This window comes from Cobetia sp. 4B (genome assembly GCF_018831605.1).
Classification (GTDB): domain Bacteria; phylum Pseudomonadota; class Gammaproteobacteria; order Pseudomonadales; family Halomonadaceae; genus Cobetia; species Cobetia amphilecti.
The window spans coordinates 3,795,815-3,853,485 of sequence record NZ_CP059843.1 but is presented as its reverse complement, the minus strand read 5'-3'; the positions used below and the strand labels follow the sequence as shown (position 1 = coordinate 3,853,485).

Annotated in this window: 45 protein-coding genes and 3 tRNA genes (2 of these 48 running past the window's edge); 29 read left to right on the top strand and 19 right to left on the bottom strand. The window is 63.0% G+C overall.

The window, feature by feature from the left end; genetic code table 11:
• The 12 genes from pilM to eno all read left to right on the top strand — a co-directional run.
• Positions 1-196, top strand: partial view of a type IV pilus assembly protein PilM gene (gene pilM, locus H2O77_RS15760; RefSeq protein ID WP_107335932.1) — the end only. 869 nt of this gene lie to the left of the window's left edge; 196 of the gene's 1,065 nt are visible here — the last part of the coding sequence; its start codon lies off the left edge, out of view; the stop codon is at positions 194-196.
• The gene (locus tag H2O77_RS15755; RefSeq protein WP_064503256.1) at positions 193-783 is read left to right on the top strand and encodes a PilN domain-containing protein; all 591 of its coding nucleotides are present in this window, start codon (positions 193-195) and stop codon (positions 781-783) included. The genes pilM and H2O77_RS15755 overlap by 4 nt, the downstream gene beginning before the upstream one ends.
• A complete protein-coding gene (locus tag H2O77_RS15750) occupies positions 780-1,412 on the top strand; it encodes a type 4a pilus biogenesis protein PilO (RefSeq protein ID WP_215823514.1) in 633 nt (210 codons plus the stop codon). Before H2O77_RS15755 ends, H2O77_RS15750 begins: the two co-directional genes overlap by 4 nt.
• Positions 1,409-1,960: a pilus assembly protein PilP gene (locus tag H2O77_RS15745; protein WP_215823513.1), complete on the top strand. Its 552-nt coding sequence runs from the start codon at positions 1,409-1,411 to the stop codon at positions 1,958-1,960. Before H2O77_RS15750 ends, H2O77_RS15745 begins: the two co-directional genes overlap by 4 nt.
• 152 nt (positions 1,961-2,112) lie before the next feature.
• Positions 2,113-4,170, top strand: coding sequence for a type IV pilus secretin PilQ family protein (locus H2O77_RS15740; protein WP_107335935.1), 2,058 nt, complete (start codon positions 2,113-2,115; stop codon positions 4,168-4,170).
• Positions 4,170-4,712 carry a shikimate kinase AroK gene (gene aroK, locus H2O77_RS17995; RefSeq protein WP_240548638.1) on the top strand — a complete coding sequence of 181 codons (543 nt, stop codon included), beginning with the start codon at positions 4,170-4,172 and terminating at the stop codon, positions 4,710-4,712. The genes H2O77_RS15740 and aroK overlap by 1 nt, the downstream gene beginning before the upstream one ends.
• A 69-nt stretch (positions 4,713-4,781) precedes the next feature.
• The gene (gene aroB / locus H2O77_RS17990) at positions 4,782-5,888 is read left to right on the top strand and encodes a 3-dehydroquinate synthase (RefSeq protein ID WP_240548637.1); all 1,107 of its coding nucleotides are present in this window, start codon (positions 4,782-4,784) and stop codon (positions 5,886-5,888) included.
• Between the two features lie 537 nt (positions 5,889-6,425).
• Positions 6,426-10,877, top strand: coding sequence for a glutamate synthase large subunit (gltB, locus tag H2O77_RS15730; protein ID WP_215823512.1), 4,452 nt, complete (start codon positions 6,426-6,428; stop codon positions 10,875-10,877).
• Positions 10,878-10,954: 77 nt separating this feature from the next.
• The gene (locus H2O77_RS15725; RefSeq protein WP_043332950.1) at positions 10,955-12,370 is read left to right on the top strand and encodes an FAD-dependent oxidoreductase; all 1,416 of its coding nucleotides are present in this window, start codon (positions 10,955-10,957) and stop codon (positions 12,368-12,370) included.
• 194 nt (positions 12,371-12,564) lie between these two features.
• Positions 12,565-14,205 (top strand): CTP synthase, encoded by a 1,641-nt coding sequence (locus H2O77_RS15720; RefSeq protein WP_043332948.1) that lies wholly within the window; start codon positions 12,565-12,567, stop codon positions 14,203-14,205.
• Positions 14,206-14,336: 131 nt separating this feature from the next.
• A complete protein-coding gene (gene kdsA, locus H2O77_RS15715) occupies positions 14,337-15,188 on the top strand; it encodes a 3-deoxy-8-phosphooctulonate synthase (protein ID WP_215823511.1) in 852 nt (283 codons plus the stop codon).
• A gap of 102 nt (positions 15,189-15,290) precedes the next feature.
• Positions 15,291-16,580 carry a phosphopyruvate hydratase gene (gene eno, locus H2O77_RS15710; protein WP_043332946.1) on the top strand — a complete coding sequence of 430 codons (1,290 nt, stop codon included), beginning with the start codon at positions 15,291-15,293 and terminating at the stop codon, positions 16,578-16,580.
• Positions 16,581-17,842: 1,262 nt separating this feature from the next.
• Here the strand turns inward: eno and fdxA are convergent.
• Both fdxA and mutS read right to left on the bottom strand, forming a co-directional pair.
• Positions 17,843-18,166, bottom strand: a complete 324-nt coding sequence (gene fdxA, locus H2O77_RS15705; protein WP_043333067.1) for a ferredoxin FdxA — start codon at positions 18,164-18,166, stop codon at positions 17,843-17,845.
• Positions 18,167-18,445: 279 nt separating this feature from the next.
• A complete protein-coding gene (mutS, locus tag H2O77_RS15700) occupies positions 18,446-21,025 on the bottom strand; it encodes a DNA mismatch repair protein MutS (RefSeq protein ID WP_054556557.1) in 2,580 nt (859 codons plus the stop codon).
• A gap of 214 nt (positions 21,026-21,239) precedes the next feature.
• Here mutS and H2O77_RS15695 point away from each other — a divergent pair, with 214 nt between their 5' ends.
• From H2O77_RS15695 to H2O77_RS15655, 9 genes are all read left to right on the top strand, one after another.
• Positions 21,240-21,728: a CinA family protein gene (locus H2O77_RS15695; RefSeq protein ID WP_240548816.1), complete on the top strand. Its 489-nt coding sequence runs from the start codon at positions 21,240-21,242 to the stop codon at positions 21,726-21,728.
• A 215-nt stretch (positions 21,729-21,943) separates the two neighbouring features.
• Positions 21,944-23,011, top strand: coding sequence for a recombinase RecA (recA, locus tag H2O77_RS15690; protein ID WP_043332943.1), 1,068 nt, complete (start codon positions 21,944-21,946; stop codon positions 23,009-23,011).
• A gap of 232 nt (positions 23,012-23,243) precedes the next feature.
• A complete protein-coding gene (locus H2O77_RS15685; RefSeq protein ID WP_215824643.1) occupies positions 23,244-23,828 on the top strand; it encodes a regulatory protein RecX in 585 nt (194 codons plus the stop codon).
• Positions 23,829-24,070: 242 nt separating this feature from the next.
• Positions 24,071-26,674 carry an alanine--tRNA ligase gene (alaS, locus tag H2O77_RS15680; protein WP_215823510.1) on the top strand — a complete coding sequence of 868 codons (2,604 nt, stop codon included), beginning with the start codon at positions 24,071-24,073 and terminating at the stop codon, positions 26,672-26,674.
• Positions 26,675-26,783: 109 nt separating this feature from the next.
• On the top strand, positions 26,784-28,031 hold the full coding sequence (locus H2O77_RS15675) for an aspartate kinase (protein WP_043332939.1): 1,248 nt from the start codon (positions 26,784-26,786) through the stop codon (positions 28,029-28,031).
• Positions 28,032-28,389: 358 nt separating this feature from the next.
• The gene (gene csrA, locus H2O77_RS15670; protein ID WP_043332937.1) at positions 28,390-28,581 is read left to right on the top strand and encodes a carbon storage regulator CsrA; all 192 of its coding nucleotides are present in this window, start codon (positions 28,390-28,392) and stop codon (positions 28,579-28,581) included.
• Between the two features lie 463 nt (positions 28,582-29,044).
• A tRNA-Ser gene (locus H2O77_RS15665) sits at positions 29,045-29,137 on the top strand.
• A gap of 22 nt (positions 29,138-29,159) precedes the next feature.
• Positions 29,160-29,236: transfer RNA gene (locus tag H2O77_RS15660), tRNA-Arg, on the top strand.
• Positions 29,237-29,332: 96 nt separating this feature from the next.
• Positions 29,333-29,409 (top strand) — tRNA-Arg (locus H2O77_RS15655).
• A 363-nt stretch (positions 29,410-29,772) separates the two neighbouring features.
• Here H2O77_RS15655 and H2O77_RS15650 read toward each other — a convergent pair.
• The gene (locus H2O77_RS15650) at positions 29,773-30,849 is read right to left on the bottom strand and encodes a tRNA-dihydrouridine synthase family protein (RefSeq protein ID WP_215824642.1); all 1,077 of its coding nucleotides are present in this window, start codon (positions 30,847-30,849) and stop codon (positions 29,773-29,775) included.
• Positions 30,850-31,105: 256 nt separating this feature from the next.
• On the opposite strand from H2O77_RS15650, the gene H2O77_RS15645 reads away from it, so the two are divergent.
• The 3 genes from H2O77_RS15645 to H2O77_RS15635 all read left to right on the top strand — a co-directional run bounded on the left by H2O77_RS15645 (position 31,106) and on the right by H2O77_RS15635 (position 34,800).
• Complete coding sequence (locus H2O77_RS15645; protein WP_215823509.1) at positions 31,106-31,372, top strand: OadG family protein; 267 nt, start codon at positions 31,106-31,108, stop codon at positions 31,370-31,372.
• Between the two features lie 205 nt (positions 31,373-31,577).
• Positions 31,578-33,410, top strand: coding sequence for a sodium-extruding oxaloacetate decarboxylase subunit alpha (gene oadA, locus H2O77_RS15640; protein WP_215823508.1), 1,833 nt, complete (start codon positions 31,578-31,580; stop codon positions 33,408-33,410).
• A gap of 70 nt (positions 33,411-33,480) precedes the next feature.
• Positions 33,481-34,800, top strand: coding sequence for a sodium ion-translocating decarboxylase subunit beta (locus H2O77_RS15635; RefSeq protein ID WP_192839147.1), 1,320 nt, complete (start codon positions 33,481-33,483; stop codon positions 34,798-34,800).
• Positions 34,801-34,885: 85 nt separating this feature from the next.
• On the opposite strand, the gene H2O77_RS15630 is transcribed toward H2O77_RS15635, so the two are convergent.
• From H2O77_RS15630 to H2O77_RS15605, 6 genes are all read right to left on the bottom strand, one after another.
• Positions 34,886-36,001 (bottom strand): metal-dependent hydrolase, encoded by a 1,116-nt coding sequence (locus H2O77_RS15630; protein ID WP_215823507.1) that lies wholly within the window; start codon positions 35,999-36,001, stop codon positions 34,886-34,888.
• A gap of 50 nt (positions 36,002-36,051) precedes the next feature.
• The gene (locus H2O77_RS15625) at positions 36,052-36,636 is read right to left on the bottom strand and encodes a DNA-3-methyladenine glycosylase I (RefSeq protein ID WP_215823506.1); all 585 of its coding nucleotides are present in this window, start codon (positions 36,634-36,636) and stop codon (positions 36,052-36,054) included.
• On the bottom strand, positions 36,636-37,040 hold the full coding sequence (locus tag H2O77_RS15620) for a DoxX family protein (RefSeq protein WP_043332928.1): 405 nt from the start codon (positions 37,038-37,040) through the stop codon (positions 36,636-36,638). The genes H2O77_RS15625 and H2O77_RS15620 overlap by 1 nt, the downstream gene beginning before the upstream one ends.
• A 66-nt stretch (positions 37,041-37,106) precedes the next feature.
• Positions 37,107-37,550, bottom strand: a complete 444-nt coding sequence (locus H2O77_RS15615; RefSeq protein ID WP_153636581.1) for a GNAT family N-acetyltransferase — start codon at positions 37,548-37,550, stop codon at positions 37,107-37,109.
• Positions 37,551-37,594: 44 nt separating this feature from the next.
• Positions 37,595-38,200, bottom strand: a complete 606-nt coding sequence (locus tag H2O77_RS15610; RefSeq protein ID WP_215823505.1) for a glutathione S-transferase family protein — start codon at positions 38,198-38,200, stop codon at positions 37,595-37,597.
• 133 nt (positions 38,201-38,333) lie between these two features.
• The gene (locus H2O77_RS15605; protein ID WP_215823504.1) at positions 38,334-38,936 is read right to left on the bottom strand and encodes a LysE family translocator; all 603 of its coding nucleotides are present in this window, start codon (positions 38,934-38,936) and stop codon (positions 38,334-38,336) included.
• A 157-nt stretch (positions 38,937-39,093) separates the two neighbouring features.
• Between H2O77_RS15605 and H2O77_RS15600 the strand changes: the two genes are divergently transcribed.
• Entirely contained in the window at positions 39,094-40,542 is a 1,449-nt protein-coding gene (locus tag H2O77_RS15600) for a PLP-dependent aminotransferase family protein (protein ID WP_215823503.1), read from the top strand.
• Between the two features lie 13 nt (positions 40,543-40,555).
• On the opposite strand, the gene H2O77_RS15595 is transcribed toward H2O77_RS15600, so the two are convergent.
• The 9 genes from H2O77_RS15595 to H2O77_RS15555 form a co-directional block, all read right to left on the bottom strand.
• Entirely contained in the window at positions 40,556-41,887 is a 1,332-nt protein-coding gene (locus H2O77_RS15595) for a methylated-DNA--[protein]-cysteine S-methyltransferase (protein ID WP_215823502.1), read from the bottom strand.
• Positions 41,888-42,001: 114 nt separating this feature from the next.
• Entirely contained in the window at positions 42,002-42,526 is a 525-nt protein-coding gene (locus H2O77_RS15590; RefSeq protein WP_043332919.1) for an acyl-CoA thioesterase, read from the bottom strand.
• Positions 42,527-42,798: 272 nt separating this feature from the next.
• Entirely contained in the window at positions 42,799-44,109 is a 1,311-nt protein-coding gene (locus H2O77_RS15585) for a short-chain fatty acid transporter (protein WP_215823501.1), read from the bottom strand.
• 168 nt (positions 44,110-44,277) lie between these two features.
• Complete coding sequence (locus H2O77_RS15580) at positions 44,278-45,561, bottom strand: MATE family efflux transporter (RefSeq protein ID WP_215824641.1); 1,284 nt, start codon at positions 45,559-45,561, stop codon at positions 44,278-44,280.
• 219 nt (positions 45,562-45,780) lie between these two features.
• Positions 45,781-46,374 carry an outer membrane beta-barrel protein gene (locus H2O77_RS15575; protein ID WP_084589322.1) on the bottom strand — a complete coding sequence of 198 codons (594 nt, stop codon included), beginning with the start codon at positions 46,372-46,374 and terminating at the stop codon, positions 45,781-45,783.
• A 717-nt stretch (positions 46,375-47,091) separates the two neighbouring features.
• The gene (locus tag H2O77_RS15570; protein WP_215823500.1) at positions 47,092-50,022 is read right to left on the bottom strand and encodes an MASE3 domain-containing protein; all 2,931 of its coding nucleotides are present in this window, start codon (positions 50,020-50,022) and stop codon (positions 47,092-47,094) included.
• A gap of 512 nt (positions 50,023-50,534) precedes the next feature.
• Positions 50,535-50,792, bottom strand: coding sequence for a YfhL family 4Fe-4S dicluster ferredoxin (locus H2O77_RS15565; RefSeq protein WP_043334597.1), 258 nt, complete (start codon positions 50,790-50,792; stop codon positions 50,535-50,537).
• A gap of 10 nt (positions 50,793-50,802) precedes the next feature.
• A complete protein-coding gene (gene coaD / locus H2O77_RS15560) occupies positions 50,803-51,312 on the bottom strand; it encodes a pantetheine-phosphate adenylyltransferase (RefSeq protein WP_043334599.1) in 510 nt (169 codons plus the stop codon).
• 227 nt (positions 51,313-51,539) lie between these two features.
• The gene (locus H2O77_RS15555) at positions 51,540-53,414 is read right to left on the bottom strand and encodes a beta-ketoacyl synthase (RefSeq protein WP_215824640.1); all 1,875 of its coding nucleotides are present in this window, start codon (positions 53,412-53,414) and stop codon (positions 51,540-51,542) included.
• Between the two features lie 478 nt (positions 53,415-53,892).
• Here H2O77_RS15555 and H2O77_RS15550 point away from each other — a divergent pair, with 478 nt between their 5' ends.
• Complete coding sequence (locus tag H2O77_RS15550) at positions 53,893-54,582, top strand: SAM-dependent methyltransferase (protein WP_215823499.1); 690 nt, start codon at positions 53,893-53,895, stop codon at positions 54,580-54,582.
• A gap of 6 nt (positions 54,583-54,588) precedes the next feature.
• On the opposite strand, the gene H2O77_RS15545 is transcribed toward H2O77_RS15550, so the two are convergent.
• Positions 54,589-55,515, bottom strand: a complete 927-nt coding sequence (locus tag H2O77_RS15545) for a LysR family transcriptional regulator (RefSeq protein ID WP_192839139.1) — start codon at positions 55,513-55,515, stop codon at positions 54,589-54,591.
• Positions 55,516-55,656: 141 nt separating this feature from the next.
• Between H2O77_RS15545 and H2O77_RS15540 the strand changes: the two genes are divergently transcribed.
• The 3 genes from H2O77_RS15540 to dacB form a co-directional block, all read left to right on the top strand.
• Entirely contained in the window at positions 55,657-56,106 is a 450-nt protein-coding gene (locus H2O77_RS15540; RefSeq protein ID WP_215823498.1) for a PACE efflux transporter, read from the top strand.
• Positions 56,107-56,110: 4 nt separating this feature from the next.
• Positions 56,111-56,440 (top strand): multidrug efflux SMR transporter, encoded by a 330-nt coding sequence (locus H2O77_RS15535; RefSeq protein ID WP_043334608.1) that lies wholly within the window; start codon positions 56,111-56,113, stop codon positions 56,438-56,440.
• 67 nt (positions 56,441-56,507) lie between these two features.
• Positions 56,508-57,671 carry the 5' portion of a D-alanyl-D-alanine carboxypeptidase/D-alanyl-D-alanine-endopeptidase gene (gene dacB / locus H2O77_RS15530; protein ID WP_234368091.1) on the top strand. The gene runs 387 nt beyond the window's last position, so 1,164 of the gene's 1,551 nt are visible here — the first part of the coding sequence; the start codon lies at positions 56,508-56,510; its stop codon lies beyond the right edge, outside the window.

Below are 57,671 nucleotides of genomic sequence, written 5' to 3'. Positions count from 1 at the left end.
TATCCTACTCGGGGGCGGTACGGCCGCCATCGTCGGGCTGCGTGAAGGCCTGGCGGAACACACCGGGCTTGAAGTGATCATGGCCAACCCCTTCACTCACATGAGCGTCAATCCGCGCGTCGACATCCAGGCGCTGGCGGGCGATGCCCCGGCGATGCTCACGGCCTGCGGTCTTGCGATGAGGAAGCGCTCATGACCATCGAGATCAATCTGCTTTCCTGGCGTGAAGACCGGCGTGAGAAGCGCAGCAAGCGCTTCATGGGCATACTGGCGCTGGCGGCTGTCATCGGTATCGGTGGCGGCTATGGCATGAGCGAGTATTACCAGAGCCAGCTCGAGGCGCAGCAGCAGCGGCATGCCTTCATCGAGAAGGAAATGGCCCGCCTCAATCGTGACATCAAGGAAGTCGAGGACATCGAGGCGCGCCGCACCCAGATGCTCGACCAGATAGAGCTGATCCGCAGTCTGCAGTTCTCGCGTCCGGAAACGGTACGGGTCTTCAATCAGCTGGTGACGTCTCTGGTGGACGGCGCCTGGTATCAGAGCATCAGTCGCAGCGGGCGCCAGCTCAAGGCGAATGGCACGGCGGAAAGCACGCGTCAGGTCTCGGGCCTGATGCGCGCCATTGCCCTGTCGGATTCCTTCGGCACCCCGACGCTCTCCGACGTGCAGAGCAATGACGACGATCAGCGCAGCTTCAATATCATGATTCCGGAGCGCCCGACGGGGTCGGCGCTGAGCGCTGCCGATGCGGAAAATGACAAGAAAGGAGGTCGGCGATGAGTTTCATCGATGCTGAAATCCGCCGCCTCAAGTCGACGGATTTTCGTGATCTTGACCTGAAGGAAGCCGGCATCTGGCCGGTCACGCTGCAGGCCGTGCTCGCGCTCATCGTGCTGGGCGCCCTGTTCTGGGCGTCCCATTGGTTTCTTGCCGCGCCCAAGGCGGAAGACCTCGAGCATCTGCGTGCCCAGGAAAGTCAGCTGCTCCAGCAGTTCGAGAGCAAGGCATTCAAGGCCGCCAACCTGCCGGCCATGCGCGAGCAGATGGTGGAGCTGGAGTCCCGCATGGGGCAGCTGCTGGAAATGCTGCCCACCGACGCGGAAGTCCCGGCGCTGCTGGATGACATCAGCGAGACGGCGATCAACAACCAGCTGGCGGTCGAGTACATTCGTCTGAAGCCGGCGGAGAATCGCAACTTCTACGTCGAACAACCTTTCGATATCAAGGTGCGCGGCGACTATCATCGTATCGCCGCCTTCATTTCCGGTGTCGCGGGGCTTTCACGCATCGTGACGCTGCATGATTTCGTGCTGACGCCGGTCGCCAACAGCGATGATCTCGAGCTTTCGCTGCTGGCCAAGACCTACAATTATCGCCAGACCCCGGCAACGTCAGGAGGCAAGCAATGAGCCTGATGATACGTCGAAACACCGTGATGGGAAGTGCGTTGCTGGTCACTCTGCTGGCGGGTTGTGGAGATCCGCAGCTGGGCGCGCTGGAAGGGGAGCTCGAGTCCTTGAGGGGGCGTCCTTCCGGCAAGGTGCAGGAGTTGCCGCCGCAACCCGAGTATCATCCCGTCACCTATGACATGGCGGATGCGCGCAGTCCTTTCCAGTCACGCCTGCCGGAGCCCGAAGAGGAGCTGACGGCCGTCGACAACGGTGTGCGACCGGACCTCGATCGCCCTCGTGAACCACTGGAAGCCTGGCCGATGGAGCAGCTCAGCATGGTCGGGACGCTGGATGTCGATGGCGCGCGTTCGGCGTTGATTCTGACGCCTGAGCAGGAAGTGCAGCGTGTGCGGGTCGGCAACCACATGGGCAGCAACTTCGGCAGGATCACCCGTATCGGTGATACGCAGATCGATATGGTGGAAATCGTGCCCAATGGTCAGGGCGGTTGGATAGAGCGGTCTCGCGCCATGGCGCTGAAAGAGCCCGTGTCGCAAGGTGGTTGAGATCACTGGCGTTGGCAGTAGCCATATTGTCACGGAAGACGAACGGTCGACCCGCAAGAGTTGGCGACCGACACCATAACGCTTCGATAAGAATAAGGCGCGATCAGCCCGACGGTTGAACGGAGCCACGGCGAGACAGGGGACTAGGGAACATGACGCGATTGCAACGAATGAGTCTGCTGGGGCTGGCGGCAGTCGGTAGCCTGATGGCGAATGTGGCGATGGCTGCGTCGTCGCTGCAGGACCTCAACTTCACCGCCCTCGGGGGTGACCGTATGGAGCTCAAGCTCGACTTCGTCGGCGGAGTGCCGGAGGTCAAGGGCTACCGTATCGAGACGCCGCCGCGCATCACCATCGACCTCCTGGATACCAGCAGTCAGCTCGACAAGCGTCGCTTCGACCTGGGGCTCAGCGGCGTGGACGAACTGGTGGCGCTGGAGGCCGGCTCGCGCACGCGTCTGGTCATGAAGCTCAACCAGTCCAAGCCGTATGTCACGCGCACCGAGGGCAACAGCCTCTACGTCATCATCGGCGAGCAGGGCGGTGCGCCGGGCGCTCAGCCTGCGGCTGCCTCCCAGGCGAACGCCGCCAACGTGCCGCCTGACAACCGTGCCCTGGAAGTGGCTAGCGAGCCGGCCGTCAGTGGCATCGATTTCCGTCGTGGCACGGACGGTGAAGGTCGCGTCGTGATCAACTTCAACCGCTCCAACGTCGAGTCACGCGTTACCGAGCGCGGGCGCAAGATCTACGTCGACATCAAGGGCGTGAAGCTGCCGCCGGAGATGAATCAGGTGCTGGATGTCGGCGATTTCGCCACGCCGGTGACGCGTATCGATCCGCAGCGTACCCGTGATGGCGTGCGCATGGTGGTGGATGCCAGTGGCTACTACACCCAGCTGGCCACTCAGGCAGGCAACGAGCTGGTGCTCGAGGTCAAGCCGCTGACGCGTGAAGAGCAGGCGGAGCGCATCAAGGACAAGTTCCCCTACACCGGCAAGAAGATCTCGCTCAACTTCCAGAACATCGAAGTGCGCTCCGTGCTGCAGATCATCGCTGACTTCACGGGGCTCAATCTGGTCGCCAGTGACAACGTCACCGGCAACGTGACCCTGAACCTGAAGGAAGTGCCCTGGGATCAGGCGCTGGATCTGGTGCTCAAGTCCAACGGTCTGGCCAGTCGTCGCATGGGCAACGTGCTGATGGTCGCGCCGGCGGAAGAGTTGGCGGCACTGGAGCGCAAGGAGCTCGAGGCGAACCAGCAGGTCAAGGAGCTGGCGCCGATGACCACCGAATACATCCAGGTGCGTTATGCCAAGGCGGCGGACCTGGCGGCGTTGCTGCGCGGTGAAGGCGGTATCGGTCTGCTGTCCGAGCGGGGCCGCGTGATGGTCGATGAGCGCACCAACACCATGCTGATCCAGGACACTCGCGATACGCTCGAGTCCATTCGCGGCACGCTGGAATATCTCGATATCCCGGTGCGTCAGGTGCAGATCGAGGCGCGCATCGTCATCGCGCGTAGCAGCGTGTCCAGCGAGATCGGTGTCAATTGGGGGCTTTCCAACAGCAGCAACGGCAAGTTCGGTCTGGAAGGCGCATCGACCGGTACGACCAGTGATGGCGGCCTGAGTGTCAATCTCGGCGATGACAGTGATCCGGGCAGCACCTTCAGCTTCGGTTACCTGTCCGGCGATATCCTGCTGGACCTGGAGCTCTCGGCGCTGGAAAGCGAAGGCAAGAGCCAGACCATCTCCCAGCCCAAGATCATCACCGCCAACCAGAAGAAGGCCGTCATCAAGCAGGGTCAGGAAATTCCCTACGAGGAGGCGACCTCCAGCGGTGCGACCAACATCGAGTTCAAGGAAGCGGTGCTGGCATTGGAAGTGACGCCGCAGATCACGCCTGACAACCGCATCATCATGGATCTGTTGATCAACAATGACGATGTCTCCGATGACAGCTTCAATGGCGAACCGGCCATCGATACCAATGAAATCGAGACGCAGGTGCTGGTCAATGATGGCGAAACCGTGGTGCTGGGTGGCATTCTGACCTCCGAGCAGATTCGCAGCGTCTTCAAGACGCCCTTCCTCGGGGACCTGCCGGTGATCGGGAATCTGTTCCGCTATACCGAAGAGTCCAACGAGAAGGTAGAATTGCTGGTATTCATTACCCCGAAGATCATCGAGGACGGCCTGGCGGTGCGCTGATGCATGTGATTCCCAACGTATTCCTTGTCGGCCCCATGGGGGCCGGCAAGAGCACTATCGGCCGCCTGCTGGCGGCCGACTTGCATCGTGAATTTTGCGATAGCGACCATGTGATTGAAGACCGCTGCGGAGCCAGCATTCCGTGGATTTTCGACGTCGAGGGCGAGTCCGGCTTTCGTGAACGTGAGCAGGCTGTCATCGATGAGCTGACCTCGCTCAAGGAAGTCGTGATGGCCACCGGTGGTGGCGCCATCATGGCGGAGGCCAATCGGCGCGTACTGCGCGAACGCGGCACTGTCGTGTATCTCTACGCGCCTGTCGAACAGCAGCTCAAGCGAGCCGGCCGTGATCGCAATCGTCCGCTGTTGCAGCAGGATGACCCCGGGCGGGTGCTCAAGCGCCTGTTCGAGTTGCGTGACCCGCTCTACCGCGAGACGGCCGATATCATCGTGCGTACCGATCGGCGCAGTCCTCGGGCGGTCACCAACGAGATCCGTCGCCGCATCAAGGCGCTGGCGGACCCGTTGCACGCCCCTGGCTAGTCTCATCAGCGGCTGGCGGCCCTTGCGGGCGTCAGTCGCTGTCATCTGTTTCGCCCAAGGAGAATTCTGATGTCCCTGGCACCTGCTCATCGTCTTGATGTCGCGCTCGGCGAGCGTAGTTACCCCATTCATATCGGGCCGGGCCTGACCGCACGTGGTGATCTGATTCGTGAGCACCTTGCGGGGCGTCAGGTGATGATCGTCACCAACACCGTGGTGGCACCGCTGTATCTGGACGCACTGAAGGCCTCGTTGGGCGAGGGACTCGATATCCGCGAGGTCATTCTCGACGACGGTGAGCAGACCAAGCACATGGCCAGCATCGGTCTGATCTGGGATGCCCTGCTCGAGGCCGGCTTCAATCGCCGCTGTACCTTGATCGCCCTCGGTGGCGGTGTGATCGGTGACATGACCGGCTTCGCGGCGGCCTGCTATCAGCGGGGCGCGGCCTTCATCCAGGTGCCGACCACGCTGCTGTCGCAGGTGGATTCCTCGGTGGGCGGCAAGACCGGCGTCAACCATCCGCGTGGCAAGAACATGCTGGGCGCCTTCTGGCAGCCGCGTCTGGTGCTGATCGATACCGCAAGCCTCAAGACATTGCCGCAGCGTGAGCTGTCAGCGGGCATGGCCGAGGTCATCAAGTATGGTCTGCTGTGGGATGAAAGCTTCCTGAGCTGGCTGGAAGACAACATGACGGCCTTGATGGCGCTGGACGAGACCCTGCTCGGTGAAGCCATTCGCCGCAGCTGTGCCATCAAGGCGGATGTCGTGGCGCAGGATGAGACCGAGCAGGGCGTGCGTGCGCTGCTCAATCTGGGTCACACCTTCGGGCATGCCATCGAGACGGACCAGGGCTATGGCGTCTGGCTGCACGGCGAAGCCGTCGGCACCGGCATGCTGATGGCGGCCGAGCTTTCGGCGCGCATGGGCTGGCTGTCGAGTGCGGATGTGGAGCGTGTCTCGCACATCATTGCCAAGGCGGGCCTGCCGCTGGCGGCTCCGGAAGGCATGGGCGTCGAGGACTTCCTCAAGCACATGCAGCTGGACAAGAAGAATGTCGATGGCCGTCTGCGCCTGATCCTGCTTGAGCGTATCGGCCGAGCGGTGATTACCGAAGAGGCGCCAGCCGGTGTGCTGGCCGACATGCTGGAGCACTGGCCGCGCAGCTCTCGCTGACATCCCGGCCAGCCATCGGCTGGTTCATGGGCGCTGCACGATCACGCAAGCCGTCACCCTCTGGGTGGCGGCTTTTCTTTTGGCGGCTTTTCTTTTGGCGGCTTTTCTTTTGGCGGGTGACAGCGTGCCGTGACGGAGTCATTGGTGGAGCGTGATTCCTGAATTGGTATGCCGTATGCGTAATCGGTATGGGGTAAATCGTATAAAAACGCTGTTTTTTATTTAACCAATACTAAAGTTGCAAGGCGAAATTCATGAGGCATGTCTACCCGCTAAGCGCTTGAGCCTACAGGGTTTTTTGGTTGGAGGTTCTTCTAACCTTCGGTTTTGTCAGGTTTTTTTGGTCGATGGGCGACCTGTGGAGAATTGCGCAGGCGGGAAGCTGGGGGATATGCTCGAGGGAAATCTGGCGTCGTGTAGCGACACTGATGGCGCCACTATCGGCAGGTATAAAAATAAAGATAACCGATAACTATAACCGGGAAAATGCTTGAAAAAAAGCATCTGGACACATGATTTCTCCGTGAGGCACGCCCCATGAACAAAGGTCTCCACCATCCGGGAGAGTTCCGCGACAACTGCGGCTTCGGTCTGATCGCCCATATGGAAGGGCAGGCGAGCCACGAACTGCTGCAGACCGCCATTGAATCCCTGACCTGCATGACCCACCGTGGCGGGATTGCCGCTGATGGCAAGACCGGCGATGGCTGTGGCCTGCTGCTCAAGATGCCGGACGGCTTCATGCGCCAGATCGCTCGAGAAACCCTCGGGCTGGAACTGGGCGCCCGTTATGCCGTCGGCACGCTTTTCCTGCCTGATGATGATGCGCGTGAACAGTCCGCGCGTGACGCCTTCGAGTCGGCGCTGAGCGCGCGCAATCTCGAGGTGCTAGGCTGGCGCGACATGCCGGTAGATGACAGCGTGTGCGGCCCGATGGCCCGCGACTGCCTGCCGCGCATCCGTCAGGTCTTCGTCGGTGCCGCCGACGAGCGCACCGACATCGCCTTCAATGTCGATCTGTTCATGGCGCGCCGTTATGCCGAGCAGGCGCTGAAGAGTGAAGAGGACTTCTACGTCTGCTCGCTCTCCGGCAAGGTCATCTCCTTCAAGGGTCTGGTGATGCCGGAAGATCTTCCGCGCTTCTACAAGGACCTGGGCGACCCGCGCCTCGAGACCGCGATCTGTGTCTTCCACCAGCGCTTCTCGACCAACACCGCGCCGCGCTGGCCGCTGGCCCAGCCGTTCCGCTTCCTCGCCCACAATGGCGAGATCAACACCATCGAGGCCAACCGCGGCTGGGCCAACGCGCGCAAGGAAAACTTCGTCTCCGAGCAGCTGCCCGAGATCGCCGAGCTGGACGAGATCGTCAACACTGTCGGCTCCGATTCCTCCAGCATGGACAACATGCTGGAAGTCCTGCTGACCGGTGGCATGGATATCTATCGCGCCATCCGCATGATGGTGCCGCCGGCATGGCAGAACGTCGAGCAGATGGACTCCGATCTGCGTGCCTTCTACGAATACAACTCCATGCACATGGAGGCCTGGGACGGCCCGGCGGGCATCGTGCTCACCGACGGTCGCCACGCCGTGTGCATGCTGGACCGCAACGGCCTGCGTCCGGCACGTTGGGTCATCACGCGCAATGGTTTCATCACCCTGGCCTCCGAGATCGGCACCTACGATTACAAGCCGGAAGATGTCGTCGCCAAGGGGCGCGTCGGGCCGGGGCAGGTGCTGGGCGTCGATACCGAGACCGGTGAAGTGCTGCACACCGATCAGGTCAGTGAGCGCCTCAAGGGCGCGCATCCCTACAAGCGCTGGCTGCGTGAGAACGCCAACTATCTCGAGTCTGCACTGACCGAGCTGGCGCGCTTCCAGCCGATGGATGCCGATCAGCTGGACGTCTACCAGAAGATGTTCCAGGTCAGCTTCGAGGAGCGCGATCAGCTGCTGCGCCCGCTGGCCGAGAGCGGTCAGGAGGCGGTCGGCTCGATGGGCGATGACACGCCGATGGCCGTGCTGTCGCGCCAGAACCGCGTGCTGACCGACTACTTCCGCCAGAAGTTCGCCCAGGTCACCAACCCGCCGATCGATCCGCTGCGCGAAGCGATCGTGATGTCGCTGGAGACCTGCTGTGGCGCCGAGCTCAACATCTTCGACGCGACGCCGGAACACGCGCATCGCCTGATCCTGACCACGCCGGTGCTGTCACCGCGCAAGTTCAATGCGCTGGTCAATCACGAAGATCCGGCCTTCACCTCGCAGACGCTCAAGCTGCACTACGATCCGGCGCAGGACTCCCTCAAGCAGGCGCTCAAGGGCCTCTGTCAGCAGGCCGAGGAAGCGGCGCGCAATGGCAAGGTGATCCTGGTACTCAGCGACTGTGGCTTGAAGAAGGGGCAGCTGCCGATCCACGCCGCTCTGGCGACCGGCGCCATCCATCATCACCTCGGTGCACTGGCCCTGCGCCCGCGCGTCAACCTGGTGATCGAGACCGGCTATGCGCGTGACGCGCACCAGATGGCAGTGCTGTTCGGGGTGGGCGCCACGGCGGTCTACCCGTACCTTGCCTATCAGGTGATGGCTGACATGCATCGCACCGGCGAGCTGTCCGGCAACCCGGCTGATGCCCGCGAGAACTATCGCAAGGGCATGCAGAAGGGCCTCTACAAGATCCTGTCCAAGATGGGCATCTCGCACATCGGCTCCTACCGTGGCTCGCAGCTGTTCGAGGCGGTCGGTCTCAACAGTGAAGTCATGGACATGTGCTTCACCGGCATGGCTTCGCGCATCGAAGGCGCCGGTTTCGCAGAGCTGCAGATGCAGCAGGAGCTGCTGGCCCGTGAAGCCTGGCTGCCGCGCAAGCGCATCAAGCAGGGCGGGCTGGTCAAGTACGTGCATGGCGGTGAATACCACGCCTACAACCCGGATGTGGTGGTGAAGCTGCAGCAGGCCGTGCAGCAGGGTGACTACGGCAAGTGGAAGGAATTCGCGCGCCTGGTCAACGAGCGCCCGGTGGCGACCATTCGTGACCTGCTGACCCTCAAGCCGGTCGCCGAGCCGCTGCCGATCGAGGAAGTCGAGTCCGTCGAGTCACTGCTGCCGCGCTTCGACAGCGCCGGCATGTCGCTTGGCGCACTGTCTCCCGAGGCACATGAAGCGCTGGCCCAGGCCATGAACGAGGCCGGTGGGCGCTCCAACTCCGGTGAGGGTGGTGAAGACCCGGCGCGTTACGGCACCGTGCGCTCCTCCAAGATCAAGCAGATCGCCTCCGGTCGCTTCGGTGTCACACCGGCGTACCTGGTCAATGCCGAGGTACTGCAGATCAAGGTCGCCCAGGGCGCCAAGCCCGGTGAGGGCGGTCAGCTGCCGGGCGGCAAGGTCAACGACCTGATCGCACGTCTGCGCTACGCCGTGCCGGGGGTGACATTGATCTCGCCGCCGCCGCACCACGATATCTATTCCATCGAGGATCTGGCGCAGCTGATCTTCGATCTCAAGCAGGTCAATCCGTCGGCGCAGGTCTCGGTCAAGCTGGTCTCCGAGCCGGGGATCGGCACCATCGCCACCGGTGTCGCCAAGGCGTATGCCGACCTGATTACCGTCTCCGGCTATGACGGTGGCACTGCGGCCAGCCCGATCACCTCGATCAAGCACGCCGGTTCCCCGTGGGAACTGGGGCTGCCCGAGGTGCATCAGGCGCTGCGCATCAACCAGCTGCGGCACAAGATCCGTCTGCAGACGGATGGTGGCCTCAAGACCGGCCTGGACGTGGTCAAGGCCGCGATCCTGGGTGCCGAGAGCTTCGGCTTCGGTACCGCGCCGATGGTCGCGCTGGGCTGCAAGTACCTGCGCATCTGCCACCTGAACAACTGTGCCACCGGTGTCGCGACCCAGCACCAGGCGCTGCGTGACGAGCATTTCCGCGGCACCGTCGAGATGGTCAAGCACTACTTCCGCTTCATCGCCGAGGAAGTACGCGAGCTGATGGCACTGCTGGGCGTGCGTCAGATCACCGACCTGATCGGTCGTACCGATCTGCTCGAAGTGCTGGAAGGCGAGACCAACGCGCAGCGTCGTCTCGACCTCACGCCGTTGCTGGGCAATGACTTCGTGCCCAAGGACGCGCCGCAGTTCTGCCAGGTCAGCCGTAACGAGCCGCATGACCCCGGTGCCAAGAACCTCGAGATGCTGGCCGCGATGGAGTCGGCGATCGACAGCCGCAGCGGTGGCGAGTTCAGCTTCCATGTCACCAACTGCGATCGCTCGGTGGGTGCGCGTGTCTCGGGTGAAATCGCCAAGCGCTATGGCGAGGCTGGGCTGGCAGGCTCGCCGCTCAAGGTCAGCCTGACCGGTGTGGCAGGCCAGAGCTTCGGTGTCTGGAACGCGCACGGACTCGAGATGCATCTGGAAGGCGACGCCAACGACTATGTCGGCAAGGGCATGAACGGCGGCAAGCTGACCATCGTGCCGCCGCGTGGTTCGCGCTTCGAGAGCCACAAGACCGCCATCATCGGCAACACCTGCCTGTACGGCGCGACCGGTGGCAGACTGTATGCCGCGGGCACCGCCGGCGAGCGCTTCGGGGTGCGCAACTCCGGTGCGCACGCCGTGATCGAAGGCGCGGGTGACCACTGCTGTGAGTACATGACCGGCGGTCTGGTGTGCGTGCTGGGCGAGACAGGCGTCAACTTCGGTGCGGGCATGACCGGCGGCTTCGCCTACGTGCTGGACGAGAATCGCGACTTCGTCGACAAGTACAACCACGAGCTGGTGGAAATCCACCGCATCAATACCGAAGCCATGGAGGCCTACCGTCGCCATCTGCGCGAAGTCATCGAGGAATATGTGGCCGAGACCGGCTCCGAGCGCGGGCGCGACATCCTGCGTGATTTCCCTGACTTCGTGCGTCACTTCTGGTTGGTCAAGCCGAAGGCGGCAAGCCTCAACGGCTTGCTGGACCAGTCACGGCGTCAGCCGGAGTGATCGCATCCCTCACTCCAGCATGCCTCGGGTGAGGGCCCGCACCGCGACGGTGCCCGGATTTTGAAGGAGGATTCATCATGGCCAATCAGCTCGCCAACGACTTCCAGTTCATCGATGTGGGTCGTCAGGACCCGCAGAAGAAAGATGCTCGCGTGCGCGCACGTGAGTTCAACGAGATCTATGCCGAGTTCAAGCCGGTAGAAGCCGCCAGCCAGGCACATCGCTGCCTGGGCTGTGGCAACCCCTACTGTGAGTGGAAGTGCCCGGTACACAACTACATTCCCAACTGGCTGAAGCTGGTCTCCGAGGGCAATATCCTCGAGGCCGCCGAGCTTTCGCACCAGACCAACTCGCTGCCGGAAGTCTGTGGTCGCGTCTGCCCGCAGGACCGTCTCTGCGAGGGCGACTGCACCCTGAATGACGGCTTCGGTGCCGTCACCATCGGCTCGGTGGAGAAGTACATCACCGACACCGCCTTCGCGATGGGCTGGCGCCCCGACATGTCCAAGGTCAGCTGGACCGACAAGCGCGTCGCCATCATCGGTGCAGGCCCGGCGGGTCTCGGTGCCGCCGATATCCTGGTGCGCAATGGCGTGCGTCCGGTGATCTATGATCGCCATCCGGAAATCGGCGGTCTGCTGACCTTCGGTATCCCGGAGTTCAAGCTCGAGAAGGGCGTGATGACGCGTCGCCGCGAGATCTTCGAAGAGATGGGCATGGAGTTCCGTCTCAACGTCGAGGTCGGGCGTGATGTGACCTTCGATGCGCTGCTCGAGGAATACGATGCCGTCTTCCTCGGTATGGGTACCTACAACGCCATGAGTGGCGGCTTCCCGGGCGAGGATCTGCCGGGCGTGCACAAGGCGCTCGACTTTCTGATCGCCAACGTCAATCACTGCCTGGGCTTCGAGAAGGACCCGGCGGATTACGTCTCCATGGAAGGCAAGAAGGTCGTGGTGCTCGGCGGTGGTGATACCGCGATGGACTGCAACCGCACCTCCATCCGCCAGGGCGCGGAAAGCGTGACCTGTGCCTACCGTCGTGACGAGGCCAACATGCCGGGCTCACGCCGTGAGGTGACCAATGCTCGCGAAGAGGGCGTCGATTTCCTCTTCAACCGTCAGCCGGTGGCAGTGGTCGGCGATGGCAAGGTCGAAGGCGTCAAGGTCGTGCGCACCCGTCTGGGTGAGCCGGATGCCAATGGCCGTCAGCGTCCGGAAGTGGTGCCGGGCTCTGAAGAGATTCTGCCGGCGGATGCCGTGGTCGTGGCCTTCGGCTTCCAGGCAAGCCCTGCGCCGTGGTTCGCCGACTTCGACATCGCCGTCGATGAGCGTGGCCGCATCGCGACCAGCGCCGAGCGTCATGCCTTCCAGACCACCAACGCCAAGGTGTTCGCTGGCGGTGACATGGTGCGCGGCTCCGATCTGGTGGTGACCGCCATCGATGAAGGTCGCCGTGCCGCTGAAGGGATTCTTGATTTCCTGGAAGTGTAAAGGTCATGTGACGTCACGCATCAGGCCCGCCACGGCGGGTCTGATGCGTTATGGCGGGTGCATCGGATGGCGACGCGAGATGGGCAGGTGGTGGCATTCAAATTGAGCCGGAGCAGCCTTTCCGCTAGACTGGCGACCCATCCTGATCCGTTCCCCCGGATCTCTCCTACAGCTCACGTTTTCGGCAGGTTTCCATGACACGATTTATCTTCGTGACGGGCGGCGTTGTGTCCTCGCTTGGCAAGGGCATCGCATCCGCTTCGCTGGCGGCTATTCTCGAGGCCCGTGGCCTCAAGGTCACCATCCTCAAGCTGGATCCGTACATCAACGTCGATCCGGGCACCATGAGCCCGTTCCAGCACGGCGAAGTCTTTGTCACCGAAGATGGCGCGGAAACCGACCTCGACCTCGGTCACTACGAGCGTTTCATCCGCTCGCGCATGACCCAGGGCAACAACTTCACTACCGGTCGCGTCTACGAGCACGTGCTGCGCAAGGAGCGCCGCGGTGACTACCTCGGCGGAACGGTGCAGGTCATCCCGCACATCACCGACGAGATCAAGCGTCGCGTGATCGCCGGCGGTGAAGGCTATGACGTCGCACTGGTCGAGATCGGCGGTACCGTGGGTGACATCGAGTCGCTGCCGTTCCTGGAGTCCATCCGTCAGCTGCGTGCGCAGCTGGGTGGCGAGCGTGCACTCTTCATGCACCTGACGCTGGTGCCGTACATCAAGACGGCTGGCGAGACCAAGACCAAGCCGACCCAGCACAGCGTCAAGGAGCTGCGCTCCATCGGTATCCAGCCGGATATCCTGATCTGCCGCAGCGAAGTCGAGATCGAGGAAAGCGAGCGTCGCAAGATCTCGCTGTTCACCAACGTCGAAGAGCGTGCCGTCGTCTCCCTGCAGGATGCCGACACCATCTATCGCATTCCGTTGATGCTCCACGAAGCCGGCCTCGATGAGATCGTCTGCGACAAGTTCCGCCTGGAGGCCAAAGAGGCCGACATGTCCGAGTGGGTCGCGGTGCTCGACGCCAAGCTCAACCCGCTCAAGACCATCAACATCGCGATGGTCGGCAAGTACATGGAGCTGCTCGACGCCTACAAGTCGCTGAACGAGGCGCTGATCCACGCCGGTATCCAGGGGCGTGTGAAGGTCAACGTCGACTTCATCGACTCCGAGGAGATCGAGCGCAACGGCACCGACCGTCTGATCGGCAAGGACGCGGTGCTGGTGCCGGGCGGCTTCGGCGAGCGTGGCGTGGAAGGCAAGATCGCCACTGCGCGCTTCGCGCGTGAGAACAAGGTGCCGTATCTGGGCATCTGCCTGGGCATGCAGGTTGCCGTCATCGAGTTCGCGCGTAACGTGGCGGGCTGGAGCGATGCCAACTCTACCGAGTTCACCCATGACACCCAGCACCCGGTGGTCGGTCTGATCACCGAGTGGCTGACGCCGGAAGGCAAGATCGAGACCCGCGACGCGGCGTCTGATCTGGGCGGCACCATGCGTCTCGGCGGCCAGGCCTGCAGCCTGCTCAACGGCTCCAAGGCGCATCAGGCCTATGGCAGCGACGAGATCGTCGAGCGTCACCGTCACCGCTATGAGGTCAACGACCAGTTCGTGCCGGCCCTGGAAGAAGCTGGCCTGATCTTCTCCGGTCGCAGCGTCGACAACTCGCTGGTCGAGATGGTCGAGCTGCCGGATCACCCGTGGTTCGTGGCATGTCAGTTCCACCCGGAATTCACCTCCACGCCGCGTGATGGCCATCCGCTGTTCACCGGCTTCGTGAATGCCGCGCTCAATCACAAGGCGGCGCGTACTCGCGGCGAGTGATAGGGTGTTGAGCGGGCGCCACCTCGGGTGGCGCCCGTAGGTCTTCTCCGCGGTGGTTGCATGTCTTGATGTTCGCCAGAGCATCCTCAGGCAGACTGCCGATGGACAACGATTTGATGGACGGTGCAGAGATGAGCAACGAACAACGCGTAATCGAATTTGCGGGTCTGCAAGTCGCCAACGATCGTCCGATGACGCTTTTCGGTGGCATGAACGTGCTCGAATCGCGGGAGCTGGCGCTGGAAGTCGCCGAGCAGTATGTCGAAGTGACGACACGCCTGGGCATGCCTTACGTCTTCAAGGCCAGCTTCGACAAGGCCAATCGCAGCTCCATGCACTCCTACCGTGGTCCCGGGGTGGAGAAGGGGCTCGAGATTCTGGCCGAGATCAAGTCGCGCTTCGGTGTGCCGATCATCACGGACGTGCATGAGCCACATCAGGCGGCAGCCGTGGCGGAAGTGGCCGATGTCATCCAGCTGCCGGCCTTCCTGGCGCGGCAGACGGACCTGGTCGTGGCCATGGCGCGCACCGGCGCCGTCATCAACGTCAAGAAGCCGCAGTTCCTCGCGCCGCACGAGATGCGCCATATCGTCGCCAAGTGCGGTGAAGCGGGCAATGACCGGATTCTGCTGTGCGAGCGTGGCTCCAGCTTCGGTTACAACAACCTGGTGGTCGACATGCTCGGCATGGCCGAGATGAAGGATAGCGGCCTGCCGGTATTGTTCGATGTCACCCACTCGCTGCAGCGCCCGGGCGGGCGAGCCGATTCCGCTGGCGGGCGTCGTGAGCAGGTCTTCGATCTGGCACGCTCCGGTGTCGCATTGGGACTGGCGGGTCTGTTCCTCGAGGCTCATCCGGACCCGGACAACGCCAAGTGTGACGGCCCCTGCGCCTTGCCGCTGGACCAGCTCGAACCCTTCCTGCGCCAGCTGCAATCGCTGGATGCGCTGGTCAAGGGCTTCGCGCCGCTGGACATTCGTTGAGCAGGACTACTGGCCGTTCACCCCTGTGTGAGCGGCCTTTTTGCACTATGGGCAAGATGCCCGTCGTGGTGTTTCAATCCCCCGTGTAGAGGACGACACAAGATGGCCAATATCGTCGAAATCCGCGCCCTTGAGGTGCTCGATTCCCGTGGTAACCCGACCGTACAGGCCGAGGTCGTGCTGGAAGGTGGCCAACGCGCCAGTGCCTGCGCTCCTTCCGGTGCCTCCACCGGTTCGCGTGAAGCGCTGGAATTGCGTGATGGCGACAAGAGCCGTTATCTGGGCAAGGGCGTGCTGAAGGCAGTCGAAGCCGTCAATGGCGCGATCCGCGAGCGCCTCGTGGGCATGGATGCACTCGACCAGCGCGCGCTGGACGATGCCATGCTGGCGCTTGACGGTACCGAGAACAAGGAATCGCTGGGTGCCAACGCGATTCTTGCCGTCTCTCTGGCGGCTGCCAAGGCGGCAGCCCAGGCCAAGGGCATCGAGCTCTACGCTCATATCGCTGAGCTCTACGGCCAGCCGGGCCAGTACTCCATGCCGGTGCCGATGATGAACATCATCAACGGCGGTGAGCATGCCGACAACAATGTCGACATCCAGGAGTTCATGGTCCAGCCGGTCGGCGCGCCGACCTTCCGTGAAGCACTGCGCACCGGCGCCGAGATCTTCCACGCGCTGAAGAAGGTGCTGCAGGGTCGCGAGCTGAGCACCTCCGTGGGCGATGAAGGTGGCTTTGCACCGAACCTGGCGTCCAACTCCGAAGCACTGGCCGTCATCAAGCAGGCCGTCAGCGATGCAGGCTACACCCTGGGCACCGATGTGACCCTGGCGCTGGATTGCGCGTCTTCCGAGTTCTACAAGGACGGTCAGTACAACCTGTCCGGCGAAGGCAAGAGCTTCGACGCACGTGGTTTCGTCGACTATCTGGCCGGCCTGGCCGCGGAATATCCGATCGTCTCCATCGAAGACGGCATGGATGAGTCCGACTGGGAAGGCTGGAAGATGCTGACCGACGAGCTGGGCGACAAGGTGCAGCTGGTCGGCGACGATTTGTTCGTCACCAACACGCGCATCCTGAGCCGTGGTATCGATGAAGGCATCGGCAACTCCATCCTGATCAAGTTCAACCAGATCGGCTCGCTGTCCGAGACCCTGGATGCGATCAAGATGGCGCAGGCTGCCGGCTTCACCGCGGTCATCTCCCACCGCAGTGGCGAGACCGAAGATACCACCATCGCCGACCTCGCCGTCGGTACCTGTGCTGGCCAGATCAAGACCGGCTCTCTGTGCCGCTCTGACCGTGTCGCCAAGTACAACCGTCTGCTGGTGATCGAGCAGCAGCTGGGTGACGTGGCTTACAACGGCCTGAAAGAGATCAAGGGTCAGTAATCGCCTGTGATGTGAGGGGCTCAGCGCCCAGCATCGCAGAGGTAACTTGCAACGGGGTCGTGCCTTCTGGCACGGCCCCGTTGTGCATTGCAGGCGATGATTGAGTGCGTTTGAGGGGGAGGCAGGAAACAGGCCGCTTTCAGGCACTGATTTCGTGTAAGCCATCTCTTACAAATCCCGCAGGACAATCGAGACACTGGCTGCGAGTTGCCTGCGGATATAAACGTATGTTCTTCGGTATCTATTTGATTTTATTGAATATATTTTCTTTGACGGCCTGTTCAGGTATAGCGGGTTAAGCGGTTTGGCTAGTTGCCTCGCCGGCGAATGCTGCCCAGAATGGCTGCATGGACGTGAGGGTGCGGCGGGACACCGCAGTCTCGGCAGGATGCCAACGGGATGATCAGAAAAGACTTGATGGCGAGACAGGACGTTTCGCCCCGCTGAGCAGGACGCTCGGCGGAAAAGGACCTGACATGGACGTCGGTAGCAGAGAGCTGCATATCTTCGCTTGAAGGAGTCAGGCGAGAGATGCCAGGGAAGCAAGGATAGCGGGCATGACACCGGAGTGTGTCAGGATCAGGATGATCCGTTGGCGATGGGAAGCGCCACACAGGCAGGAAGCACGATAACGACACGGAGTGTCGAAGAGCCCCAGGCTCCGATATGCAGTCAGGAAGCTTGCCCTTCACAGGAAGTGACGGATGACGGGACATCATCCGCGTCAGGAATGATGGGGCAGACAGCGGCAGCATCAAGTGGCAGGAAGCCACGACAAGGATGGTCGGACAAGGAATGTCGTGAGGCTGTCAGCTGCACAGGAGGGAGCGGTACAGGCAGGACGCCGGGCAATGCATGGGCAGGACAGCAGGACAGGCAAATATCTGCACTAACGGGCATTGCGGTGGGACAGCTGCGCGAGCAGTGCTGCAATGCCCGCCACGCGTGACGGTGCGCCCCGAATGACAGGATGTCGTGAAGGGCAGGGACAGCACTCAGGAGTGCGATCCAGGATGGATCGACAGGGACACGCTTGGAGCGGGCGACCTTACGGGGCCGCCCTTTTTTATGCCCGGATGTCAGGGGGCTGAGCTCCTGGCATGAGCTTGAGTCACCGACTTCAGGCACCGACTTTCGGTATCAGAGACAGAAACGGCAGCGGCTCCCGAGGGAATCGCTGCCGTTTCTGTCGTGAGAGCCGGGCTTGCCCGGTCAGGGCGGGCAAGCCACTTGCCACGTGAGATGCGGTTTGCTTGAGGGGCTTACTGCTCCAGATACTCAAGCTTGCCATCGACACCATCCCACTTCTCGGCGTCTTCCATGGCGTCCTTCTTCTCGCTGATGTTCGGCCAGACTTCGGCCAGATCGGCATTCAGCTCGATGAATTCCTTCTGGTTCTCCGGTACTTCATCTTCGGAGAAGATGGCTTCGGCGGGGCATTCCGGCTCACACAGCGCGCAGTCAATGCACTCATCCGGGTTGATCACCAGGAAGTTCGGGCCTTCGTAGAAGCAATCCACCGGGCAGACTTCCACGCAGTCGGTGTATTTGCAGCGAATGCAGTTCTCGGTGACGATGAATGCCATGCAGGTCTCCTGACGCGGATTGGCGTCTCTCTCGTAGGTCGTGGTCCAGGCGCCCACCATGTGTCGTCTCGGCGACATCATGGCCTTCAGGTTATAAGCGGCGCAGATGTTATAAGGCGTTATTCTAGTGGCGCTCTGCCGCCCCCGCAATCAGCAGGGGCGGATCGTTTTGGAATGGTGCTATGCCCGAAGGTTGCTGTCGAGCCTTGCCGCTCATTCTCGGGCCTTGCCACTCATTCTCGGGCCAGGCGCGCCAACGCTGGCTCGGTGTGACGGCGCTCAGCGCTGACGGTGCCATTCGTAGATCAGCTCCAGCGCTCGCTTGGGGCTCAGATCATCCGGGTCAAGACCATTGAGGGCCTCGACGACCGGATGCGGCGGTGCCGCGAACAGGTCATTCTGCTGCGGTACCGGCTGGCCCAGCGCATCCTCGCGTGCCACCTGCGGACGATCGACTTCCTGCTGCTCCAGGCTGGTCAGCTTCTCGCGTGCCCGCAGGATGACGCTCTGCGGCACCCCGGCCAGCTGGGCCACCTGCAGGCCATAGCTCTGGCTGGCAGGGCCTTCCTCGACGCGGTGCATGAAGACGATGCCATCGCCGTGCTCAGCGGCCGTCAGGTGCACGTTGGCGACGGCATCGGCATGCTCGGGCAGCGCCGTCATCTCGAAGTAATGGGTCGCGAACAGGGTGAAGGCACGCGTGCGCGCCAGATGCTCGGCGCTGGCCCATGCCAGTGACAGACCATCGAAGGTCGAGGTGCCGCGGCCGATTTCATCCATCAACACCAGGCTCTCGTCAGTGGCGTTGTGCAGGATGCTGGCGGTCTCGGTCATCTCGACCATGAAGGTCGAGCGTCCGCCGGCCAGGTCATCCGATGAGCCGATGCGCGTGAAGATGCGGTCCAGCGGGCCGATGCAGGCGCGCGATGCCGGCACGAAGCTGCCGGTATGTGCGAGTAGAGCGATCAGTGCCGTCTGGCGCATGTAGGTGGATTTACCGCCCATGTTGGGGCCGGTGATCACCAGCATGCGCCGCGCATCATCGAAGCGCACATCGTTGGGAACGAAGGGATGATCGCTGACATGTTCGACCACCGGGTGGCGTCCGCCTTCGATATCGATGCCCGGGGTCTCGCTGAGTTCGGGGCGCACGAAATCGAGCGCGGCGGCGCGATCGGCAAAGGCGGTCAGCACATCCAGTGACGCCAGCGCGCGGGCCGTCTGCTGCAGGCCATCCAGTTCGGTATTCAGATCATCCAGCAGGTGCTCATACAACAGCTTCTCGCGCGCCAGTGACTTGGACTTGGCGGACAGCGCCTTGTCCTCGAATTCCTTGAGCTCGGGGATGATGAAACGCTCGGCATTCTTGAGGGTCTGGCGACGGATGTATTCCGGCGGGGCCTCGGCCGATTGCGAGCGCGGCAGCTCGATGAAGTAGCCGTGCACGCGGTTGTAGCCGACCTTGAGGTTGCTCAGGCCGGTGCGCTCGCGCTCGCGGGTCTCTAGTGCGACCAGATACTGGCCGGCGTTCTCGGACAGGCCGCGATACTCGTCCAGCTCATCGTCGTAGCCATCGGCGATCACGCCACCATCGCGCAGCACCACCGGCGGATTCTCGACCAGCGCCTCGCTGAGCATCGCGGAAAGTGCCGGGAACAGGCGGATGGCATCGCGCAGGTCATCGATGGCGCTGCCTTTCTCGACGCTGGCGAGCACGGCGCGCAGCTCGGGCAGGGTGTTGAGGCCATCGCGCAGGCGTGCCATGTCACGGGGGCGAGCGCTGCGCAGCGCGACACGGGCGAGGATACGCTCCACATCGCCGATGCGCTTGAGCAGACCTTGCAGTTCGAAGGGATAGTCGCCATCCAGCAGACGTTGCACTGCCGCCTGGCGCTGGCCGATCTGGAGCTGATCGCGCAGCGGGCGGTTGAGCCAGCGCTTGAGCAGGCGTGAGCCCATCGCGGTCGCGGTGACATCCAGCACGCTGGCCAGCGTGTTGTCGCTGGTGCCGCCCAGGTTGGTATCGATCTCGAGGTTGCGACGGCTGGCGGCATCGATCACCACCGAGTCATCGCGGCTCTCGACGGCCAGCGCGGTCACGTGGGGCAGGCCGGTGCGCTGGGTGTCGCGAGCGTAGTCGAGCAAGGCGCCGGCTGCCGTGACGGCGCGCGTCAGGTGGCTGCAGCCGAAGCCGTTGAGGTCCTGGACGCCGAACTGATCGCACAGCAGGCGCAAGGCTGTCTCGTGATCGAAGTGCCAATCGCTCTGACGGGTCAGGCCCGGACGCGAGGACAGGCTGGCGGGGAGGGTACGGCTTTCGCCGACCATGACTTCGGCAGGCGACAGACGTTGGATCTCGGCCAGCAGCTCATCATCACCATTGACCTCGAGCACGCTGAAGCGACCGGAGGAGAGCTCGAGAGCGGCCAGGCCCCAGGTCTCGCCATCACGGTGCAGCGCCACCAGCAGGTTGTCGCGGCTGGCATCCAGCAGCGCCTCATCATGCAGTGTCCCCGGGGTGACGATACGCACGACCTTGCGCTCGACAGGCCCCTTGCTGGTCGCCGGGTCACCGATCTGCTCGCAGATGGCCACCGATTCGCCCATCTTGACCAGGCGTGCCAGATAGCCTTCGGCGCTGTGATAGGGCACCCCTGCCATGGGAATCGGTGAGCCGCCGGAGCTGCCGCGCGCCGTCAACGTGATATCGAGAAGTTGTGCTGCGCGCTTGGCGTCCTCATGAAACAGTTCATAGAAGTCGCCCATGCGATAGAACAGCAGCACGCCGGGGTGCTCGCGTTTGATCTTCATGTACTGCGTCATCATCGGCGTCATCTGGGGCGCGCTGTTCTTGGCCATGGCCATGGACTTCCTTGACTGCACTGCAATGGGAAAAAGCACACATGCGAGAGCACGGCATGCGGGATGCGCGATATTCTACGGACTGGCGCGGCCGGCTCCAATGCCTGTGATGTCTCATGCTCGCTGCCCTTTTCACCCGATGACCTCCACAAGGAGAAAGTTCGTGAGCCAATTGACTGGTACGACCCCTGAGGCTGCGTGCGCGAATGCCCTGGCTGAGCAGTTGCAGGCGCTGGCGGTCGCGCGCGGGGTGCGCGTCACCACCGCCGAGTCGTGCACCGGAGGCGGGGTGAGCGCGGCGATCACGGCGATTGCCGGCAGCTCCAGCTATTTCGATGCGGGCTACGTGACCTATTCCAATGCCACCAAGCAGCGCCTGTTGGGGGTCAGTGAGGCATCGCTTGAAGAGTTCGGTGCCGTCTCCGAGGCAGTCGTGTGCGAGATGGTGCGGGGCGCCTGTCGCGAAAGCGGCGCTGAGCTGGGGGTGGCGATCAGCGGTGTGGCCGGCCCCGGCGGGGGAAGTGACGAGAAGCCCGTCGGCACCGTATGGCTGGCGTGGGGGAGTGAGGCCCGCCAGCAGGCACGCTGCTGTCACTTTCCCGGCGACCGGCAGGCCGTGCGCGACGCCGCGGTGCGGGAGGCATTGCAGGGCTTGATCGAACGCGTGGAGGCCTTGCAGATCGGCACCGAACACGCGTGAGCCCGATGCAAGCCCCGCGTTGAGGGTGCTGCCTGAAAAAGCGCATCACCGGACTGGCAGAGTGACGCAACTTGCGGCATTATACTGTCCATGTATACAGGGTTTTGCCACGACACCTCAGCCGCTAGTCTGACGGTGTCTGCTCAGCTCTCAGTGACAGAATTCTCTATTCCAGGTGGCAGCCCGTGTGGCTCCGCCGTTCGACAGGAGGCCACATGGCAAAGGACGACAATCGTACCAAGGCGCTGAACGCGGCGCTGTCCCAGATCGAGCGCCAGTTCGGCAAGGGCGCCGTCATGCGCATGGGCGATGCCCCGCGTGTGGCCATCCCGTCGGTTTCCACCGGTTCTCTGGGGCTGGATATCGCACTCGGCATCGGCGGCCTGCCCTTCGGGCGCGTGGTCGAGATCTATGGCCCGGAATCCTCGGGCAAGACGACACTGACCCTCTCGGTCATCGCCCAGGCGCAGAAGCAGGGCAAGGTCTGTGCCTTCATCGATGCCGAGCACGCACTGGATCCGTCCTACGCCGAGAAGCTGGGCGTCAATCTGGACGAGATGCTGGTCTCCCAGCCGGACACCGGTGAGCAGGCGCTCGAGATCGTCGACATGCTGGTACGCTCCGGCGGTGTTGACGTCATCATCGTCGACTCCGTGGCGGCACTGACGCCGCGTGCCGAGATCGAAGGCGAGATGGGCGACTCCCACGTCGGCCTGCAGGCGCGTCTGATGTCCCAGGCACTGCGCAAGGTGACCGGTCACATCAAGAACGCCAACTGCATGGTGGTGTTCATCAACCAGATCCGCATGAAGATCGGCGTGATGTTCGGTAGCCCCGAAACCACGACTGGCGGTAACGCACTGAAGTTCTACTCCAGTGTGCGTCTGGATATCCGTCGTACCGGTTCCGTGAAGTCCGGTGATGAAGTCACCGGTAACGAGACCCGCGTCAAGGTCGTCAAGAACAAGGTCGCGCCGCCGTTCCGTCAGGCCGAGTTCCAGATTCTCTACGGCAAGGGCATCTATCACGCCGGTGAGGTGATCGACCTGGGCGTGCAGTGTGGTCTGGTCGGCAAGTCAGGCGCCTGGTACAGCTATCAGGGCAGCAAGATCGGTCAGGGCAAGGCCAATTCCGCCCAGTACCTGGAAGACAATCCCGCCATCATGGAGGAGATTGAAACCCAGATCCGTGCCCAGTTGCTGGCAGCGCCGGAAGCCAAGGAAGAGCCGAAAGAGACCGCGGCCGCCGAGAGTGAAGACGACCTGGATATCGATCTCGATTGAGGTTCGTCCAGAAGAAAGAGCAAGAGCGCCAGCCGCCAGGCTGGCGTCATCGCACCGTGTCGTTTTCGACCCGGTGAGATGATCCCAAGGCGCCCGCCCCGATGACTCGGAGGCGGGCGCCTTGCGTTCACGTCCATCGATGTCCTTCTGCTCAACCCCGGGGAGCATGACCATGCACGATGACAGCGCTGAAATGGGTGGGCCTGAGTATCAACCGCTCGACTCAGGCGCGATGACGCCGCAACGGCGTGCGCGCAATGATGCCATCGCGCGCCTGGCGCGCCGCGAGCATAGCCGCCGCGAGCTGCACGACTATCTCAAGGAGCGTGACTACCTGCGGGCGGTCAGCAATGACGAGTTGGCAGAGCGGCAAGCCGCGGGCGAGGAGGGTGCACAGGCGGCCTTGAGTCGCGATGAGGTCGAGCTGCTGATCGAGGAGGTGCTGGAGCGCATGGTCGAGGAGGGCCTGCAATCCGATGAGCGCTTTGCCGCCAGCTTCCTGCGGACGCGAGTGCTGCGCGGGCAGGGGCCGAGGCGTATCCAGCAGGAGCTGCGCCAGCGTGGTATCGATAGCGAGACGCTCAATGCCGTGATGCGTGCCGCCAGTGACCCGACGCCGGATGCCTTCGGTCATGTCGAGGCGGTGGATTTCTTCGAACTGGCGCGCGAGACGCTGGCCAGGCGCTTTTCCGGCCCCGGCGAGGGGCACAAGGAGCGCGCGCGGCGCGAGCGCTTTCTGCTCCAGCGCGGCTTCGACTATGAGCAGCTGCGCTATGCCATGGAGTCCGCCTGGAGTGATGAGGGCGAAGAAGGCTAGCTGGCGGGCGACTGTTTGGCTCTCATGACGCGCAAACCGGCGCTTCAAGACATTTCCCCCCCTTTAGCTTGCGCGAACAGGCGTTATACTAGGTCGTCTTGCGACGGCACGGGGCAGGCGCCTTCTTTCATGCTTTTCATTGCACCTCCATGCATACCCACATGGATGAATATGCAGAAACCATGCGGAAGTCATGCAGAAGACCCCCGGAGCGTCTTTACGCACATCGCTACGGAACCTCTATGAAAAGCGCAGAAATCAGAAACGCCTTCCTGACCTATTTCGAGAAGCAGGGCCATACCATCGTTCCCACCAGCTCCCTGGTGCCGAACAACGACCCGACTCTGCTGTTCACCAACGCCGGCATGGTGCCCTTCAAGGATGTCTTCCTGGGCCGTGATCCGCGTGGCTACAGCCGTGCAACCTCCGCGCAGCGCTGCGTGCGCGCCGGTGGCAAGCACAATGACCTGGACAACGTCGGCTATACCGCCCGTCACCACACCTTCTTCGAGATGCTGGGCAACTTCAGCTTCGGCGACTACTTCAAGCGCGAAGCCATCCAGTTCGCCTGGAAGTTTCTGACCGAAGAACTCGGCCTGCCGAAGGAGAAGCTGTGGGTCACCGTGCACGTCAGCGATGACGAAGCCCGTGACATCTGGTTCAACGAGGTCGGCATCGATCAGAACCGCTTCTCGCGTCTCGACGAGGACAACTTCTGGCAGATGGGCGACACCGGCCCGTGCGGCCCGTCCTCCGAAATCTTCTATGACCACGGCGAAGACGTCGCCGGTGGCCCGCCGGGCAGCCCGGACGAGGATGGCGATCGCTACATCGAGATCTGGAACCTTGTCTTCATGCAGTTCGACCGTGATGCCGAGGGCACGCTGCACCCGCTGCCCAAGCCGTCCATCGATACCGGCATGGGCCTGGAGCGTGTCGCGGCCGTGATGCAGGGCGTGCACTCCAACTACGAAATCGACCTGTTCCAGAATCTGCTGGCCGCCGCTGCCGAGATCATCGGTCACGACAACATCGCCACGCCGTCACTGCGCGTGGTGGCTGACCACATCCGCTCGTGTGCCTTCCTGATCGCCGATGGCGTGCTGCCGTCCAACGAAGGCCGTGGCTACGTGCTGCGCCGCATCATCCGTCGCGCCGTGCGTCACGGTCACAAGCTGGGGGCGCGTGGCAGCTTCTTCTACAAGCTGGTCGCGGCTCTGGACAGCGAGATGGGCGATGCCTATCCGGAACTGCGCGCCGCACGCGAGCAGATCGAACGTGTGCTGCTCAAGGAAGAGGAGCAGTTCGCGCGTACGCTGGAACATGGCATGAAGCTTCTGGAAGAAGCCATCGCTGGTCTCGAGGGCAATACCCTCGACGGCGAGACCATCTTCAAGCTCTACGACACCTACGGCTTCCCCTATGACCTGACCGCCGACATCTGCCGCGAGCGCGAGCTGATCCTCGATGAGACAGGTTTCCAGGCGGCCCTGGAAGCACAGCGTGATCGCGCCCGTGCCGCCAGCAACTTCGGCGGCGACTACTCCGCCAACCTGGTGCTGGAAGGCGAGACCGTCTTCACCGGTTACGACCAGCTGGAAGGGGAAGCCACCGTCACCTCGCTGTTCGACGCCGAAGGCAATGCCGTCGAGCAGCTCGAGGTGGACACCAAGGGCATCGTGGTACTCGATACCACCCCGTTCTACGGCGAGTCAGGTGGCCAGGCCGGTGACACCGGTTATCTGCATCTGGATGGCGGCCGCTTCCAGGTCAGCGATACCCAGAAGCAGACCGGCCATCACCTGCACCACGGTGTGCTGATCGAAGGCGCTCTCAAGGTCGGTGACAAGGTGCGTCCGCAGGTCGATGCCGAGCTGCGCGCGGCTTCCGTGCGCAACCACTCCGCCACGCACCTGCTGCACGAAGCGCTGCGTCTGGTGCTGGGCGAGCACGTTCAGCAGAAGGGCTCGCTGGTCACGGCCGAGCGTCTGCGCTTCGACTTCAGCCACTTTGAGGCGATGACGGCCGAGCAGCTGTCCGAGGTCGAGCGCATCGTCAACGCGCAGATCCTGGCCAACGCCGAGACCACCATCGAGTTCATGAGTCTCGATGAGGCCAAGGCGCGCGGCGCAGCGGCACTCTTCGATGCCAAGTATGGTGAGGAAGTCCGCGTGCTGACCATCGGTCAGGATGCCTTCTCCATCGAGCTGTGCGGCGGGACTCACGTCAAGCGCAGCGGCGACATCGGCCAGATGCACATTCTCGCCGAGACCGGCATCGCGTCCGGCGTGCGTCGTATCGAGGCCATCACCGGTCGCGCCGCGCGTGACTTCCTGCTCGCGCAGGAAGCGACTCTGGCTCGCCTCGGTGAGCGCCTCAAGGCCAAGCCGGAGCAGGTCGAAGAGCGCGTCGGCAGCCTGTTAGAGCGCAATCGCGGCCTCGAGAAGGAGCTTGAACGCCTCAAGGCCAAGCTGGCGTCCGCTTCGGCCAGCGACATGCTCAGCGACATCGCGAATGTCCAGGGCATCAAGGTGCTGGCCAAGCAGGTCGAAGGCGTCTCCGGCAAGGAGCTGCGCGGCCTGATGGATGATCTCAAGTCCAAGCTCGGCTCCGGCATCCTGGTGCTCGGCGTCGCGGACGGTGACAAGGTCAGCCTGATCGCCGGTGTCACCGACGACCTGACCTCGCGCGTCAAGGCGGGTGACCTGGTGCGCCACGTGGCCGAGCAGGTCGGTGGCAAGGGTGGCGGTCGTGCTGACATGGCCCAGGCCGGTGGCAGTGACGCCGCCTCGCTTCCGGGCGCACTGGCCGGTGTGCCATCATGGGTAGACGCCCAGCTGGGCTGACAGTACAAGATGAAGGCCGGGCTCCTCTTGGGGAGACCCGGCCTCTTTTTGGGCTCACATGAGCTTCATGTGGGGACAACGCAAACGGACACGGATAACGGAAACGCACATGGCGCTATACGTTCAGAAGTTCGGAGGCACTTCGGTCGGCTCGGTGGAGCGGATCAAGGCCGTCGCCGAGAAGGTCAAGCGATTCCGCGATGAAGGCCATCAGATTGTCGTGGTCGTCTCTGCCATGAGTGGCGAGACCAACCGACTGATCGGTCTCGCCAGCGAGATCAATGATGACCCGACACCGCGCGAGATGGACATGCTGGTCTCCACTGGCGAGCAGGTCACCATTTCCCTGCTGGCCATGGCGCTGCAGAAGATCGGCGTCGACGCGACCTCCTACACAGGGGCGCAGGTGGGAATCCGCACCGATAGCGCGCACACCAAGGCGCGTATCCAGCACATCGATACCGATGACCTGCGTGAAGACCTCGACGATGGCAAGGTGGTCGTGGTGGCAGGCTTCCAGGGTGTCGATGAAGAGGGCAACATCACGACGCTGGGTCGTGGTGGCTCTGACACCACCGGTGTCGCCCTAGCTGCCGCACTGAAGGCGGATGAGTGCCAGATCTATACCGATGTCGATGGTGTCTATACCACTGACCCGCGCGTGTGCTCCAAGGCACGTCGTCTGGAAACGGTGACCGTCGAGGAAATGCTGGAAATGGCGAGCCTGGGCTCCAAGATCCTGCAGATCCGTTCGGTGGAATTCGCCGGCAAGTACAATGTTCCCCTGCGTGTGCTGTCTTCCTTCGAGGATGGCCCGGGTACCCTGATCGTCGCTGAGGAAGAAGACAACATGGAAGAACCGCTGATCTCCGGCATCGCCTTCAATGTCAACGAAGCCAAGCTGACTCTGCTCAACACGCCGGATATCCCGGGTGTCGCTTCCAAGATTCTGGGCCCGATCGCCGATTCCAACATCGAAATCGACATGATCGTCCAGAACGTCTCTCCGGACGGCAATACCACTGACTTCTCCTTCACCGTCGCCAAGACCGACTTCAAGGCGACCCAGCGCATCCTGACCGAGACGGTGATTCCGTCCGTCGGTGGTGGCGAGATGCGCGGTGATGACAACATCGCCAAGGTCTCGCTGGTCGGTGTCGGCATGCGTTCTCACGCGGGTGTCGCCTCCAAGATGTTCCGCGTACTGGCGGAAGAAGGCATCAATATCCGCATGGTCTCCACTTCAGAGATCAAGATTTCCGTCCTGATCGACGAGAAATTCATGGAGCTGGCGGTTCGCTCCCTGCATACCGCTTTCGGGCTGGATGCAGAAGCGATCAGCGACGAGACTGCCTGAGTCTCACCACGGAGCGTGCAGCAAGGAAGTCGTAAAGACACCGACAATCAATGACTTGCCCAAGTCGTGAAGCGTCGGTGCCCAGGCCGGGGAGGTTGGTCTGGCAGACGTGCGGCACGTGAAGTCGATAGCGCCCGATGTATTTTCTGTCATTCTTCTGAATGTCAGTCTGTGCATCGGGCGCTTTCATTCAACGTGTCTATCGGGTGTGATGAAGGTATGGCATTGGCCGTCGGAGCATGCATAGCGCATAATTCGAGCTTCATGCATCAGGGTGGTCGACTTGTCCCGGTCGATCGCCGCCTCCACATCCCGTTGAAGTCCCAGCTGTTTTGAATTTCTGACAAGGAGATCAGTCATGCTCATCCTGACCCGTAGAGTGGGTGAAACTCTGATGATCGGAGACGACATCACTGTCACCGTTCTCGGAGTGAAAGGTAATCAGGTGCGTATCGGTGTGAACGCGCCCAAGGACGTTGCCGTCCATCGAGAAGAGATCTATCAGCGCATCCAGCGTGAGAAAGAAGACAATGGCGATGCCATCGCCTGACGGCATGCTGCGCCTGCACGTCGCACGACCCTGCACGACCCGATGAACGCCAGCCATTGTCCCCATGGCTGGCGTTCGCGTGTGTGGGCCTGGCGCAGGCGAGGGTGGCCCGCCTAGCTCATGAACAACGGCGTACTTACCTCCATGAGCAGCGGCTCATGCGGGGTGATGAGAGGGCGGCTTGTTCAAGTCTGTGTTCCGTAAGGGAAAAATTTGGCTTTTTTCTCAAAAAGGGGGAGACAAGCCGATTCTGGTTCGGTAATATGCCCGCTCCCTCGAACGAGACGCGACGACAGGCTAGCCATCGTCATGTTCTGGTTCATGCGGGGAGATTGCTTGGGGGCGCGCAGCCTCGAGCCTGTTGTCGAGTGGTGATGAGATGTTCAGCATCGAAGCCAAAAAATCGACACAGGGGCTGGACAAAGCCCAATCAAATGAGTAAGATATGCGCCGTACCTGATGAGGAGAGGTGGCCGAGTGGCTGAAGGCGCTCCCCTGCTAAGGGAGTATAGGGTTTATAGCCCTATCGAGGGTTCGAATCCCTCTCTCTCCGCCATTAGGTACAAATGCAGTAAGATGCGCCCTTAGCTCAGCTGGATAGAGTACCTGACTACGAATCAGGCGGTCGGAGGTTCGAATCCTCCAGGGCGCGCCACTGTAACGCAAGACATGAAGTTGGAAAGACGCAGTACTCGCACGTTAAAGTCCTGAGGACATTTGAAATGCTCAGGCCACAGATTTCAAGGTTTATGCGCCCTTAGCTCAGCTGGATAGAGTACCTGACTACGAATCAGGCGGTCGGAGGTTCGAATCCTCCAGGGCGCGCCAATTGAAAAACCCGCTTCACTGAAGCGGGTTTTTCTTCGTCTGAAGAAAAGTCAGGCAATGAAAGAAGCCAGGCTTTGAGGCAAGGTTCTGAAACAAGGCTCTGAGGCAAGTCTATGAGGCAAGGTCAGCGCCGAGTGACCGCTGCCTGCACGGCCCCGATCCCCGCATTGCTGACGATCTGAGTGTTCTACCGCTTTCCTTGACTGTGATGTCACGCCTTCGGGCGGACGATCGCCAGGGCGCCCTTTTCGCGAGGGGCGCCCTTTTTTTGGTTCACTGATCGAGGCCGCGAACGGATCGGGTGTTGGCCGGTGCTGATGTTCCGGTTTCGGTTTCGGTTCCGGCTCCGGTTCAGGTGCAGGCTCAGGCCGGGGTGGTCGCGGCTTCCGTTTCCGATGCCTGGGGCGATTCCGATGTCTGAGGCGATTCTGGTGCCTGAGCCGGTTCCGGCATGCGAGTCACTGAGGTGAGAAGACTCGGCGCCAGCTCCAGCGCAGTGCCGGCCACCAGGCCGGTGAAGAACTCGGCACGCCCCTTGTGGCGCTTGATGGCCTGGAAACGGCTTTCGGCTTCCGCGTTGCCGCTCTGGCGCATCATGTTCATCCACTGCTTGAGCAGCGGCACCATCACCTTGTCGGGGAGGTGGGCGCAGCGCTCAGCATGGGAGAGCAGCACCTGCGCACGCTGTGTCCAGTCCGTCTCGGGCAGCAGCTCGCCGGTCGCCTGCCAATGCTTGATGCGCGCCGCCAGGAAGGGGTCAGACAGGGCGGCACGCCCCAGCATGACATCGCGACAGCCGGACAGGGAGCGCGCCCGCCAGTAGCAGTGCATATCCCAGATATCGCCATTGGCGACCACCGGAATGGAGAGCTCGGAGGTGATCTTGCCGATCCATTCCCAGTGCGCCGGCGGGCGATAGCCTTCCTGTTTGGTACGCCCATGTACCACCAGCTGAGTCGCGCCGCCTGCCTCGGCCGCCTGAGCGCAGGCCAGCGCCAGGCGCCGATCGTTGAAGCCGAGACGAATCTTGGCGGTGACCGGTACGCCCGTCCCCTCGAGTGCCTTGCGCACCCCTTCGACCGCGCGGAAGACGCGTTCCGGCGAGCGCAGCAGCGCAGCCCCGCCATCATGTCGGTTGACGGTCTTGGCCGGGCAGCCGAAATTGATATCGACGCTTGGCGCACCCAGACGCGCGGCGACGCGGGCATTGATGCCCAGTGCCTCGGGGTCGGCCCCCAGCAGCTGCAGGGCGACCGGGGTCTCGTGTCGTGTTCGTGCCGTCTGTGTCGGGGAGGCGTCGAGCAGCTCCGGACAGATGCGCTTGAAGACGCGCGGCGGTAACTTGACGTGGGTCACGCGCACGAATTCCGTCACGCACCAGTCGTAGCCGCCAAGGCCAGTGAGACATTCGCGCGTGATGTCATCTATCACGCCTTCCATCGGCGCGATGCCGATGCGGCCGGCCCGCGCGAGGGCCTGTGGGGTCAACGATGGTGTCATTGCAATTGCCGTGGAATCAGGCACTTTAGAGCGACCAACAAGCATTGAATGCAGCTGCATGGGCATACCGACAGAGGCTATCGGCGGCGGAGCCTATCCGTCGTGCCGTGTCCGGCGTGACCGAAGACATTGGCGTTCAGCGCAGGCGCTGCGCCGTAGTGCGGCTCGATAACGAGAAAGACTCGAGGACACTGGCATGCAAGAGAATGATCTGCTCGGTGAAGGCTTGAACCTGATGGTGTTCGGGATGGGGTTCGTGTTCGTGTTTCTAAGTCTGCTGGTGGTCGCCATGATGGCGATGGCCAGGCTGGTGGATCGCTTCGCGCCTGCACCAGTGCCCGCTGCGCCAGGTGCTGCGCGGGCGCCGGCTGCCCCGGCACCTGCGGCAGAGGATGACAGCGAACTGACGGCCGTCATGGCCGCGGCGATTCACCGCTTCCGGCAGGACCAGCACAAGCACTGACGCTTTCGCGGCTTCGCCGATAGCGTCTGGGCTCTGCCGAGCGTCTGACCACTGCCAAGAGTAGCAGGCGGCGATTCTATCACGAGCAGTACGGTGGGTAGACCTCCCCCCGAGTGCAATATTCTGTGTTGCAGGCTGACGCAACAGGCTGCCTGCAGCGCGCGCAGAACTCGATATCCACAATATAAAGAACAAGGGATCACTCATGGACAAGCAACCGCTGGGCATCACGGATGTGGTACTGCGCGACGCGCATCAGTCATTGCTGGCCACGCGCATGCGCCTCGATGACATGCTGCCGATCGCCGCCAAGCTGGACGACATCGGCTTCTGGTCGCTGGAGAGCTGGGGCGGCGCGACCTTCGACGCCTGCATTCGCTATCTGGGTGAAGACCCCTGGGCACGCATTCGTGCCTTGAAGGAAGCGATGCCCAAGACCCAGCAGCAGATGCTGCTGCGTGCCCAGAACCTGCTCGGCTATCGTCATTACGCCGATGATGTGGTGGATACCTTCGTCAAGCGTGCCGCGACCAGCGGTGTCGATGTCTTCCGTGTCTTCGATGCCATGAATGATCCGCGCAACCTCGAACGTCCACTCAAGGCGGTACTGGATCAGGGCAAGCATGCCCAGGGCACCATCTCCTACACCGTGAGCCCCGTGCACACCCTGGAGATGTGGGTCGAGCTGGCGCAGAAGATCGAGTCCATGGGTGCCCAGTCACTGGCGATCAAGGACATGGCAGGCCTGCTGACGCCGTACACCGCCTTTGAACTGGTCTCGCGCCTCAAGGCGAGCCTGTCGATCCCGATCCACATGCAGTGCCACGCCACCACCGGGCTTTCCACCGCCACGGCCCTCAAGGCCATCGAGGCGGGCATCGACAACGTCGACACCTCCATCTCTTCCATGTCGATGACCTACGGCCATAGCCCGACGGAATCCGTGGTCGCGATGCTGGCGGGGACCGAGCGCGATACCGGGCTCGATCTCGAGAAGCTCGAGGATATCGCCGGCTATTTCCGCGAAGTACGCAAGAAATACGCGGCCTTCGAAGGCAGCCTGCGCGGTATCGACTCGCGTATCCTGGTCGCGCAGGTGCCGGGTGGCATGCTCACCAACATGGAAAGCCAGCTCAAGGAGCAGGGCGCCGGTGACAAGCTGGATGACGTGCTCGCCGAGATTCCGCGGGTGCGCAAGGACCTGGGCTATATCCCGCTGGTGACCCCGACCTCACAGATCGTCGGCACCCAGTCGGTGATGAACGTGATGATGGGCGAGCGCTACAAGTCGATCTCCAAGGAAGTGCAGGCGCTGCTCAAGGGTGAATATGGCGCGGCGCCGGCGCCCTTCGACAGCGAGCTTCAGTCCCGCGTGCTGGAAGGCGGCGAGCCGATCACCTGCCGCCCGGCCGACAATCTGACGCCGGAGATGGAGCGTCTGCGTGAGGAGCTCAAGGGCAAGGCCAGCGAAGGGGGCATCACCCTGGAAGGCGGCGAGCGCGAGACCGATGACGTGCTGACCTACGCGTTGTTCCCGCAGATCGGCCTCAAGTTCCTGCGCAACCGTGGCAACCCGGATGCCTTCGAGCCCGCGCCGCAGGCTGTCGATGACAAGGCGTCCAAGGCTGCAAGTGCGCCCGTCGCCGCAGCGCCGGCCACCAGTGCTCAAACCGCGTCGAGCGGTCCGCAGACCTACACCCTGAACGTCAACGGCAAGCAGTATGTGGTCGAGGTCGCCGAAGGCGGAGACATCACCCAGGTGCAGGCCAGCGAGCCAGCGGCGCCTGCTCCGGCCGCCGCAGCGGCACCTGCCGCACAGGCCGCCTCCGGTGAGCCGGTGAGTGCGCCACTGGCGGGCAACATCTTCAAGGTCAATGTCAGTGTCGGTGACAGCGTGGCCGAAGGCGATGTGGTCATCATCCTCGAGGCGATGAAGATGGAGACCGAGATCCGTGCCCACCAGGCCGGTACCGTCTCCGCGGTGAAGGTCAAGGAAGGCGACAGTGTCAGTGTCGGCGACGTTCTGATCACCCTCTGAGCCGGTGTGTCCGGCCCGTCGTCATGCACGGCGGGCCGGTCGGTGATGCTCCTCTGCAAGGCGACACGACATGGACAAGATACTCAACCTCTGGCACGGCTCGGGGCTCTACAACATGAGCTTCGGCCAGCTGGCGATGATCGTCATCGGCCTTGGCCTGCTTTATCTGGCGATCCGCAAGAACTTCGAACCCCTGCTGCTGGTGCCGATCGGTTTCGGCGGCATTCTGGCCAACATCCCGGAAGCCGGGCTGGCGTTGTCTGCCGCCGAGCAGGCGGCCCATCTCGGCAAGCCGGAGCTGCTGGCTTCGATGGCCAATCTGCTCAACGTCAACATCGCCAGCCTGCCGCTGGATGAGGCGCGCCACGCGGTGGAGCAGGCGCTGCATGGCGAGATTCCCGCCGCGCTCAAGCAGCAGGCCAGCAACATGGCGCTGGATGGCGGCTTCTCCAACGGCATGCTCTACAGCTTCTACAGCGTGGCGATCGCCTCCGGCATCGCGCCGCTGGTGATCTTCATGGGCGTGGGCGCGATGACGGACTTCGGCCCGCTGCTGGCCAATCCCAAGACCCTGTTCCTCGGTGCGGCGGCGCAGTTCGGCATCTTCGCGACCCTGCTGGGCGCGGTGGCGTTGACCTCGATGGGCCTGATGGACTTCAGCCTGCAGCAGTCGGCGGCCATCGGCATCATCGGTGGTGCAGACGGCCCGACCTCCATCTATGTCGCCAGTCTGCTGGCGCCGGAGCTGCTGGGCGCGATCGCCGTGGCGTCCTACTCCTACATGGCACTGGTACCGATGATCCAGCCGCCGATCATGCGCGCGCTGACCACCGCCAAGGAGCGTAGCCTGGTCATGACCCAGCTGCGGCCGGTGTCCAAGACCGAGAAGATCCTGTTCCCGCTGGTGCTGTTGATCATGGTGGCGATGCTGCTGCCGGACGCCGCACCGCTGCTGGGCATGTTCTGCTTCGGTAACCTGATGCGCGAGTGTGGTGTGGTGGAGCGTCTGTCGGATACCGCCCAGAACGCACTGATCAACATCACCACCATCTTCCTGGGACTGTCGGTGGGCTCCAAGCTGCAGGCCGACAAGTTCCTGGCGGTGGAGACGCTGGGCATTCTGGCCCTCGGCGTGGTCGCCTTCGGTATCGGCACGGCCTGCGGGGTACTGATGGCCAAGCTGATGAACAAGGTCTCCAAGACACCGATCAATCCGCTGATCGGGTCGGCCGGTGTCTCGGCGGTGCCGATGGCGGCACGTGTCTCCAACAAGGTCGGGCTCGAGTACAACCCGCACAACTTCCTGCTGATGCATGCCATGGGGCCGAACGTGGCCGGTGTGATCGGCTCGGCGGTTGCCGCGGGGGTGATGATCAAGTACCTCGGCTGATCGTCTTTGCCGCACTGATACGACAACGCCCGCCATGGCGACCATGGCGGGCGTTGTCGTATCTCGGGCCTTCATTAGCGGCGCTTTATCTTGTCTCGGCCGAGGGATTTGAGGGCATGGCAGAGACGGTGCGCTGATTCGGCTGCATGCGCGTCTGCGGGTCGTGGACGGCCTGCCAGAGGCTTAGCAGGGCGGCGCGATCGACAGGCCGGCTGGGCAGGCGCTGGCTGTCCTCGAGCCCCTGCCATTCCCCCGCGGCGCTCTGGCGTGCGAGGGCAAAGCGGAAGGGGTGATAGCCGGGTGAGCCCAGGCGTGTATCGGTCACTGCCAGCAGCGTCTCGCCCTCTGGGGTCCGCTCGCGGCTCGCGCGCAGATAGGGCGCCGCGAACCAGCGCAGACGCTGGCCGTCCTCCAGCTTCGCGACCTCGGCATCCAGCGTCGGCTGGCGCGGAAAATCACGGCGTGCGAGAGATGCCAGCTGCGCGTCGGAGTCGAACACGCTGACCATCCATTCGTGATCCGCCTGCGGCGTGGTTGCGCTGACACGCCACAGCAGGCTGTTGAAGGGGGTCGGCTGCACCATGCGCGGGGCGTCGGCGAAGCCCTGGCTGGCCAGCAGCGGCGCCACGCGATGTTCGACCCAGCTCTTGGCGGCCAGTCCCCAACCCAGATAGAGGCTCGAGAGCATGAGGCCCGCGGTCAACAGGTGCCCGGCGCGACCACGAATTGCCACCCACAGGCCAGTGATCAGCAGCGGCAAGGTGTAGAGAGGGTCGATGATGAAGACGCTGGCCAGACTGATGGGACGGCTGGGCCACGGCCACAGCAGCTGGGTGCCGTAGGTGGTGAAGCTGTCCAGCAGCGGGTGGGTGACCAGGCACAGCACGCAGTAGGCGATCAGCCGCCCACGGCCGAGACTCGCCAGACGTGGCAGGCGTGCCAGCAGCCGGCCGAGCACGAGGCCCAAAAGCGCCAGCACCGGTAGGGAATGGCTGAAGCCGCGGTGATGGGTGTAATTGGCGACCGCGTCGCCGTAGTCGATCATCACGTCGAGGTCGGGCAGGGTGCCGAGTGCCGCACCGCCGAGCAGTGCATAGCGGATGGCCGCGCCGCGCTTCGGGCTGGGCAGGCGGCGAATGGCCGGCGTCATGACGGCGGCGCCAACGACGGCCCCGAGGCAGATCTGGGTAAGGGAGTCCATGCGTGGGCTACCTGTGAGGAAGAAGAGAGCGGGAGGCGTGGGAGCAGGCGTCAGTCATCTGCGCGGATCGCCGCCAGGGCGCCCGGCTCGGCCCAGCGCGGGCCGGCATCCAGCACGCGTGCCTGCACCGGACAGTCATCACGATGACAGCCGGGCAGATAGCCGCAGCTCATCAGCAGCTCGTTGACGATCTCGGGGCCGGTGAAGCGGAAGGTCTTCTTGAACAGCTTGACCCAGGCTGACAGCGGTTGTGGATGGTGGGCATCCAGCCAGGCACTGAAGCTGCCGTGGGAGTCCTTGAACTGCATCACCACGCCTGCGTTGTGGATCACGGCATTGATCTTGAGCCGGTTGCGAATGATGCCGGCATTGCTGAGCAGGCGCGCGCGGTCCTCGTCCCCGTAGGCGGCGATGCGCGCGATATCGTAATCCTCGAAGGCCTCGCGGAAGGCCGCGCGCTTCTTGAGCACCGTCAGCCAGGAGAGGCCGGCCTGATTGATCTCGAGTACGAAGCGTTCGAACAGCACCCGGTCATCGCTGACCGGAAAGCCGTATTCATGGTCATGATAAGGGCCATGAATCGGGTGCTGGGGAGCATTCTCGCAATAGGTGCTGGCGGTGACGACGTCGGCCATCAGTCCTCCTGTACCGCGAAGCGGCCGCTGCCGAGAAAGACGATGGCCAGGGCGCTGGCGAGGAAGAAGCCTTGCAGCTCCAGCGCCCAGCCGCCGGAGGGCGACAGGCTCAACAGCTGGCCCATGTGTGCCACGGCAAAGGCGAACAGCATGTTGGCGACCACGATCAGTCCGGCGATGCGCGAGTGCACGCCGAGCACCAGCATGATGGGCGCGATGATCTCGCCAATGTAGACGCCATAGGCCACCACGCCCGGGATACCCAGATTCTCGAGCTCGCCGGCGATCCAGCTCAGCGTGCCGCCATCACCGAGCAATTTCGAGAGGCCATGAAACAGCAACAGCAGGCCCAGCATCAGGCGCAGTATCAGCTTGCCGAGGTCGTCATTTTCGAGAAATTGCACGGTAGAGCTCCTTGCTCAGCGGTCGTCGGGCTTGCTCAGCGGTCGTCGGGATAGAAGGCGGCTGTCTCAGGCGTTGGGGTTGTCCACCAGAATGCGCGAGAAGCGCACGATCTCGGCATTGCGGTTGGACCAGCCAAGGCGCTCCCAGAAGCGATGAGCGTCATGGTTGTCGTGCAGGGTATCCAGATGCACCTTGTCGATGCCTTCGCAGGCCAAGGCTGCCAGACAGCGATCGACCAGCGTGCTGGCGATGCCCTGGCCACGCATGTCCGGCGCCGTCATCACATGCTGAAGATAGCCGCGCTTGCCATCATGGCCCGCCATGGCGCAGCCGACCAGGCGCTCATCGAGAAAGGCCAGGTGGCTCATGCCGGGATTGCGCGCCAGATAGCGGGCGACAGGGGCATGGCGGTCAGCATCGCGGATGACCACTCCCGGGGTCGCCTCCATCATGGCGATGAAGGCAGGGTGGTCTTCCGGTGTCATCGGGCGATAGGTCAAGGTTGGCATCGTGTGTCCTGGCAAACGGCGGTCGTCGGGGATGCCATATCCTATCAGTCCCGCGGGATATCGAAATGCCCCGGCTGCGCCGCGACACGTGCCAGCCACGCCTGAATGGCGGGATAGTCATCCAGCGCGAAGCCGCCTTCATCGGCAACATGCGTATAAGCATAAAGGGAAATGTCGGCGATCGTGAATCGGTCCCCGACCAGCCAGTCACGCTCGGCGAGATGGTGCTCCATCACGCGCAGGGCGCGCTTGCCGCCATCCTGCTTGGCGGCGTACTCGGCGCGGCGCTCATCGGGGAGACCGAGGTAGCGATTGATGAAGCGGGCGGTGGCGATGTACGGCTCATGGCTGTACTGCTCGAAGAACTGCCACTGCAGCACCTTGGCGCGCAGGAAGGGGTCGCTCGGCAGATAGTCGCTGCCATCGGCGAGGTAATTCAGGATGGCGTTCGACTCTGACAGTGTCTCGCCGCGATGCAGCTCCAGCAGCGGAATCTTGCCATTGACGTTGCGGGTCAGGAATTCCGGCGTGCGGGTGTCGCCGGCCAGAATATCGACCTCGATGTAGTGATGATGGCGTTCGAGCAGGTGCAGCAGCAGCTCGACCTTGTAGCAGTTGCCGGAGCGGCGATCACCGTAGAGTGTCAGCATGCAGGGAGCGTCCTGTGCGAGCGTGGAATTGGCGTCTCGACAGTCTAACCAACCTCGCCTGCATGAACAGTGATTATTCGAACAGTGTTCGACGCTCCGGTGTCATTCGCGTACTCCAGACGCAGGCTGAGGGTCAGCCGAGGATCATCACCACGCAGGAAGCGGTCAGTACGCCCATCACGCGGTTGAAGATCTTCCAGGCGCGTTCGGTATTCAACAGGCTCCCGATGGCGGTCCCGAAGCCCGCCCACAGCGAAATGCACGGCAGCGCCACCAGTTCCGCGAAGCCTGCCAGCAATACGGCGTTGAGCAGTGCCGGGCCTTCCTCGGGCAGAAAGCTTGCCATCAGCGCCATGCCCATCACCCAGGCCTTGGGGTTGGCGAACTGGAACAGGCACGCCGCGAGGAAGGTCATCGGACGCGCATCCTGCTGGCTGGCGAAGTCAGGTGGCGGGGCGGTGGCGATCTTCCAGGCCAGGTAGAGCAGGTAGGCACTGCCCAGCACCTTCAGCAGCGTCTGCACGATGGGATAACGCTCGAAGACCAGCCCCAGCCCCAGCGCGATGGCGATGAACAGCACCAGGCAGCCGATCAGGATGCCGAAGATATGCGGTAGGGTGCGCCAGTAACCATAGTTGGCCCCCGAGGCCGTCAACATCACGTTGTTGGGGCCGGGTGTCAGGGTCATCGACAGCATGAAAAGCGTGGCGGGGGCCAGAAAGGCGAGGGATTCCATGGGTGTCCTTCAGCGTGGTGGGCGTTGTCGAGGTGGCGTGGCTGATTGTATGGGTTCAATTTGCGGATGCCGGCACATTCCCGTGTTTTGTGGCTTGTTGGCGGCATGTTTTGAGCATAATCTGATGACAATTACCGTCAACAGGTTTTTTGTCACCATGACAATGTGGATTCCGACCCTGGACCCCGCCATGCCGCGTTACCGTGCGCTGGCGGAGGCCATCCGCCTCGATATCGCCTCGGGCCAACTCAAGGAGGGCGAGCGACTGCCGCCTCAACGGCGGCTGGCGGATGCGCTGGGCGTGACCATCGGCACGGTGACGCGAGGCTACGCCGAGGCCGAGCGGAGTGGCCTGGTGTCGGCGCGTGTCGGGAGCGGCACCTACATCAATGGCGCCACCCGGAGCGCGCATGGGTCCTTCAGCAGCTTCGGGCATGCCCTGCGTGCCAGCAAGGCCTACGGATTGGCGCCAGAACAGGGGGGCGTGCTGCCGGCATCCGGCATGATCGATCTCACCATGAGCCTGCCACCGCCTCACCCCGCGCGGCAGCAGGGTATGGCGGCGGCGCTGGCCGCGATCAGCCAGTCACCCGAGGCCTTGCTGCGCAGTGTCGAGTATCAGAATGAATTCGGCGACGGCAGCCACCGTCAGTTGCTGGCGAGCTGGATGGGCGAGCTCGGCATGCCGGTTGACCCCGAGGAGCTGATGCTGACCCAGGGTGGCCAGAATGGCATCACGCTGGCGTTGTCGGCGCTGCTGGCGCCCGGAGATGCCGTGGTCACCGGCGCACTGACCTATCCCGGGCTGATCGTCGCCAGCGCTGAACGTGGCCTCAAGCTGTTGCGGGTGCCGCTGGATGATGACGGCATGGATGTCGAGGCGCTGGCGCGGCTGTGTCGCCAGCAGGCGCCCAGAATGGTCTATGTGATGGCCGAGCAGAACAATCCGGGCGCGGCGCAGTTGTCTCATGCACGGCGCGAGGCCCTGGTTGCGCTCGCACGCCAGCATGACTTCTGGATTCTGGAAGATGGGGTGCAATATCTGCCCGACGAGGAGTGCGGCACCCGTCTCTATCAGATGGCGCCGGAGCGCACCCTGTATGTCTTCAGTACCTCCAAGTTGCTGGCCGGCGGCCTGCGCCTGGGCGTATTGCGGGCGCCGGTGGAGGTACTGACCCGCATCGGCGCAGTGCTGCGCAGCCACAGCTGGATGGTGGCGCCGCTGTTGATGGAGACGGTCTGCGCCTGGCTGACCAGCGGCAACGCGACACAGCTGGTGGAGTGGCAGATGGAGGAGATGCGCGCGCGCCAGCGACTGGCCCGCACGCTGCTGGCGGAGTGGTCGCCGGCGGCGCGGCCGTCCTCGTTCGATCTGTGGCTCGAGTTGCCCGAAGGGCAGCGCAGTCAGGCGATGGTCGCATCATTGGCCGAGCGGGGGGTGCACGTCACCAGCGCCGAGCCCTTCTGTGTCGGCAATGAGCCGCCACCGCAGGCCATCCGGTTGTGCCTGAGCGCTGCCGAGAGCCGTGAGGCGCTGACCCACGCGCTGGAAATCGTGCGCGAGCAGCTGCAGGCGCCGCCTGCGCTGCGCCCCATGACGCTCTAGCGCTTCGCCGCGCTCACTCCCGGCGGGTGCCGGACTCCTGCGCCAATCGGGCCTGCTTGAGCGGCACGCCCCAGCGATAGCCGCCGAGCCCGCCATCGCCGCGTACCACACGATGGCAAGGCGTCAGCAGAGCCAGCGGGTTGGCACCACAGGCATTGGCGACGGCGCGGCTGGCGGTCGGCCGCTCGAGCGCCTCGGCCAGCTGGCGGTAGGTCAGGGTATCGCCGCTCACGGTGGCGTTGAGCTGCTGCCAGACGCTCAATTGAAAGGCAGTGCCACGCACATCCAGCGGCAGTTCGAGCAGCAGTGCATGACTGGTTTCTGGTTGCTCGCACAGGGCGAGTAACCGTGCCCCCAGTGAGGCATGCAGCAGGCGACTGGCCGCGTGAGCGTTGCCGTCCTGACCATCTGTCTCTGTCTCCATCTGCTGCCAGTTGGCCCTGGGCAGGCGTGCTTCCAGTGCCTGCTGGCCCGCCTCACGACTGTCGCTGAGCTGAATGACGACCACGCCACGCGCGCTGAGTCCTGCGCTCAGCCAGCAGGACTGCTCCGGTATCCCGAAGCGACACGGCCAATGCAATGCCAGCAGGTCTTCTCCCTGGCCGCCGGAGCGGCGGGCGCTGGGCGTGATGCCGTCCCTGCGCGCATAGGCGCGACTGCTGGAGCGATAGCCGGCGGCGATGATCGCCTCGGTCACGCCATGGCCTTCCTCCAGCAGCGCATGGAACTGCATCTGACGCAGACCCGCCGAGTACTCGGAAGGAGACAGGCCCAGCAGTGTCGTGAAGCGGCGCTGAAGATGCGAGGCGCTTATCCCGTGCTCCGCCGCCAGGCTTGCGAGTGTCGGGGTGGGCTCGCCTGCGGCGACGGCCCGCTCGAGCTGCCGACACACCGCCAGCGGCCAGGGCGAGACGGGGGCTGGGGCAGCATCTACAGATGTCGCGCGGGCGGCAGTGGAGGCGCGTGAAAGTGGGGCGTTCAATTCCGGCATCGTCGGTGCTCCAGGCGTGGCCCTGACGGGATGGCGAGTCTGCTCGACGGCCTGAGGGCGATCAGGCTTGTCGGACTGCTCAGGATGACAGCGCCGACAGGCGCGCATGCCTGCGGCTCGCGCCGCGTGGGCGTCGGCAAACAGGCGCAGGTTGTCCCGGCGTGGCGCCGGGGATGGGCAGCCGATGCGACAGAAGATACCAGTGGTGATCACGCCGTAGCGCAGCGCCTCCCCGGCGATCGGCTGGCGCGCCAGCAGACGCTGCCAGATGGCCTCATCGCACCCTTGAGCGTCGCCAGCGGCAGGTGGTGCCGTCATGCCTGCCGCTGTCTTTTCGCCGGACACTGATGTCATCGTTCATCTCGCTGTGCAAGGTTCACGATCAGTATCGCCATCCGCTCGGGGCTGTGCACTCCGTATCTTGTGCTGACTGTCAGGATTGCGCTCGCAGCGCTTGCCGGGAGTCGCTCAGAACTCGATGGATTCCTGGCGCTTCTCTTCTTCCTCGGCCTGCTTGCGCAGCTTCTTGCGGATGGCGGCCTTGTGAAAGCGCAGCTTCTGTTCCTGGGTTTCCAGATTGAGCGGCGGCACCGGCACCGGCTGGCCGTTGGAATCGACCGCGACCATGGTCAGATAGCAGCTGTTGGTATGGCGAATCAGGCGTCCCTGGATGGATTCGGCGACCACCTTGATGCCGATCTCCATCGAGGAGCGGCCGACATGATTGACCGAGGCCAGGAAGGTCACCAGCTCGCCGACGTGGATCGGCTGCTTGAAGCGCACCTGGTCGACCGAGAGGGTGACGACGTAGCTGCCGCTGTAGCGACTGGCACAGGCGTAGGCGACTTCATCCAGCTTCTTGAGGATGGCGCCACCGTGCACCTTGCCACTGAAGTTGGCCATGTCGGGGGTCATCAGCTCGGTCATGATCAACTGATGCTGGCCGGGCAGAGCTTCGTTGAGGGCGGTCTGTTCTGGCTGGTTCTCGCTCATTGGGGCGTCCTTCAGGCACGGGCCTGTCAGGTGAGTGGGAGCTGTCAGGGGCTCTCAGGTGAAGCAATGGCTCTGGCATGCCGCGCAGAGAGGGATAATGGCTAGTCTGCGGGATTCGTGACGTCTTGGCACCCCGTGAGCGGCATATCAGCTATCTATAAACGACCTTGCCCCCACAGTCGCCTGTGGGGGCAAGGAGCTTGCGGGGTTATCGGTAAGGCTATCTGAATCGCTGGCTGAAAAGGCTTGCTGACGCCGCCGTCAGCCAGGTATCAGAGCAGCGTCAGACCCAGCGAGATGATGATGCCTGTCACCAGCAGCTGCACCAGGCAGAAGCCCATGATGTCCTTGGCCTTGAGGCCGGCGATGGCGAGCACCGGCAATGCCCAGAAGGGCTGCAGCATGTTGGTCCAGGCATCGCCCCAGGCGACGGCCATGGCGACGCGTGGCAGGTCGGCACCCAATGCCTGGGCGGCGGGAATCATGACCGGTGCCTGCACGGCCCACTGACCGCCACCGGAGGGCACGAACAGATTGACGATACCGGCACTGATGAAGGACCAGAACGGCAGGCTGTCGGCGGTGGCAATCGACACGAAGCCTTCGGACAGCGTGGCGGCCAGTCCCGACTGCACCATGATCGCCATGATGCCGGCGTAGAAGGGGAACTGGATGACGATGCCTGCGCCACCCTTGATGGCTTCATTCAGGCTGTCCAGCAGCTTGCGCGGCGTGCCATGCAGCACGATGGCCAGGAACAGGAAGCTGAAGTTGATCACGTTCAGGTTCAGTCCGCCGCCACGAATCACGAAGTGATCCACCAGCCAGGCGAGGCCGAACAGCCCGACGACCCAGGCGAGAATCGGCGAGTTCTCGAGACGCTCGGCGGGACGAGGCTGGTCGCTGATCTCGGTGTGCTTCTCCTCGAGCAGGGCCGGGTCCACGTACACGCTTTCCTTCTCGAAGGGCATCATGGCGCGATTGACCAGCGGCATGATGATCAAGAGCGCCGCGACGATGGCAATATTGAAGAAGGCGAAGATGGTGTCCGAAGTGGGCACGATGCCGATGCTGTCCTCGGTGAAGTGGCCCGCGGTGGCGATGGTCAACGGAATCGAGCCCGAGATGCCCGCATGCCAGATCACGAAACCGGAGTAGGCACTGGCGATCAGCAGGCGGTAATCGACCTTGATCATTTTGGCCAGCTGCTTGGCGAACAGTGCCCCGATGACCAGCCCGAAGCCCCAGTTGATCCAGCTGGCGATCAGCGACACGAAGGTGACCAGCATGATGGCGCTGCCGGGCGTTCTGGCCAGCGAGGCGATTCTGGCCAGGCCTTTCTTCACCGGCGGGGTGTTGGCGAGCATGAAGCCCGAGATCAACACCAGCAGCATCTGCATCGAGAAGGTCAGCAGATTCCAGAAGCCATCGCCCCAATAGCGCATCACCTCGGTGGGGGAGCGCTGTTCGATGAGCATGGCGGCTGCCGCTGCAACGACGGTCAGCAACAAGACGAAGATATAGGGGTCAGGCAGATAGCGCTCAACCAGCTTGACGGCTGGCCGTGATAGCGATTGCAGCATGTGAGAGTCCCTGTTGGCTTTTTATCAGTATGGGAAACGGGTTGGCACGCTCACATTAGTCCATTCGCTATCAGGAGAATATCGCGCGATGGTCGAGTGGCGCGCCAATGCCAGCGGCAAGCCTTTCAGCGCTGCATCAACCTGCTGGAAGCTTCAACGGGCATGGCATCAGCGCCAATGATGGCGGCGATGATGCAGGTAGTAGCCGCCGAGCACGGCAGAGCGCACGCTGGTGAACAGCAGGAAGGCCAGCCACAGTCCATGATTGCCGAAGCCTTCGAGCAGCGGCCACAGGCCGATGAAGGCCAGCAGGGATACCACCAGCGTATTGCGCATTTCACGCGTCGCCGTGGCACCGATGAAGATGCCGTCCAGCAGGTAGCTCCACACCGCGACCAGGGGCATGGCGACCATCCAGGGCAGATAGAGGGTGGCCAGGGCACGGACTTCGGGAATGTCGGTCAGCAGGTGGATCAACGCCGGCCCGCAGAGCCAGAGCAGGCCGCTGGCCGCTGTCGCGGTGATCAAGGAGAAGCGGGTTGCCGCTCCCACGCTGCGCGCGAAGCGTTGCCAGTCGTTCTGGCCGACGGCTCGCCCGACTTCTGACTCCGCCGCCTGGGCGAAGCCATCCAGTGCATAGGACGTCATCATCACGAACTGCAGCAGCACCGCATTGGCCGCCAGAACATCATCCCCGAAGCTGGCACCCTGCGAGGTGAAATAGGCCGTCGCTCCCAGCAGGCACAGGGTGCGCACGAACAGATGCTGATTGACGCGGATCAGCGCGCCCCAGGCGGGGAGAGACAGCAGCGCTGCGCGGTCACTGTGCCCCGGCATGCGTCTGAGCTGGCGGGCGACCAGCCACAGGCCCGTGGCCAGCGCACAGTAGTCGGCGATCACGCTGGCCAGCGCCACGCCATCGCTGGTCATGCCCAGCCCGGGCACGAAGGCCAGATCGAGCAGGATGTTGACGCCATTGGTCAGCACGAGGATGCCGAGCGTGACGCGCGAATTACCAAGCCCCAGGAACCAGCCCAGAATCACGTAGTTGATCAGCACCGCCGGTGCCGACCACAGGCGGATGCTGGCGTAGTCATGGGCCAGGGCACGCGTGGTCTCGCTGGCCTCCATCAGTGATAGCCCCAGGGTGATCAGCGGCGAGCCGGCGATGATCAACACCAGTCCGATGGCCAGCGCCAGCCCGATGCCCTGGCCCAGCAAGGTGCGCAGGCCATCGTGGTCTTCACGGCCATGGGCCTGTGCCGTCATGCCGGTCGTGCCCATGCGCAGAAATCCGAAGCCCCAGTACAGAAAGCTGAAGAGGACCGCACCCAGCGTGACCGCGCCCAGATACACCGCATCCTCGAGATGCCCGACCACGGCGGTATCCACCAGCCCCAGCAACGGCACGGAAATGTTGGAAAGGATGATGGGCCAGGCCAGGCGCCACATATGGCGATCGGCGCTAGGAGGGAGAGGCGAGGAGATGTCGGTTTGGCGTGGGGAATCGGTCATTGGCGCTCCATTCAAGAGCTACAAGCCTACCCTTGCGCAGGAAGTCGTCAATGCCATGTAGGAGCCCCGGATGTATTGATGCCCCGCAGAAACTCTGCAGGGCATCAATACAGGCGATGATTCTTGACGTTTAGTAAAAGAAACTAGAGTCGCTCTTTAGAAATACATGCCAGCGCTCAGGCTCCACAGATCGATGTCGACATCTTCATCGGAGCTGCCGCTATCCACATCGAGCATATAGCGTGTGTATTCAGCACGGGCGAAAAGGGATTGATTGCTGTACTCAAGGCCGCCACCGAAAAGAGGGTCAGTGCCGTTATCCTTTTCCTTTTCGTTGAATACTTTGGCTTCAGAGTCCCATTTGATGACGCCGATGCGTCCGATCACGCTCAAGCCGCCATCTATCGGCAAGCGACCCAGCAGTGCAGCCGACACACCATCGACCTCAAAAGACGCGACCTGACCAACACCGCTGATCTTGCCCGTTGCCTCTCCCAGGTTGACGTAAGCCACTTCCATGCTGAAGTTCGGGTTGAATCGATAACCGCCGAATAGGGTATAAGCGGCATCCTTTTCGTCAACATTGGTGCCCTCGAAGTCATCGATATCATCGAGAGTGTCACTGTGATAGACAGCCTGTCCGGCTCCCCCGCCCAGATAGAATTTATCAGAAGGAGCGGTGTCGCTGGCGGCATGCGCCTGTGCCGCAGAGAAGAGAATAGCGCCAGTAAACAGCATCCTTGCAAACATGATCAATATCCTTGCGTGTGTTGTTGATTATGATGGTTCCGTACGAGTTATATAATATCACCACAGATTTAATATATCGTCATATTGTATTATGAGGTTTCTCGACACAGTATCCTTGATGCGACGCACCCTCTACGTTGATCACTTGGCATGCACTATCTCCAGCTGGAATGAGTTCACCTGATACACTTGGGTGGAGCAGTGCGCCAACAGGCCGTCATACCGATAGGGACGCGAGCGCATCCATGCAGCCTACAGGGAGTGAGGGGAATGAAAACAAGACGAGAAGGATGGTTGGGGCTCATGGTGGGTGGGGCGATGGCTCTTGCCATGGCCATGCCCGCTCAGGCGCTGGACCTGCCTGGTGAACCGGAGCAGTCAGGACCGGGAGCCGGCGCCATGGTGGCAGATGCATTGATAGGGCGCCCCCTGTTGTTGTTGACGACAGTCGCTGGCACGGCAGTCTTCCTGGTGTCTGCCCCCTTCGCGGCTCTCGGAGGGAATCTGGATGCTACAGCAGAGACGTTGGTCAAGACGCCCGCGGAAGCGACATTCCGTCGCTGCCTCGGGTGTGAGTTGAGCCGACGTGCTGATGAAATGTAAGACCTGAAGGAATATGGCAAATGTGAGACGAGCCATAGCTCGATGATTCAGACACGACAACGCCGACCCTCGAGGGTCGGCGTTGTCGTGTCTGAAGGGTGGTGAGAGAGGGGGTCAGTGCGCGGGTTGCCTGGCGTGGCTATCGGCTGCAGGCGGCAGTGAGTTGAAGCACAGCACGCGTTTGCGTCCGGCGCGTTTCGCCTCATAGAGCGCATTGTCGGCCATGTTGAACAGCGCGTCGGTGGCCTGGCTGTCATGCGGCGCGTTGGCGACTCCGGCGGAGAAGCTCAAGCCGGTCAGCGGCCCCAGGGTCTCATGCTCGAAGACTTCTTCGTGGAAGGCTTCGAGAATGGCCTCGACGCGTGCGCGTGACACCGCTGCGCTGGCACCGGGAATCAGGATCACGAACTCCTCGCCACCGTAGCGACAGGCTTCATCGGAGCTGCGCAGCGACTCACGTATCAGGTTGGCCAGGCGCGTGAGGACCTGATCGCCCATCTCGTGGCCGTAGGTATCGTTGACCTGCTTGAAGTGGTCGAGATCCAGCACCACCAGGGACAACGGGTTGCCGATGCTGGCCTCGGCCAGTTTCTGGGGCAGCACCTCATCGAGGTGACGACGATTGAAGAGGCGCGTCAGCGTGTCCTTGCGCGCCTCATGTGCCAGACCCCGCTTCAGCTGCAGGTCGGCCAGTGCCAGCATCACCAGGTGGCTGACATCTTCCGCCAGGGGCTGCAGGCGTTCCAGGCTGTCCTCTTCCGGCGGGATCAGCAGCACGAATTCCCCCACCTGGCCATCCCCGACCGTCAGCGTCTGCTTGAGGTGACGAGCATCGGTGGGTGGTGTCCCCCAGTTGATATGCATCGTCTGATTGATGTCATTCGGGTCATGCAGGGTCACGTTGCCTTCGCAGCCGGCGAACAGGCTGGGCAGACGAACATTGAGCTGGGTGATGATCTCATCGAGCTGAGAGCAGGTCAGCAGGCATTCCGCGAGGTGATGGATCTGGCTGCGGCTCTCGGAGAGTCGCGACAGCTTGAGGTTGGCGGCCTGCAGGTCGCGCTGGGCACGCTTGCGGTCGGTGATGTCGTGAACGATAGAGAACAGCAGGGTGCGGCCGTTCAGGTCCACCGGGCCGGTAAAGATCTCGACATCACGCAATTCACCGTTGGCAAGCTGATGGCTGGCCTCGAAGTGGTTGTCGGTACGGTTGACGACCGCACGGATGCGCTTGGAGAGCGACTGGCTGGCCAGCACGTTGATACGGCCCAGTGGCATGCCGCACATCTCGCCGATGCTGTAGCCATAGAAGTCGGCGGCGACCGGGTTGGCATCGATGATCTCGGCAAGCTCCGGGTCGATCAGCAGCTTGATTGCGTTGCCGGTGCTGAAGACTTCCTGGTACAGGGTCGCGTTCTCCTCGAGCAACTCGATGGCGCGACGGCGGTCCTCGATATTGTTGATCAATACCAGGGTGCGCTCCTCGCCCTCGAGCGGCGTGAGGGTGACTTCCGCCCAGAACATCTGCCCCGTGTCGGTCTGCATGTGGTATTCGTCCTGGAAGCTGCCGCCTTCGCGCTGCAGCTGGCCCCAGGCACGCTTCATGCGACTGATCTCGTCCAGTGAGAACAGCCCCCACAGCGATTGCTGGAAAAGCTCGGCATCACTCTTGCCCAATAGGGCATGCATGGCCGAGTTGGCATCCGCGATGGTGCCATCCCGGTCGGCGACGATGATGCCCACCGGGGCGGAGTGATAGATGGAGCGCAGACGGGCACGGCTGCTGATCAGGCGTTGCTGCTGCTCCTTGATCCAGTCGATATCGCTGTGAGTACCGATCATGCGCAGGGGCCGGCCATCCTCGGCACGCTCCACCACGCGTCCCTGATCGAGGATCCACTTCCATTCACCGTTGCGCGTCAGCATGCGGTGCTCGTTGCGATATTCTGTGCTGTGGCCTTCAAAGTGCTGTTTCAGGTCGTCGAGGGTGCGCGGCATGTCATCCGGGTGGATGCGTGACTTCCACTCATCGAAGCTGCTGCCGATCTCGTGTTCCTGGAAGCCGAGCGTCGCCTTCCACTGCGGAGAGTAGAAGACGTGATCGGTATCCTGCTTCCAGTCCCAGACGCCGGCGCCTGAGCCTTCCAGCGCGAACTGCCAGCGTTGTTCGGCCTCGCCCAGGGCGTCACTCATCTTCTGCAGCTGCTGATAGGGGTAGACCATGCGCGATGAATAGATGGCGTGATAGATCATCGCGTAGGCCACCACCTTGTACAGATGGCCGAGCAGATTGAAGACATCGAAGGCAGTGGCATAAAGGGTGAAGCACAGTTCGGAAATTCCCGTGGCCAGCGCCGCGACCGCCAGCCAGCCGGCATTGGTGCCTTCAGGCAGTCGGCGCGCGCCGAGCAGAAGTACCGCGGCCAGCACAGCGCTCAGCGCCAGGGCCCACTCGTAGCCGATCTTCCAGGCGGTCAGGCCGCTGCCGACGATGAAGGACTCTGGCAGGAAGTCGAGATGAAAGAGGCCTGCCCAGCTCACCGCCAGCCCGATGGCGAGCGTCAAGCCAAAGGCCACGGGCAGATAGCGACGCGGCACGGGGCGGGCTGTCAGCAGGCAGGGGGCCAGCAGCGCGATGATGAAGGCGGTCCGCCCTGCCAGCCAGAAGTGGATGGCCTTGCTGACGGAGGCTTCGCTGACGAAGTCGGGCATGCCGTCGTAGCTGAAGATATGCACCATGTCGAAGAAGGCGGAGAGCATGAAGGCGCATCCCATGACCAGAAAGCTGGTCGGCAGCGTCCGACGGTGCCCCTGGAAGATGGAGACGGCAGACATCAGTGCGACCAGTATCGCGCCCATTTCCAGCAGTGAATGCGGGACGAGGTAATGTCCGACCGAGCTGAACAGCTGCGGACGCGGCACCACGATCAAGACCACCATGATCGCCAGCATGACAAGCAGCATCGCCGTGCCGGCATTGGGCAGCTGTGTGCGTGTCCCCAGGAAGGGGCGCTTGAGAACGGTAGAGAGAGAGCGAGAGGACATGGGCAATCCGTGCGCGTGAAAGGGGATGACCGGTGACTGGATAACTACAGGATAGAATAGATTGTTTACATTATCCTAACAGAAAATAACCTGGCGTAGCGTTTGGTATTAATTGCGTAGCCGTTCAGGCAGGGGCCGAGAGCAGGCTGGGAGCCACGATGCTGTATGGCCATGTCAGCAGCGGGGCCAGCAGGGAGGACGGCAGGAGCAGACACTGGCGGGTAGAGCGGGAGGTCTTGATCGCGAACGAAGTGTGTCGCCAGTCGGTGTTAGCGCCAGTCGGTTACGTTACCCGTTGGTGTCTTGCAGCAAGAGGCGCCGCGTTGGCTAGTCAGGCGCTGAAGCGTCAGTCAGGGCCGAGCCTGAGGAAAGGGCTTGAGGAAAGAGCTTATAGAGAGGGCTTGCGGAGAAGGCAGGAGGTGTCAGGCAAGAAGCAAGCAGCAGCCGTCACGACGGATGTGGCGCAGTACAGGCCATGTCATCGTCATGACGGCTGCCGGAGCAGGCGGCAATCAGTTGCCGAGTGCGGCCGTGATGATGTGGTACTTGTCCATCAGCTCTTCCTGGCTTTCCTTGTTGGCCGGGTCGAGCGGGATGCAGTCGACAGGGCAGACCTGCTGACATTGCGGCTCATCGAAGTGTCCGACGCATTCGGTGCACAGGTCCGGGTCGATGACGTAGATCTCTTCCCCCGGCGAGATGGCCCCATTGGGACATTCCGGCTCGCAGACGTCGCAGTTGATGCACTCATCAGTGATGATCAGGGCCATGATGCTGTCCTCAGCTTGTGGCGGTGTCGTCGTCGGTAGCGGAGAAATGCCGGGCGAGGGTCTCGGCCACCAGCGGATGCACCAGACGCGACACGTCACCGCCATGACGCGATATCTCGCGCACGATGGTCGATGAAATGTAGGAGTTCTGTAATTCCGGGGTCAGGAACAGGCTATCGACGTGCGGTGCCTGGGCCCGGTTCATGTTGGCCAGCTGCAGCTCGTACTCGAAGTCGGAGACCGCACGCAGGCCGCGCAGAATGATACGCGCATTCTGCTGCTCAAGCAGCTCTGTCAGCAGGCAGCTGAAACCGATGACCTCGACATTGTCGAGATGCGCCAGAATCCGGCGTGCCAGATCGATGCGCATCTCCAGCGGCAGTGCGGGGCGTTTGCTGGGGCTGTAAGCCACCGCGACCACCACCTTGTCGAACAGGCGGGCGCCGCGCTCGATCAGGTCGGTATGGCCATTGGTGATCGGGTCGAAGGTGCCGGGATAGACGGCAATGTTCTTGGGCATGACGAACTCGAGCTCTGTCGGCAGCGGGTCAGCCTGGTGACCGGCTGCAGTGGACGACGAAGGATGAGGAGCCGCAGAAGGCCGGGGCGCAGTGGCTGTCGCGCCGTCGGCTCCCCCGGTACGCCGAGTGTAGAACCCCTCGCGCGGCTTGCCAGTCGCGCGAGGGGATTCGTCAGCGAGTGCGCAACCCGGGAGGGGTAGCCAGCCGGTCTTGCAGCGAGCCTGGCTTACAGCGAACCGAAGGGGTTGTCGACCTTGAGCGAGACGGGCTTCGCATAGCCGGGGATGCGGATCTCGCGATCCGTGATCTCCAGCTCCGGACCTTCGAGCACGCCTTCACCGAAGCGATAGGTCGGCGTGAATTCGCCGCGCTGTGCCTTGTCCAGATAGTCGGCGCGACGCTGCTCGCAGAGACCGCTGCGCTCACGCCAGGCGGCCAGTGCCGCCTCGCCATGTCGCGCCGCCAGCAACTTCAGCGTGACGTCTGCCGATAGCACCACGCCACTGGCGTTGTTGCCACCGAAGCCCTTGGCATTGATGAAGGCGACGTCCGCGGTGAACTCGCGCGCCTCGCGGCGGATGTCGAGGTGGCTGTGATGCACGTCATCGGCGATGGCATCCAGCGTCGGGATACCCGGCAGGATGCCGGTCGCCATGCTGCCGAGCGCCGATACCGCCTGATCGCCCGCGGCACTGCCCTGGCTGTGGCCGACGAAGGATTTTACCGCCACCACGGGCCAGGCCTGGATGTCGTTGGCGCGAGCCACTTCATTGAGCACGTGGGATTCGGTGGTGCGGTTCTTCGGCGTGGAGGTGGCATGGGCGTGCACGAAGCTGCGCTGGCGCACGCCTTCATCGCCGACGATATCGCGCGCCAGCGCCACCGCCTTGCTCAGCGTGATGTAGTTGCCGACGCCGGGTGCCGAGATGGAGCGCTTCCAGCCGTCAGCATTGACGAACACGTCCGGCACGCTGCCGATGATGCGAGCGCCGGTGTCCAGCGCCAGATCATCCGCCATCAGGATCACGAACTGGGTCGCTTCCGCGATGGTGAAGCCACAGTTGCGCGCGAACGGGCGACAGGCCTTCTGGTAATCGCTGTCGGTGAGCACTTCCAGCGCGTCGAGGGCCTTGAGGCTCTCGTCATCGGCCAGGGCGCCCATGCTGCGGAAGCCCTCGATGACTTCCGGCGTGATCGGCGCATCGGCGGTGCCGACCATCACCACACGGCGACGGCCGCTGCGGATGTCGTTCAGGCCCAGCTTCAGGTTGTAGAGGAAGCTTGCGCAGGCGCCCATCGCGGCACCAGCGCCGCCGACATTGCCCAGCACATAGGCATTGAGGAAGTCGGCGGGCATCTGGGCATAGCCCAGCGGCATCTGCTTGGAGGTGGCGCGCTCGCCGGCCACGAAGGACTTCATCAGTCCGCCCCAGCCTTCGGCATCCATCTGGCCGATGGAATTGCCGGCGTAGACGGCAATATCGTCCGGATCGAGGCTATCGCGCAGCGCATCCCAGTCCAGGCCGCTGTCGCCGAGGCAGTCGCTGGCGCCGAAGATGGTCATCGACAGGCCGCGCGGGTGATGCACGCTGCGGTAGAGCTGCTCCGGCGCGAAGCCGCTGGGCAGTTGACCCGCGGCGCGCACCAGCGCCTGACGATGATCGGGCAGCAGGACATCGAATTCGCCGGCCGGTACCGTGACTTCGACATGACGGTTGTCCAGCTCGCGGATCTGCCACTCAGCGGGCGGCTGTTCCGGCAGCTGGCGGCTGCGCAGCGTGAAGGTCAAGTCCTGGCCCAGCGTCAGCTTTGACTGGCGATTGGCAGGAATGCCGATCGCGTTGAAGCGCTCGTCTTCAATGCGACGAATCAGGGTGTGGGACAGCACCTGGTCTGCCAGACGCTCCGCAAGCGCCTGAGCCTCGGCGGGCTGGCCTTCGGCATCGAACCACTGGCCCTGATCATCGCAGCGGGCGAGGTTCATGAGCGACGCGAGACCCAGCAGGGTCTCTTGACGGTCTGTCTCCGGCAGGGAGTCGAGCACCGTGCGTCGGAACGCCTGATGGCCCGAAGTTCTGCCGGCGGCATTGACGCCGCCCATGCCGACGATCACCGGTAAGTGTGACAAGCCGCTTTCCTCGTAAAAATACTGTGAGTCGTTGGTCTGGGCGATACCTCTGCGGATATTCGTCCAAATGATGGGCGGATGATAACACCCCCTCAATACAGGCGTCATGCACCCCCGCCTCTACGCGGGCGCGCCAGCGAGCGCTTGCTGCGAACACTGTGCGATATCTCTGCGCTCAGTGCGAGTCTCGGCGGCCTGTTTTTGTACTCGCCATGGCACGGGATGATCGTGATTAAACGTTTGTTTGATTTTAGAATCACAAGCTGCCATTCTGTCGTGGCTGTTTGAGTTGGTGTAGGCGCGTGCCGCGAGGCAGGCGCCTTTTTTTGTGCCCAGGCCTTCCTGCGCCGCCGGCCCCGGATGGGCTGTACGCCATATGGCGCAGCCCGATGCAGGCGCATCTGCTAGACTCCGCGCGTGATTTTCCTGCCCGTTGCTATCGGAACTGCTGATGTACGCCAACTCCCGCCAGATCGATTCTCCCCAGACCGGCCCCCACGAGGATATCGAGCGTCGCGTGCGCCGTGCGATGGCGCATCCGCTGCGCAAGCCCGTGGCGGAGCATACCCGCGAAGCGTTCCTGCAAGCGCAACAGTGGTTGTCGGCTCAGGCGAAGCCCCTGTGGCTGGACAGTGGCTGCGGCGTCGGGCGATCGACCCGTCAGCTGGCACTGGCGCATCCGGACCATGCCGTCATCGGTGTGGATCGCAGCGAAGACCGCCTCAGTCGCAAGCATGGCGAGCTGCCGGACAACGCCTTGCTGGTGCGCGCGGACCTCGTCGACTTCTGGCGCCTGGCGCTTGCCGCGGGCTGGGCACCTGCGCATCACACCCTGCTGTACCCCAATCCTTATCCCAAGGCGCGCCATCTCAAGATGCGCTGGCAGGGCCACCCGGTGTTTCCGATCATCATGGCGCTGGGCGGTCAGCTTGAGCTGCGCACCAACTGGGAGATCTACGCCCGGGAATTCGCCCAGGCCATCGGGCATGCCACCGGTGTCGAGGTGACGGCGCACGCCTTCGAGCCGCAGGGCGATTATCTGACGCACTTCGAGCGCAAGTATCACGAGTCTGGCCAGGCGCTGTGGCGACTCGAATGCCTGCTTGAACACACGCCCGAGCGCTACCCGCTGCAGGTCTGACGCGAATCACGCCGGTGGCAGGTTCTGGTTGGCGATAGCGGCGTGGCTGTTGTGGAAGGTGTCGCGCAGTGACTGGCGCAGCCAGCTGGCCGCGGGGCCGCGAGGGCTGTCGCGGCGCGAGATCAGTTCGATATCGATGTCGGCGGTGGCGCCCAGCGCGCTCAAGTCCAGAATCTTCAGGCGCTGCTGAAAGGGCGGGTAGTGGGCGATATGGCGCGGAACCTGCGCCCAGCCCAGTCCGCGCGTCGTAAGCTCAGCCATCGCATAGAAGCTGTTGAGCTGCCAGAAGCGCTGTGAGCGTGGCCCCTCGTGGCCGGGTTCCAGTTGCTGGCGTTGGCCGATCATCAGCTGGCGGTGATCGGCCAGATCACTGTGGGTCGGGCTCTCGAGCTGCGCCAGCGGGTGATCGCGTGCCACGATCAGCACCTGCTCCAGTCGCCCCAGCGCCTCGCGCTCCAGCGCCATGACACCCAGCGGCTGATAGAACAGGATGCCGAGGTTGGCCTGGTGCTGCTCCACCCAGCGGGCCACCTCATCCTGCGCGCCATTGAGCAGATTCAGCGTCAGCGTCGGGTATTGCACCGCCATCTTTTCCAGCACTGCCATCACCGGCGGCATCTCCACCAGCGCCTCATCGATCGCCAGCGTCAGGCTGGCTTCCAGCCCCTGGCTGAGGGTGCGGGCGCGTGCCTCCAAGCGCTGGCACTGCATCAGCACGCTGTTGGCTTCATGCAGCATGGCCTCGCCCGCGGGCGTCAGCACCGGCGTGCGAGGACGGCGATCGAACAGCTCGCAGCCCAGGTCCAGTTCCAGATTGGCGATGGCGGTGCTGACCGCGGATTGCGCGCGACCCAGACGCCGCGCCGCCGCCGAGAACGAGCCCGTCTCCGCCACGCAGCGCAGCGTCTGCAGTTGCTCCAGTGTCCAGTTCATTGCCTCGCCTCGCGCCTTGATCCATCTGAATAATAGATGGATACCAACTTTAAACCATCTTGTATCTCTCTAGAATGCCTCCTCCATCCGCGTCGTTCAGCCCATCCGGCATCACACGCGGTGATCGAGAGGAGGTATGACATGCGTTCCAAGAAAGAACGTCTGGCCCAGGCAGGATTGCTGGAATTGGGCGGTATCCTGATCGTGGCGCCGCTGTCGGCACTGGTCACGGGGCATGACCTGGCGAGCATGGGCAGCCTGGCGGTGGTGATGTCCACACTGGCGGTGATCTGGAGTACGGTCTGGAACTGGATGTTCGATCGCTGGGTGCCGACCCGCCAGCGCAGCGCGACCCAGCGCATCGCTCAGGCACTCGGCTTCGAGCTCGGCCTGGTATTGGTGACCGTCTTCATCGTGGCCGCCTGGCTCGACCTGGGGCTGTGGCAGGCATTGCTGCTGGATCTGGGCTTCGTTGCCTTCTTCCTGGTCTGGGCCATGATCTTCAATCCGCTGTTCGATGCCGTGATGAGTCGTCTGCTGGCGCGCAAGGCCGCGCGTGAGCAGCAGCTGGCCCCCCACAATACGAGGTGATTCGATGAGTTATGTCTTCCTGGCAGTGGCCATATTGGCGGAGGTCATCGCGACCAGCGCGCTCAAGGCTTCCGAGTCCTTTTCGCGACTCGGCCCCAGCGTGATCGTGGTGGTGGGCTACGGCATCGCCTTCTATTTCCTGACGCTGGTACTGCGTGATCTGCCGCTGGGCGTGACCTATGCGGTGTGGTCCGGGCTCGGCATCGTGCTGGTCACCGTGTTCGGCGCGGTGGTCTATCGCGAGATGCCGGACCTGCCGGCCATCCTGGGGCTGGCGATGATCGTGGGCGGTGTCGCCGTCCTGCATCTGTTTTCCAGCGCCAGTCCTCATTAAGCTAGGGGCATCACGGCGCCTCCCGGCTGTGACATGGATGCTCACCGACGACGTCACTGGATGCCTCATGCCCCTATTTCGCACTGCACCGACCTCTGCGCGACCCTCCCGACTGTCTCCCCTGTTGCCCTTGCTGAAGGCGGCGCGCCCCGTAGCAGCGGGCAAGTCGCTGCGTTTCACGCGCTCGCTGCGCCGACTGGCCATGGCGGCCGGAGCGACGCTTGTCGTGGCGGGCCCGGCGCAGGCGGCGGGCTTTGACAACCTGACGCGACTGACTGACAAGGGCTTCATCGTCAGTGCCCAGGCGCGCATGCTCGATACCGGCGAGACGCTGGCTTCGGTCAATCCCGACCAGCAACTGACGCCGGCTTCGCTGTCCAAGCTCTATATCGCCGGTGCGGCGCTGGACCGTTTCGGCCCGCAGTACCGTTTCTCCACGCGTCTGCGCAGCACGGGCACGATCAGCGGCGGCGTCTTGACCGGTGACCTGGTGCTCGAGGGCAGCGGCGACCCGGCGCTGACCAGTGAAGAGCTGTGGCGTCTGACCGAGGAGCTGCGCTTTCGGGGCATCCGCCGCGTCGAAGGGCGCCTGTTGATCAGTCAGTGGCGTTTCGGGCCGGTGCCCTGCATCAGTACCGATCGCTGCAATGCCTCGCGGCGTTCCAGCAATGCCTATGATGCGCTGCTGTCGTCCGCGGCCAGCAACTATGCCAGCTGGTGCGTGAAGGTGATGCCGGGTGCGGGCAGTCAGGCGCCGGCGCGACTGGCCAGCTGCGACACCACACAGCCCACCGAGATCTTCGACAACCAGGTCACCACGGTCGGCGCGGGGGGCAAGAGCGCCATCAATGCCCGGCGCACCACCAGCAACGGTCGCGATACGCTGGTCGTCACCGGCACCATCGCCGCCGACAGCCAGCCGCGCAGCATCTACCGCGCCGTCTCCAATCCTGCGCTGTACACCGGTGAGCTGATGCGTGACATCCTGGCGCGCGCCGGGATCACGGTGACCGGCGGGGTGGACATCACCTCGACGGCGCCGCCCTCCAGCGCCGCGCAGCTCGGTAGCGTCGAAGGCAAGCCGATGCAGGAGTTGCTGACACGCATGCTCAACTACTCCAACAACTTCATGGCGGACCAGCTGACGCTGGCGCTGGTCGGCGGCAGTCAGGCCACCTTGCGCCAGGGCGGCGCCAAGCTCGAGACCTTCGCCAGCGCGATTCCCGGGCAC

Excerpts from the sequence above, each read along its gene's own strand:
- H2O77_RS15755 (WP_064503256.1), top strand. The coding sequence starts at position 193 with ATGACCATCGAGATCAATCTGCTTTCCTGGCGTGAAGACCGGCGTGAG.
- H2O77_RS15740 (WP_107335935.1), top strand. The coding sequence starts at position 2,113 with ATGACGCGATTGCAACGAATGAGTCTGCTGGGGCTGGCGGCAGTCGGT.
- H2O77_RS15600 (WP_215823503.1), top strand. The coding sequence starts at position 39,094 with ATGACAATGTGGATTCCGACCCTGGACCCCGCCATGCCGCGTTACCGT.
- H2O77_RS15555 (WP_215824640.1), bottom strand. The coding sequence starts at position 53,414 with ATGGGCGGCGTCAATGCCGCCGGCAGAACTTCGGGCCATCAGGCGTTC.
- aroB (WP_240548637.1), top strand. The coding sequence starts at position 4,782 with ATGTCCCTGGCACCTGCTCATCGTCTTGATGTCGCGCTCGGCGAGCGT.
- recA (WP_043332943.1), top strand. The coding sequence starts at position 21,944 with ATGGCAAAGGACGACAATCGTACCAAGGCGCTGAACGCGGCGCTGTCC.
- H2O77_RS15585 (WP_215823501.1), bottom strand. The coding sequence starts at position 44,109 with ATGCTGCAATCGCTATCACGGCCAGCCGTCAAGCTGGTTGAGCGCTAT.
- H2O77_RS15535 (WP_043334608.1), top strand. The coding sequence starts at position 56,111 with ATGAGTTATGTCTTCCTGGCAGTGGCCATATTGGCGGAGGTCATCGCG.
- mutS (WP_054556557.1), bottom strand. The coding sequence starts at position 21,025 with ATGGCCAAGAACAGCGCGCCCCAGATGACGCCGATGATGACGCAGTAC.
- H2O77_RS15750 (WP_215823514.1), top strand. The coding sequence starts at position 780 with ATGAGTTTCATCGATGCTGAAATCCGCCGCCTCAAGTCGACGGATTTT.
- H2O77_RS15675 (WP_043332939.1), top strand. The coding sequence starts at position 26,784 with ATGGCGCTATACGTTCAGAAGTTCGGAGGCACTTCGGTCGGCTCGGTG.
- eno (WP_043332946.1), top strand. The coding sequence starts at position 15,291 with ATGGCCAATATCGTCGAAATCCGCGCCCTTGAGGTGCTCGATTCCCGT.
- gltB (WP_215823512.1), top strand. The coding sequence starts at position 6,426 with ATGAACAAAGGTCTCCACCATCCGGGAGAGTTCCGCGACAACTGCGGC.
- H2O77_RS15615 (WP_153636581.1), bottom strand. The coding sequence starts at position 37,550 with ATGCCAACCTTGACCTATCGCCCGATGACACCGGAAGACCACCCTGCC.
- kdsA (WP_215823511.1), top strand. The coding sequence starts at position 14,337 with ATGAGCAACGAACAACGCGTAATCGAATTTGCGGGTCTGCAAGTCGCC.
- H2O77_RS15725 (WP_043332950.1), top strand. The coding sequence starts at position 10,955 with ATGGCCAATCAGCTCGCCAACGACTTCCAGTTCATCGATGTGGGTCGT.
- H2O77_RS15625 (WP_215823506.1), bottom strand. The coding sequence starts at position 36,636 with ATGGCCGACGTCGTCACCGCCAGCACCTATTGCGAGAATGCTCCCCAG.
- alaS (WP_215823510.1), top strand. The coding sequence starts at position 24,071 with ATGAAAAGCGCAGAAATCAGAAACGCCTTCCTGACCTATTTCGAGAAG.
- fdxA (WP_043333067.1), bottom strand. The coding sequence starts at position 18,166 with ATGGCATTCATCGTCACCGAGAACTGCATTCGCTGCAAATACACCGAC.
- coaD (WP_043334599.1), bottom strand. The coding sequence starts at position 51,312 with ATGCCCAAGAACATTGCCGTCTATCCCGGCACCTTCGACCCGATCACC.
- H2O77_RS15580 (WP_215824641.1), bottom strand. The coding sequence starts at position 45,561 with ATGTGGCGCCTGGCCTGGCCCATCATCCTTTCCAACATTTCCGTGCCG.
- H2O77_RS15565 (WP_043334597.1), bottom strand. The coding sequence starts at position 50,792 with ATGGCCCTGATCATCACTGATGAGTGCATCAACTGCGACGTCTGCGAG.
- H2O77_RS15605 (WP_215823504.1), bottom strand. The coding sequence starts at position 38,936 with ATGGAATCCCTCGCCTTTCTGGCCCCCGCCACGCTTTTCATGCTGTCG.
- H2O77_RS15540 (WP_215823498.1), top strand. The coding sequence starts at position 55,657 with ATGCGTTCCAAGAAAGAACGTCTGGCCCAGGCAGGATTGCTGGAATTG.
- H2O77_RS15720 (WP_043332948.1), top strand. The coding sequence starts at position 12,565 with ATGACACGATTTATCTTCGTGACGGGCGGCGTTGTGTCCTCGCTTGGC.
- H2O77_RS15575 (WP_084589322.1), bottom strand. The coding sequence starts at position 46,374 with ATGTTTGCAAGGATGCTGTTTACTGGCGCTATTCTCTTCTCTGCGGCA.
- H2O77_RS15685 (WP_215824643.1), top strand. The coding sequence starts at position 23,244 with ATGACGCCGCAACGGCGTGCGCGCAATGATGCCATCGCGCGCCTGGCG.
- H2O77_RS15570 (WP_215823500.1), bottom strand. The coding sequence starts at position 50,022 with ATGTCCTCTCGCTCTCTCTCTACCGTTCTCAAGCGCCCCTTCCTGGGG.
- aroK (WP_240548638.1), top strand. The coding sequence starts at position 4,170 with ATGCATGTGATTCCCAACGTATTCCTTGTCGGCCCCATGGGGGCCGGC.
- H2O77_RS15645 (WP_215823509.1), top strand. The coding sequence starts at position 31,106 with ATGCAAGAGAATGATCTGCTCGGTGAAGGCTTGAACCTGATGGTGTTC.
- H2O77_RS15595 (WP_215823502.1), bottom strand. The coding sequence starts at position 41,887 with ATGACATCAGTGTCCGGCGAAAAGACAGCGGCAGGCATGACGGCACCA.
- H2O77_RS15545 (WP_192839139.1), bottom strand. The coding sequence starts at position 55,515 with ATGAACTGGACACTGGAGCAACTGCAGACGCTGCGCTGCGTGGCGGAG.
- oadA (WP_215823508.1), top strand. The coding sequence starts at position 31,578 with ATGGACAAGCAACCGCTGGGCATCACGGATGTGGTACTGCGCGACGCG.
- csrA (WP_043332937.1), top strand. The coding sequence starts at position 28,390 with ATGCTCATCCTGACCCGTAGAGTGGGTGAAACTCTGATGATCGGAGAC.
- H2O77_RS15630 (WP_215823507.1), bottom strand. The coding sequence starts at position 36,001 with ATGGACTCCCTTACCCAGATCTGCCTCGGGGCCGTCGTTGGCGCCGCC.
- H2O77_RS15650 (WP_215824642.1), bottom strand. The coding sequence starts at position 30,849 with ATGGAAGGCGTGATAGATGACATCACGCGCGAATGTCTCACTGGCCTT.
- H2O77_RS15590 (WP_043332919.1), bottom strand. The coding sequence starts at position 42,526 with ATGAGCGAGAACCAGCCAGAACAGACCGCCCTCAACGAAGCTCTGCCC.
- H2O77_RS15550 (WP_215823499.1), top strand. The coding sequence starts at position 53,893 with ATGTACGCCAACTCCCGCCAGATCGATTCTCCCCAGACCGGCCCCCAC.
- H2O77_RS15635 (WP_192839147.1), top strand. The coding sequence starts at position 33,481 with ATGGACAAGATACTCAACCTCTGGCACGGCTCGGGGCTCTACAACATG.
- H2O77_RS15610 (WP_215823505.1), bottom strand. The coding sequence starts at position 38,200 with ATGCTGACACTCTACGGTGATCGCCGCTCCGGCAACTGCTACAAGGTC.
- H2O77_RS15745 (WP_215823513.1), top strand. The coding sequence starts at position 1,409 with ATGAGCCTGATGATACGTCGAAACACCGTGATGGGAAGTGCGTTGCTG.